This is a genomic window from Streptomyces mangrovisoli, from assembly GCF_000974985.2.
Classification (GTDB): Bacteria; Actinomycetota; Actinomycetes; order Streptomycetales; family Streptomycetaceae; genus Streptomyces; species Streptomyces mangrovisoli.
Window position 1 is genome coordinate 1 of record NZ_LAVA02000041.1, and the last position, 55,876, is coordinate 55,876.

A 55,876-nucleotide genomic window follows, 5' to 3' on the forward strand; every position below is an offset into this window, starting at 1 on the left:
GGTCGGCGGCGTGCGCCTGCGGGAGTGCGGGCGCCTGGGAGCCGTGCGGCGGCGGTACGGCCGGCGGGCGGGGGTGGTGCGGGGGCGGGGGCGGCGCGCCCTGTCCCGGAACGGGCCGCGCCGGGCCGCCGGCTCCCGCGTGGCCGGAGGGCCGCGCCGAGCCTCCGCCTCCGCCCGTTGCCCCGCGGCCGCCGGAGGGCCCCCGCCAGAGCGCGGTGGCCCGCGCCAGGCGCGCGAACTCGGCGTCGGCGTACGCCCGCATCCGCTCCTGGACCTCGCGGCCGTAGGTGCCCGTGCGGATCGCCAGGTAGAGCTGGGTGCCCAGGGAGCGGCCCGGTGCCTCGCGTTCCAGCCGCTCGGCGAGCGCGTCCACCATGACGGACCGTTGGCTGCGCATCCAGGGGTCGAGCTCCCGCAGGGTGCGGGGGGACAGCGACTCGCCCGCCGTGGCCCGGCGCACCGCGTCGCTCAGCCGGTCCGGGGCGGGGTCGGTCCGCACCAGCTCGCGCAGGGACATGAGGGCGGGCAGCCACTGCATCCCGGCGCGCCGGCCGAGCTCGTCGGTCCAGTCGCCGGGGAGTTCCGCCTCCAGCCAGGCGTCGTGCGTCCGCAGCCGCTCGGCGACCTCGTCCAGCACCGGCATGCGCAGCCCCGGCCGCCGGGCGACGAGGTCGGCCAGCGTCTCCAGGGCCGTGCCGGGCGGCGGCTGCTGCGGCGGGCCGAGCAGCGCCGAGAGCACCGCGTGCTCGATTTCGCCGTAGGCGCGGGGATGGTCGAGCCGGTGCGACAGCGCCTCGACGTAGCGCTCGCGGCTGGCCCGGGTCCGCGGCAGCCGGGGCAACGACGTGCCGCCCGTCTCCAGCAGGTCGGCGGTGGCGGCGAGTTCGGGGGCGAGGTCGGCCTCCGCGGGGGCCAGCCGGTGCACCCGCCGGGCGAGTTGGGCCCGGTCCTCGGCGCCGGCGCCGGTGGCCACGTCCAGCAACGGGTTCCACAGCAGGTCCAGCACCTGGCCGCGGTGGTACAGATCGGCGAGGTCGAGGGCGGTGCGCCAGGCCCGCTCGCCGAGCGCGGCGAAAGCCTCGGCGTCCTCGCGCCGCGCCTCACCGGACGGCAGCAGACCGGCGATCGCGGCCACGAACCGCGGCCAGGACCCGGACGCCGAGGGCGCGCCCGCAGGCCGGTGCACGAGACGTTCGACGACCTGGGCGTCGAGCCGGTTGTCCTTCACCCCGACGCTCACCCACTCCAGGCCCATGTCCGCGGAGTTCACGAGGAAGGGGTCGGCCACCTCGGCCTCGACGCCGAAGTCCCGCTGGGCCTTGGTGATCAACTGCGCCCGCCAGGCCGCCCAGTTGCGCGCGTGGGCGGGCTGTTCGGCCGTCAGGACGGAGCCCAGCAGTTCCGCGAACGCCTCCGTCGCGCGACCCCCCGCCTCCCGGGCCAGCCGCAGCCATCCCACGGCGCGGCCGAAGGAGGACTCCGACGGCGGCTCGGTGCCGAGCTCCGCCCCGAGGCAACCGCTCAGCCCCGGGGGCCAGTTCGCGACCAGCCAGGTGCGTGCCGCCGCCGCGTCCTGGGGCGCCTCGGTCCGGGTGGCGCAGCGGGCGAGGAACAGCAGCAGGTCGCGGATCTTGGCGTCCTGCTGGCCCGCGGACTGCCGCTCCAGGACGTAGACGGCCCGCGCGGGATCGCCGCGGCCCTCGGCGATCTCCGCGAGGACCGCGTCCATGAGATCGATCTCGCGCAGCCGGGAGAGCGCCACCGCGCTCTCGGAGAACGGCAGGGGCTTGGCCAACCGCAGGAGATGGGCGACGAGTTCGGCGGTCGCGCCGGTCTTGGCGCGCAGCCTGCGCAGCTCCGCCAGGTAGGTGCGGGCGGTGGCGCCGGCCGGCTCGCGCGGCACCGCGCCGTGCAGCGCGACCTCCAGCTGGGTGGCGCGGGCGCGCGGCGCGAAGACGAGGCTGAGCCGGTGCTCGGCCCGGTGCCCGGCCCAGGTGGCCGCGGAGAGCCAGACCCGGCAGCCGTACGGCAGCAGCGCGCACACGGCGTCGAGGATCAGCACCCGGCGGCTCACGTCGGGCGGCTCGGCCCCGGCCGGCAGCGTGATCACCACCTGCCGGCCGTCCAGCAGCAGCGCGGCCACCCCCGAGGCCCAGTCGAAGCCCAACCGGTCCACGGTGTCGGCGAGTTCCTGCACGGAGGCCGGGAGCAGGTCGAGCGTCAGTCCGGACTCGCCCGCCGTGCGCGGGTCACGGCCGGGGACCGGCCAGGGCGCCGCGGCGGCCGCCCGGTCCAGGGTGGTCCAGGTGGCGCGGGCACCGACCGCCGCCGCCCAGTCGAGCAGGGCCAGACAGGACGTGAGGCTGGGCTGTCCGGTGCCGTCGCGGACGCCGTCCCAGCGGGTCTCGACCCGGCCCGCGACGGCGGCCGGCTCGCCCTCGGCGGAGCTGAGGAACACCCGCCAGGGCAGGGCGTCGGGGCCGTCCCTGCGGTCGCCCTCGGGCGTCGCGGTCTGCGATCCCCACAGGTAGTGGGCGGCCCGGTCCCGGGGCAGGCTGCCGTCCAGCACCTCGTACCCCATGACCTCGCCCGGTCGCTTGCCGAGCACCGCCCAGTCGGCGGCGAGCCGTCGGCCCCCGGAGGCCGATGTCATGGCCGCCGCCACCGGCGACGGCGGTCGGTGCGGATCTTGCGTTCGAGGTCGACGAGGGGCTCGATCACGTTGATGGGGATCGGCGGGGTGCAGATGCGGGGCTCCCCGTCGACCATCTCCACGTTGGCGTAGTTGCGGTAGTCGAAGATGTTCTGCGGGTTGAGGCGGAAGCCGATCGCGGAGGAGGCGTAGTACGAGATGCGGTCCTCGTGGAAGAAGTTGCGCAGTCCGTCGCGCACCAGGCGGGCGGTGGCGCCGCGGAAGTCGTCGCAGACCCAGTCGAAGTAGGCGTTGCCCAGGTTGTCGGGGATCCGCGGGATGCGCGAGCCGGTCTGTTCCTGGGTCACCCAGCGGGCCTCCACCGAGGGGCGGAAGACGCTCGGATGGTCGAACTTGGTGACGCACACGGACACGTGGTGCGGCAGCCGGTTGCGGTGGAAACGGCCCTCGTCGCGGACGCGCGCGGCCAGTTGGGTGAGGGTGGCGTAGAAGTAGTCGAGGCTGCGGGTGTGTTCCTCGGCGTCGAGCAGCGGGTCGAAGAGGTAGATGATGCCCTGGGAGCGGGCCAGGTGGTCGACGGCCGCCGGGTCGACGCTGCGGGTGTCCTTCTTCCAGAACGACTCGCCGGAGAAGTCCTGGATCTCCAGCACGAAGCTCACGTCCCGGCCGCGCGGCCGCAGGGCGCCGCGTTCGGTCCCGGTGAAGGACCAGCTCATGCCCACCGGGGCCAACGTGGGGACGGGGAAACGGCGTTCGCTGGTCAGCCGGGTGACGTTCTCGATCAGGAAGTCGTTGGCGTCCTGCGACATGCCGACCACGACCCAGTTGGCGGAGCCCTGCCGCTGCTGCTGCATCGCGGCCACCGGGAGGGCGGCCAGGTAGGTCGTCTTGCCGGCGCGGGGCGCGCCCCACAGCCCGATGAGCACCGAGTCGGAAGCGGCGGCGGCGCCGCCCCGGCCCGCCGCGGTCGGGATCGGCAGGGGGTCGAGACTCCCGTCCGGGACGCCGTAGGACGGGGAGGGAATCCCGTACGGCGGCGTCTGCGGCGGGGCCGGGATCGGCGCGGACAGCGCCTGCTCGTAGCCGGTGCCCGGCGCCGTGTACGGCGGCGGCGCGGGCTGACGCGGCGGCGGCGGGCCGTCCTGGGCGCCCTGCTCCGGGTCGAAGCCGCTGGTCGTCATGGGCAGTCCTCTCTCGCGCCTCAGGCGGCGGGTGGCGTCAGGGGCTCGGCGAAGGCCAGCGGACAGGAGGGGCCCTCCATGCGCCAGGGCGGCGCCAGCGCGCGGGCCACGTCCCGCGCGGAGTCGGTGCCGGGCCGGAACGATCCGCCCGCGGCGAGCTCCCGCCAGGACTCGTCGGTGTGCCGTTGCAGGGCGAGGCCCGTGCGGTCCCCGGAGGGCGGGGTGGTGGGCGGGTCCGCCCTGGCGACCACCCGGACGCCCTGGGCGCGCAGCCGGCCGACCTGCACCCGCCAGTCGATGCCGTAGGTGCAGGCGGGGATCAGGCCCACCTGGCCGGGCAGGCCCGGCGGCCTGCGGCCGAGCACCAGCAGGACCTTCTGCGGGCCGCCCCGGCGGGGGCGCCCCGCGGTCATGGGGACGGCGGCCTGGAGCGCGTCCTCGAGCGCGGCGGCGCTGTCCCGCACCCGGGGGGCGGGCCGCCAGCGGGCCACCGCGGCCAGCGTGCGGTCCGCGGCGGCGGGGGAGACGCTCACCACGATGTCGGCGGCGCGCGCGTAGCGGTTGCGGGAGACGTGGTCGTAGTAGCCGAGGGCGCCCACCCGCAACTGCTGCCGGCGCTCCGTCAGATGGCCTATCAACTCCCGCAGGAACGCGACCCGTTCCGCGGTCTCCTCCTCGGTCGCACCGGCCATCTCCACCGCGCAGACCAGGTCCAGCGGCGGCGGCGGCACGACCCGGCCGCTCACCCGCGCGGTCAGGGCCGCCATGTCGGTGGCGGGCGCGGCGCGCCGGGGCAGCGGGGTGCCGTCCGCGCCCAGGGCCTCGATCTCGCCGGGGCCGCGCAGCACGTAGGTGACCCATGCCGTGCCGTGCGCGGGGAGTTCGAGGCCGTGCAGGGCCAGTACGGTCGCGTCGTCGAGCCCCGTGTCCCGGGCGCGGGCCACGAGCGGCAGCGCGGCCGAGCCGTTGTCCGTGACGCCGCCGTGGACCGCCACCCGGACGGCGATCCCGTCCGGGCGCGGTACGACCGTGCCCGCCCGGAACAACACCCGTTCGTCGAGGCGCACTCGGCCGGTGCCCGGGTCGACCCGGGCGAGCAGCAGGACGTGGTCGGTGAGCAGCGGGGCCGAGCGGAGCAGCCCGCGGGCGCGTTCGCCGGGCCGTTCGGCGGAGGGGGCCCGGTGCAGCACCACCGGCACCCGGTGGCGGGAGCGGAGCACCTCGGCGGCCCGGTCGAGCAGGGTCCAGCCGGGTCTGCTGCACACCAGGACGACCGTGTCGTCGGGGGTGACGGTGAGGGCGGCGGACAGCCAGCGCGCGACGGAGCGGTCGAACTGCTCCCGGTCGACCGGGTCGGGCGAACCGATCCCGCCGGCCAGCTGGAACCGGCGGATGTCGTCCTCGGGATGGAGTTCCGGCACGATCGTCCGCCATTCGGCGGTGCTTTCCTTCGCGCGGGCGGGAATTCCGTTGGCGTCGGCGCGTGTGTGCACCACGCTCGCGTTGTCGGCGGCGAATTCGACCACCAGCAGCGCCGGTATGCGTCCGGCGATCAATTCACCGAGGACCCGCGCCCATTCCGCGGGGTCGGCCGGCGGCTCGGGGGCCGGCCCGTCGGGCGCGGCGGCGGTGGCGTGCTCCGGGTGGGGAAGGGGGCCGCCGCGCAGCAGCGAGCCGTATCCGTCCGGTCCCTCGCCCGGCGCCCCGGGCGGTCGGGCCCGGCGCGCGGCGTCCAGGTCCCAGATGTGGGCGGCCGCGTCGAGGGCGGCCCGCGCGTCCTCGTGGTCCTGCTCGGTGGCCTCGCCGAGGGCCGGGTCGCCGTACAACTGCCAGCAGCAGACGGGGCACAGCTCCTGCCCGTCGTCGGGGGTGGCGCACACCGGGCAGGCGGTGCCGGGGCGCGGGGAGCCGTCGGCGCGGGGCCCCTCGGCCGTGCGCGGTGCCGCCTCGTGGCGGGGCCGGTCGTCGTGCCGGTAGGGGTCTTCGTGGCGGGACGGGTCGTCCGGTGCGGCTTGCGGGGACGCGGGCGGTCTGTCGAAACGCTGTTGATCGGCCATCGCGTGCCCCTGCCCCCCGTACGCACGCGGTCGGCTCACGGCCGGCTCGTCGAGTGCGTCGCATTTCCCCCTGAGGACGAGCCGGACCGAGAAATCCGGCGCGTCAATGCGGAAAGCCATGATGGCACACGGGGCCGGATCCGTTGCACGGTTCGAGGGGGACTGCCCATGAATTCCACGCTGTTCACGGAAAAAGTCGACCAGAATGGAAACGGGTGTGACACAAGTGATCCGAAGTGAAAGGAATGGATGAGTCACAGGAATCCCGCCGGGCCCGCGCGCAACTGTTTCCGGGCACCGGCCCGGCCCGCCTCAGGGGCACTTCGCGCGGGGCACACCCCACATACCGCCGACCTTCACACGGACGCCACCCGACCCTTCCCTGACGTTCGGCACGCTTGGAACACTCGCTGCGCGCGCACCCGGTCCCGTCCGGGCACCCGTTCCTCAGGATGAGAGGGTCCTTCGTCATGCCCGAAGTCAACCGGCGCCGTTTCCTTCAACTCGCGGGCGGTACGGCGGCGTTCACGGCGCTGTCCAACAGCGTCGAGCGAGCCGCCGCGCTGCCCGCCAACCACCGCACAGGATCGATCGAGGACGTCGAGCACATCGTCGTCCTCATGCAGGAGAACCGGTCCTTCGACCACTACTTCGGCACCCTGAGAGGCGTACGGGGCTTCGGCGACCCGCGCCCCGTGGCGCGCCCCGACGGCAAGCCGGTCTGGTACCAGTCGGACGGCACCAAGGACCTGCTGCCCTTCCACCCCGACGCCGACGACCTGGGCCTGGCCTTCATCCAGGACCTGCCGCACGGCTGGAACGACGGCCACGCCGCGTTCGACGGCGGCAGATACGACAAGTGGGTGCCGTCCAAGGGCTCCACGACGATGGCGTACCTGACCCGGGACGACATCCCCTTCCACTACGCGCTCGCCGACGCCTTCACCGTCTGCGACGCCTACCACTGCTCCTTCATCGGCTCGACCGACCCCAACCGCTACTACCTGTGGACGGGTTACACCGGCAACGACGGCCAGGGCGGCGGGCCGGTCCTCGGCAACGACGAGGCGGGGTACGGCTGGACGACGTACCCGGAGCGACTGGAACAGGCGGGGGTCTCCTGGAAGATCTACCAGGACGTCGGCGACGGCCTCGACGCGGCCGGCTCCTGGGGCTGGATCCCCGACGCCTACCGCGGCAACTACGGCGACAACTCGCTGCTGTACTTCAAGCAGTACCAGAACGCGCAGCCCGGCGACCCGCTGTACGACAAGGCCCGCACCGGCACCGACGCCCGCAAGGGCGAGGGCTTCTTCGACCAGTTGAAGGCCGACATCAAGGGCGGCCGACTGCCGCAGATCTCCTGGATCGTGGCCCCGGAGGCGTTCACCGAACACCCCAACTGGCCCGCCAACTACGGCGCCTGGTACGTCTCCCAGGTCCTCGACGCGCTCACCGCCGACCCCGCCGTGTGGGCGAAGACGGCGCTGTTCGTCACCTACGACGAGAACGACGGCTTCTTCGACCACCTCGTGCCGCCGTTCCCGCCCGGCTCCGCGGCGCAGGGCCTGTCCACCGTCGACGCGGGCCCCGACCTGTTCAAGGGCGACGCCGGCCATGCGGCGGGCCCCTACGGCCTCGGCCAGCGGGTGCCGATGCTCGTCGTCTCCCCGTGGAGCAAGGGCGGTTACGTCTGCTCGGAGACGCTCGACCACACCTCCGTCATCCGTTTCATGGAGCGCCGCTTCGGCGTGCACGAGCCCAACATCTCGCCCTGGCGGCGGGCCGTCAGCGGCGACCTCACCTCCGCGTTCGACTTCACCCGCACGGACACCCGGCCGGTCGTCCTGCCGGCCACCGACGGCTACCGGCCCCCGGACCTCGACCGGCACCCCGACTACAAGCCGACCCCGCCCACCACGGCGGTGCTGCCCCGGCAGGAGCGCGGCACGCGGCCCGCCCGTCCGCTCAAGTACGCGCCCGTCGTGGATGGTTCGGCGGATCCGGCGGCCGGGAAGTTCACCCTCTCCTTCGTCTCCGGCGCCGAGGCGGGGGCCGGCTTCCTCGTCACCTCCGGCAACCGCACCGACGGACCCTGGAGTTACACCACCGCGGCCGGCGCGTCCCTTGCCGACACCTGGAACACCGCCTATTCGGGCGGCTCGTACGACCTGACCGTGCACGGACCCAACGGCTTCCTGCGGGTCTTCCAGGGGCCCGGACACGCGGCGGGGCCCGAGGCGGTCGCGCGCTACGCCGGGGACGACATCGAGCTCGTGTTCACCAACAAGGGCTCCGGCACGGTGAATCTGAGGCTCACCGACGGCTACGGCGGTCGCCCCCGCGGCTTCCGGGTGCGGGCCGGTGCCACCGTGCGGTACACCGCCGGGCTTGCCGCCAGCCACCGTTGGTACGACCTGACCGTGACGTCGGCCGAAGACCCGTCCTTCTTGCGGAGGTTTGCCGGACATGTCGAGAACGGGCGTGCAGGGATGAGCGATCCGGCGATCGGCACCGTCTGACGAAAGCCGAACCGCCGGTTGCTTTCGGGGCGGCTCACGGTACTGTGCCCCGGTGACCACGCATTCGAACACTCCTGCAGGTTGGTACCCGGATCCGCAAGGGGCGGCCCAGACGCTGCGGTACTACGACGGTTCCCAGTGGACCGAGCACACGCACGCCGGCGAACAGGGCCAGACGGTACCGCCGATCCCGCAGCAGGCGACCGGGCCCGACCCGCGTGTGCAGCAGCAGGTTCAGCAGCAGGCCGGGGTCGCGCCTAGCGGCCCCGGTGGCGGCACTCTGTTCACCGAGCCGGTCCTGGTGGTGAACCAGAAGGCCAAGCTGATCGAGGTGACCAACGAGTACAAGGTCTTCGATCAGGGCGGCAACCAGATCGGCTCGGTCACCGAGGTCGGTCAGAGCGTTCTGAAGAAGATCCTTCGCTTCGTCTCCAGCCTCGACCAGTTCATGACCCACCGGCTCGAGATCCGCGACGCCCACGGCCAGCCGCAGTTGACGCTGACCCGGCCCGCGAAGATCTTCAAGTCGAAGGTGATCGTGTCCCGTCCGGACGGCACGGTCGTCGGCGAGATCGTCCAGAAGAACATGATCGGCAAGATCAACTTCGCGATGATGGTGAACGGCCAGCAGGTCGGCGCGATCAAGGCGGAGAACTGGCGGGCGTGGAACTTCGCGATCGTCGACCACGCGGAGAACGAGGTCGCGCGGATCACCAAGACGTGGGAGGGCCTCGCCAAGACGCTCTTCACGACCGCGGACAACTACGTCCTCCAGATCCACTTCCAGCTGCCCGAGCCGCTGCTGAGCCTGGTCGTCGCGACCGCGCTCACCGTCGACACGGCGCTGAAGCAGGACTCGCGCGGGCTCGGCTGACCGTCGGGAAGCCCCATCACAGCAGTGCGAACGGCGGTGCGGCCACGGTTCTCCGTGGTGTCGCACCGCCGTTCGCGTTCCGTCCCCGCGCCGCCGACAGCGCGCGGACGGCGTCTACAGCGACGTGAGGTGTCCGCGTCCGGACCGGTACCGGCGCCGCCGCTGCCTGGGCTGCTTGGGCAGCAGCGCCGGTTCGGGTGTCGCCGTACCCGGTTCCAGCGCGAGGACCGCGGCCACGGGGTGCTCCCCGTCGTCCTCGCCCGCGGCGCCGACCGCCCCGGCGGGAGACGCCGTTCCGGCCAGGGAAGCGGTCCCGATCGCGGTGGCCGCTCCGGTCGGCATGGCCGCCCCGGCGAGAGAACCAGCCGCGGCCGCCCCGGCGGGAGAACCCGCGGGGGAAGGAGCCCCGCCGGAGCCCGCCGCCGGTTCCGGCGTGTTCCGCGACAGTTCCAGCACGCCCCAGGCCGCGCACGCCGCGCCGGCCAGGGCCAGCAGCACGCCCTCCACGCCGCCCCGCAGCCCCTGGCCCAGCAGCGCGAGCCCGATCACCGCGGCCGCCACCGGATTGGCCAGGGTCACCACCGCGAGCGGAGCGCCGAGGCCGCCGCGGTAGGCGGTCTGCGACAGCAGCAGCCCGCCCGCGGCGAACGCGGCGACCAGCAGCGCCACCACGACCACCTGGGCGCTGAGCGCCGGGCCGGTCCGGTCGGTGGCGGCCACCGTCACCGTCTGGGTCAACGCCGAGGCCACGCCCGAGGCGAAGCCCGACGCCGTGGCGTGCCGCAGCCCGGGACGGCCGCCGGGCCAGGACAGCATCCCGATCACCGCCGCCGTGGCGCCCGCGACCGCGACCGCCTCGGTGAGGCTCAGCACCCGGTGGGGTGCCGGACCGGACGCCGTGACGAGGATCGCGGAGAGTCCGAGCAGGGTGAGCGCGGTGCCGCGCCACTCGGCGGGGCCGACCCGCCGCCCGGCCACCCGCGCCCCCATCGGGACCGCGGCGACCAGGGTGAGCGCGCCGAGCGGCTGCACCAGCGTCAGCGGGCCGTACTTGAGGGACACGACGTGCAGCAGCGCGGCGCCGGCGTTCAGCAGGACCGACCACCACCAGGCGCTGGAGGCCAGCATCCGCAGCGGCCCGGCGCCGTCCGCGGTGCGGGAGGCGAGCCGTTCCTGCGCGACCGCCGCGGCGGCGTAGGCGACCGCCGAGACGAGCGAGAGGGCGACGGCGAGGACGGTGGCGCTCATCGGCCCGTTCCCGCCAGCGCGGTGGCCGATGCCGGGTCCTGGGCGGGCAGCGGCCGCGGACGACCGCGACTCGCGGCGCTCCCGGCGGCGGCCCCCGCGCTTCCGGCACCTGCGCTCCCGGCCCCGGTACCCGCGCTTGCGGCACCGGCACCTGCGCTCCCGACCCCGGTACCCGCGCTTGCGGCACCGGCATCGGTGCTCCCGGCGCCCGCACCCGCCCTGTCGGCCCTGTCAGCCGTGTCGACCGTGTCGGCTTCGTGTCGCGGGCGCGGGATCAGGGCGAGGGCGGTGCCGAGCATGGCCGTGGCCACGATCGCGTCGATCCAGTAGTGGTTCGCGGTGCCGACTATGACCAGCAGCGTCACCAGCGGATGCAGCAGCCACAGCCACCGCAGGCGGGAGCGGGTCGCCGCGATCAGGCCGATCGCCACCATCAGGGCCCAGCCGAAGTGCAGCGACGGCATCGCCGCGAACTGGTTCGAGAGATGGTCGGTCCGCGGGGGCCCGTACACGGAGGGGCCGTAGACGCGGCCGGTGTCGACGAGACCGCTGAGCGCGAGCATCCGCGGCGGGGCGAGCGGGAAGGTGAAGGGCAGGACCAGGGCGGCGGCGGTGACCGCGGCGAGGACCCGGCGGGCCCACACGTAGTGCGCCGGCCGCCTCAGATACATCCAGACCAGGAAGGCCGCGGTGGCGGGGAAGTGGACGGTCGCGTAGTAGATGTTCGCGAGCCGCACCAGGTCGTGGCTGTCCAGCAGCAGCGACTGCACCAGGCCCTCGCCGGGCAGGTGCAGCACGCGCTCCAGGTGCCAGACCCGGCCCGCGTTGTGCAGCGCCTCGGTCACATGGCCCGTGGCCAGCTGCCTGCCGAGCTTGTAGACGAGGAAGAGCCCCACCACGAGCAGCAGCTCGCGTACGAGTGGTGGCCGGGCGGCAGCGCCCGGCTCGGCCCGAGCAGGCTCGGTTCGTGCATCCATCCCCGGCCCTTTCGCCGATCGTCGTCATCCCTGTGCAGGTGTGTCCCCATGACCCGGGCGGGGGCCCGGACTCATCGCGCCGGGCGGTGCCCGACGGACGCGGGTCCGGGCGGTGGCCCGGACCCGAAGGGGACCCGGGCTGCTGCCCGGACCCATCGATACGGCCGCGTCCCGAAACGTGTGCGTGCCGAAACGCTAGCGTACCGATACGCCAGTGTACCGATACGTCTGAGTACCGGTACACTGGCGTATCGATAGAGCGTCACCACTCCCGAGACGAGGAGAAGAGCTGATGACGTCGCAGGCCGCGGAGGGACCGGAATCGGTCGCCGCCTCGCGCCGCTCCAAGATCACACCGGAGCGTGAGCGGGAGTTCTTCGACGCCGTCCTCGAACAGATCCGCGCATGCGGCTACGACTCCGTCACCATGGAGGGGGTCGCCGCCAGCACGCGGTGCAGCAAGTCGACGCTCTACCGGCAGTGGCGCAACAAGCCGCAGTTCGTGGCGGCCGCGCTGCGCGCCAACCGGCGCGTGCGGTTCGCCGGGATCGACAACGGTTCGCTCGCCGAGGATCTGCGCCAGGCGGCGCGGGCGGCCGGGGACTGGTCGGGCAAGGACACCCGGCTGCTCCAGGCGCTCGGGCACGCGATCACGGAGGACAAGGAGCTGGCGCACGCCCTGCGCGAGGCGCTGGTGGACCCCGAGATCGCCGCGCTCCAGCAGATCCTGCGGCGGGGGGTCGAGCGGGGCGAGATCGCCGCGGACAACCCGGCGGTCGAGTACATCCCCGCCATGATGTTCGGCGTCCTGCGGGTCAGGCCCTTCCTGACCGGCGAGTACGCCGACGCCGAGTACCTGGTCCGGTTCGTGGAGGCGGCCGTGCTGCCGGCCCTCGGGCTGACCTGAGACCCAGGTCGCCGTCCACGGGATGACTGGACGGCGGTCTGATCGCGCCGCACCGTGGGGACGGGGGCGGCGCGCACCCCCCGGCCGGGTGGGGTGCCCCTTGAGCGGGGGGCATCCCACCCGGCCGTCGCTTTCCCGAGGGCGCGCGGCCGGGGTTCTCCCGAAGGAGCGCGGCCGCGGCCGTGGCCGTTCACCGGCCCGGCCGCGGAGCGCGCGTCAGACCTTCTGGCCGTCGCCGCCGCCCGAGGACGCGGCGATGCCCTTCGTGATGGTGTCGATCACAGAGGCCTTCTGATCGGCGTCGATGCCGAAGCGGACCACGACCAGCTGCGAGGCGGAGGCCGGGGAGGGGAAGACCAGCGACTCGACGATGCCGTCCGCGCCCTTGCTGGTGACCGCCTTCCAGCGGACCAGGTAACCCTTCTGCCCGGCCACGGTGATCGCCTTGGACTCCAGCACCTTGTGCGAGGTGATGCTGCCGTAGCCCTTGCCGTACGACTCCTCGGCGTTGGCCGAGATGTCCGCCTTCGCGACCGCCTCGGCCGTGTCGCCCTTGGTGCCCAGCGCCGCCGCGGGCGCCGAGTAGGCGCCGCCCTTCGTGCAGGTCTGCGACGTGTCGCCGGGGCACTTGTAGGAGTCGTCGGACGTCACCTGGGCGCCCACGGTGATCGACTCGCCGGTCCAGCCGTCCGGCACCGGGACGCTGATGGCGTTGATCGAGTCGGAGACCGTACCGCCGCCCTTGACCTTCGGCGCCTCGGACTGGCCCGGGTCGGGGCTCTGCCCGCCGGAGCCGCCGTCGCCGGAGCCGCCGCTCTGGCCGCCGTCCTCGCCGCCGCCGTTCTGCCCGAACGGACCGCCCTGGCCGCCGCCGAAGCCGCCCTCGGGGCCGCCCTGGCCGCCGCCGAACCCGCCGGGGCCCTGCTGGGTGCCGGCCTGGTTGCCGTTGCCGTTGCCGCCGCCGTTGTCGGTCAGCGCCCAGGCGCCGACCCCGATGGCGGCGAGCACCGCGGCCGCCACGCCGACGGCTATGCCCGTGCGCAGACCGCGCCGCGAGCCGGCCGGCGGCTGGGCGGGATACGCCGGGTACGCCGGAAATCCTCCGGCGGCCGGCGGCTGCGTCGGGGGACCCCAGACGGAGGTCGAACCCGCGGGGCGGGTCTGATCCGTCCATGCCTTGCCGTCCCACCAGCGCTCGGTGGCGGGAGAGTCATCTGATTGCCCCGGGTCTGGGTACCACCCGGGAGGAGTCACCTGCGTCATGAGACCACCGTATGAGGCATGGGTGAAAGCGGGATGAGAGGATCCGGTCCCACTTCCTGAAGGTCGTGTGCCGTGACGTCGACCGTACCCGCCCACCGCATCCTCGCGAAGCCCGGCTCACCCCTGCCCCTCGAAGCCCCGCCGTTCCCCGACCGAGCGGTGAACTCCGTTGCCCGGGAAGGGAATCGTTACGCCCCGGGCCTGGTGCGTCGGCCTCCGGAACGGCCGTTCACCCGTACCGGAGAGAGCTGTCCGTTCCGCGCACCACGAGGACCGGGAGCGGGCTACGCTCGGGAGCTGAACGTCGTCCGGCGACTCGGGGAGGCAGCGGGATGGACGAGGAACGGCCCTCGGCTCCCGCCCCCGGCTCCCTCTGGGAGCGGGACACGGAGGTCGCCGCGGTCACCGAGGCGCTCGACGACCTGTGCGCCGACCGGGCCACCGCCGGCAGCCTGCTGGTGCTGCGCGGCGAGGCCGGCCTCGGCAAGACCGCCCTGCTGGCCGAGGCCCGCCGCATCGCCGAACGGCGCGGCTGCACGGTCTGGGCCGCCCGTGGCGCCGAGACCCTGCGCTCCGTGCCCTTCACCGTCGTACGGCAGCTGCTCCAGCCCGCGCTGCTGTCCCTGCTGCCCGAGGAGGCCCGCGAGTACCTCGGCGACTGGTACGACATCGCGGGTCCCGCCCTCGGCATAGCGGAACCCGCCGGGCGCCGGGCCGACCCGCAGGGCGTGGTGGACGGCCTGGTCGCCGCCGTACGCCGACTGGTCAAGCGCGAGTGGCCGCTGGTGCTGCTGATCGACGACGCGCACTGGGCGGACCAGGAGACCCTGCGCTGGCTCGCCGCGTTCGCCGAGCGCCTCGACGACCTGCCGGTGCTCGTCGTGGTGGCGCGCAGGCCCGGCGACGTCACCGGGGAGAGCGCGCGACTGCTCGACCTGGTGGAGGCCACCGCCGGCCGGCCCGTCGCGGACCTCAGCGCGCTGACCCCGGACGCCGCCGCCGGACTCACCCGCGCCACCCTGGGGGCGCTCGCCGACGCCCCCTTCTGCCGCGAGGTGTGGGCCGTCACCGGCGGCAATCCGTACGAGACCGTCGAGCTCCTCGCCAAGGTGCAGGACAGCGACATGGAACCGGTCGAGGCGCGCGCTGGCGACCTGCGCGCGCTCAACCGCTCCGCGCGCGGCGGCGGACTCGTCGCCCGCCTGAAGGGACTCGGCATCGAGGCCACCCGGTTCGCCTGGGCGGCCGCGATCCTCGGCGTCGGCATCCGGGTCGACCTCGTCGCCCAACTCGCCACCCTCGGCCGGGCCGACGCCCAGCGCTGCGCCGAACTCCTGATCGGCGCCCGCATCCTGACCGAGGTCGACGCGGCGGGCGGCCAGGGCGGCCAAGGCGACCGAGGCGCCCACGGCGGTCAACACGGGGACGGCGGTCAACACGGGGACGGCGGCGGCCAGCACAGGGACGGTCGCCACCACCGGGACGACGGCCAACACGCCCACGGCGAGCTGGAGTTCGTGCACCCGCTGATCGCCAGCGCCGTCTACCACTCCATCCCCGACGCCCTGCGCACCGCCATGCACGGGATCGCCGCCCAGGTCGTCACGGCGTCCGGACTCGGCGCCGTCGCCGCCTCCCGCCATCTGCTCCAGGTCCATCCGGACGACGACGCGGGGCTCGTCGAGCAACTGCGCGCGGCCGCCGGGGAGCACCTCGCCGTCGGCGCGCCCGACGCGGCCCGCCGCTGCCTGGAGCGCGCCCTGCGCGAACCGCCCCGCCCCGAAGCGCAGGCGTACGTCCTCTACGAACTGGGCTGCGCCACCCTGCTGACCGCGCCCGCCACCACCATCGGGCACCTCAGGGCCGCGCTCGCGCTGCCCGGCCTCGACCGGGACACCCGTGTGGACGCGGTCTTCCGCCTCTCCCAGGCGCTGCTCCACAACGACCAGCTGGAGGAGGCCGTCCGCACCGTGGAGGCCGAGGCCGCCCGCCTCGGTCCCGGCCCCGCCCGGATGCGGTTGCAGGGCGTGCAGTACATGTGGGAGGGCATCCACGCCGGCGACGCGGCCTCACCGGGCCGCTCCGAGCGCCTCGCCGCGCTCGCCGCCACGTGCACCGGGCGCGACAACTCCGAACGCGCGCTGCTGATCCTGCGCGGCTTCGACGCGATGGCCCACGGCGAGAGCGCCGACGAGGTCGTGGCGCTCTGCGACCGGGCCCTGGTCAACGACAGGCTGGCCCCCGGGCTCGGCTGGACCGACACCGAGTGGGGCATCGAACTGCTGCTGATGCTCGCCAACGCGTACGCCTTCGCCGACCGGCTCGACCGGGCCGGCGCCCTGTACACGGAGGCCCTGGCGACCTACGAGACGGCGGGCTGGAGCGGCGGCCACCTGGCGCTCGCGCACGCCTACGTCGGTGTCGGCCACCGCAGGCGGGGCAAGCTGCGCGAGGCGGAGGCCGCCCTGCGGGAGTCGCTGCGCCTCGCCGAGCGCGTCGGCCGCGGGCTGCCGCTGTACTGGTCGGCCACCTGCAACCTCGTCGACACGCTGCTGGCCCGGGGCCATGTCGAGGAGGCCCGCTCGGTCGCCGAACGGTACGGCTTCGCGCCGCCGTACCCCTCCACGATCGTGCTCCCCGACCCGCGTTCGGTGCGCGGCCGGCTGCTGCTCGCCGTCGGCCGCACCGCGGACGGCATCGCGGAACTGGAGGCGGCCGGGAAGGCGGCCGCCGTGCGCGGCCACCACAACCCGGTGATGGTGCCCTGGGCCGTCGACCTCGCCCGCGCGCTGGCCGCCGAGGACCCCGCGCGGGCGGGCCGGCTCGCCGCGGAGGCGCGCCGGCGGGCCGAGCGCTTCGGCACGGACACCGCCATCGGCGAGGCCCTGCGCTGCGCCGCCGCCCTGGCGACCGGCCCGCGCGCGGTGGAGCTCGCCGCGCAGGCCGCCGCCCGCCTGGAGGCCTCGCCCTGCCAGTACGAGCACGCGGCGGCCCGTGTCGAGTACGGCATCGCGGCCCGCTCGCCCGCCGACCTCGACCGGGGCCTCGCGCTGGCCCGCGCGTGCGGAGCGGACGGCCTGGCGGAACGGGCCGGACAGATGCTGAAGTCGGTCCGCGGGGCGAACTGACGACGGGGCGCGCCCCCAAAAGGGCGCGGGGAACCGCGCGAGCGACCACGACGCTCCCGCACGCGGTGCCGCTTCCCGCGGGCCCGCGGCGGTACCGCCGAGGCAGCGGTCAGAGCCCGAGCAACTGGGCCGTCACCGCCGCCAGCCGCTTGCGGGTCTCCGGGTCGTACGTCCCCTCGTGCGCCCGGGACGGCTCGGTGCCGTCGAAGAAGCGGCCGGTGCCGAGGTCCTCGGTGGCCAGCGCCAGCACGCCCGGCGCCCCGTCGGCGACCGTGTGCCAGGGGCTGATCCCGCCCTCTTGGACCATCGCGGTGTCCATGTACGTCGCCGGGTGCAGCACGTTCACCGCCACCCCGGTCCCCGCGAGCTCCTCGGCCAGCGTGAAGGTGGCCGCGGCGAGCGCGAACTTGCTGCGGCAGTAGGCGGAGACCCCGTTGTAGCCGCGGGCCAGTTCGGGATCGGAGAAGTCGAGGGGCTCCTGCCCGACCGAGCCGACGTTCACGATCCGGGACGGCGCGTTCGCGCGCAGCAGCGGCAGCAGTTCGCGGGTCAGCAGCACCGGCGCCAGATAGTTCACGGCGAGCCGCAGCTCGTGGCCGTCGACGCTGAGCTCGCGGCCCGCGCCGGGCGGCCCCGATCCCACCCCCGCGTTGTTGACCAGCACGTCCAGACCCGGGTGCGCCTCGCCGACCCGGGTGGCGAGGTCGCGCACCTGGGCCAGGGAGGCGAGGTCGGCGACCAGGCCGTGGGCCTGGCCGCCGTGCTCGGCGCCCAGCGCGGACAGCTCGGCGGCCAGCCGCTCGGTGCGGTCCGGGTCGCGGCCGTGCGCGAGCACGGTGTGCCCGGAGCGGACCAGCTCGAAGGCGAGGTACCGGCCGAGACCGGAGGTGGCGCCGGTGATCAGGAGGGTGGACATGCCTCCACCGTAGGCACGCGGGGCGGCCGGCTGCGAGATGCCGCTGAGACTACGACCACCAGGGTCACCCTTCCCGAGCGCCGTCCTCCTCCTCCGCGAGCACCCGCTGCGCCGTCGCGAACGCCGAGTTGGCCGCCGGCACCCCGCAGTACACCGCGGCCTGCAGCAGTACGGCTCCGATCTCCTCCGGCGTCAGCCCGTTGCGGCGCGCCGCCCGCACATGCATGGCCAGCTCGTCGTAGTGCCCGTGGGCGACCAGCGCGGTCAGTGTGATCATGCTGCGCTCGCGGCGGCTGAGCGTCGGATCGGTCCAGATCTCCCCCCACGCGTAGCGCGAGATGAAGTCCTGGAAGCGCGCCGTGAACGGGGTCTGCCGGGCCTGCGCCCGGTCCACGTGGGCGTCGCCGAGCACCTCGCGCCGCACCGCCATGCCGCGCCGGGCGCCCTGGCCGAAGTGCGCGCGCAGCGCGGTCAGTACGGCCTCGGGGCACTGCGCGGGCGCGAGGTGCGAGGCGCCCGGGATCTCCACGAGCGCGGCGCCCGGCACCGCGTCCGCGATCTCCCGCAGATGGGCGGGCGGGGTCGCCGGGTCCTGACGGCCCGCGATCAGCAGGGTCGGCGCGCCGATCTCGCCGAGCCGCTCCCGCAGGTCGAACGCGGCCAGCGCGTCGCAGCAGGCCGCGTACGCCGCCGGATCGGCCTCCGCGTGGTCCCGGATCAACCGCTCCACGGTGAAGTCCCCGGCGAACCAGCGGGCGTTCGCGCTCGGGAGCAGCCACTCCAGGCCGTCCCGCCGTACCCGTTCGGCCCGCTCCCGCCACGGCTCGGCGCCGCCGAAGTGTGCGGAGGAGCAGATCACGGCGAGGGAGGAGACGCGCTCCGGGTGGCGTACGGCGAGGTCGAGCCCGACCGCGCCGCCGAGCGACACCCCGGCGTAGGCGAACCGGTCGACGCCGAGCGCGTCGGCGAGGGCGATCACCTGGTCGGCGAGGTCACTCACGCTCGCGCCTGGGGAGATCAGGGCGGCGGGGGAGCCGCCGTGGCCGGGCAGGTCCCAGCGCACCACCCGGTGGCCGACGGACAGTTCGGGGGCGACCTGGTCCCACAGGGCGTACGACGTGCCGAGCGAGGGCCCGAGCAGCAGCGGCGGCGCGGACGCGGGGCCCTCGGCCAGGTGGTTGAGCAGTTTCTCGGTCAACGTCGCTCCAGCGCACGGTCGGTGAGGGGGCCAGCGAAGCCGGTGTAGCGGGCGGGGTCGGTCAACTCGCCGAGGTCGACGTCCTTCAACTCCGGTTCCTCGGACAGAAGTTCCGCGAGGGAGCGGTCCTCGGTCCAGGTGCGCCGGGCGGTCTCGGTGAGCAGCTCCTTCGCGCGGGCCCGGCCGAGCCGCGCCGCCAGCACGGCGGACAGCCGCTCGGAGACGATCAACCCGTGGGTGAGGCCGAGGTGTTCGCGCATGACCTCGGGGCGCACCCGCAGGCCCTCGGCGAGTTCGGCGGTGCTGCGGGCGGCCCCGCCGACCAGCCGCAGCAGGTCCCGCAGGGGCTCCCACTCGGCGTGCCAGGCCCCGGCCGGGCGTTCGTCCTCGGCCGCCATCGAGCCGTACAGCGTGGCGGCGAGCTGCGGCGCGCGCCGGGCCGCCGCGGCGACCAGCGTGGCGCGCACGGGGTTCGCCTTGTGCGGCATGGCGGACGATCCGCCGCCGCTGCCCTCCAGCACCTCGCCGATCTCGGTGCGGGTCAGGACCAGCACATCGGCGGCGATCTTGCCGAGGGCGCCCGCGGTGAAGGCGAGGCAGCCGGCCAGGTCCGCGACCGGGGTGCGCAGCGTGTGCCAGGGCAGCACCGGTGCCCGCAGCCCGAGTTCACCGGCGTACGCGGCCGTGAGGGCGGCCGGGTCGGTGCAGCCGTACGCCTCGAAGGCCGCGAGGGTGCCCGCCGCGCCGCCGAGCTGGACCGGCAGCCCCGCGCGCACGGCCGCCGTACGGTCGCGCGCGTCGAGCACGAGCGAGCGCCACCCGGCGGCCTTCAGGCCGAACGTGGTCGGTACGGCGTGCTGGGTGAGGGTCCGCCCCGGCAGCACGGTGTCGCGGTGCCCCGCGGCGAGCCGCCCGAGCGCCGCCTGCACGCGTTCCAGGTCGGCGAGGAGCGGGTCCAGGACGCGGGCCGCGACGAGCATCGCCGCGGTGTCCATGATGTCCTGGCTGGTCGCGCCCCGGTGCACGTACGGCCCGTGCTCCGTGCCGACCGCGTCCGTGAGGTCGGCGACCAGCGGGATGACCGGGTTGCCGCCGCCCCGGGCGCGCTCCGCGAGGGAGCGCGCGTCGAAGCGGGCGGCGTCGCAGGCCCCGGTCACCGCGGCCGCCGCCCCGGCCGGGGCGAGTCCCTGTGCGGCCTGGGCGCGGGTGAGCGCCGCCTCCGCGTCGAGCAGCGCCTGGAGGTGGGCGGTGTCGGAGGTGGCGTGCCCGGCCGGCGAGCCCGCCCAGCCGGGGGCGAGCAGGCCGGTGCCGTCGTCGGCAGAGGTCATGTGAACTCCAGGAAGACCGTCTCGCCCTCGCCCTGAAGGCGGATGTCGAAACGGTAGGTGCCCGCGGTCTCCTCGCGGGCGACCAGCGTCTCGCGCCGCGCGTCGTCGAGTCCGGCGAGCAGCGGGTCGGCGGCCAGCGCCGCCGGGTCGCCCGGCAGGTAGACCCGGGTGAACAGGTGCATCAGCAGGCCGCGCGCGAACACGCACACGCTGAGGTACGGCGCGCTGTCGCCGCGGGCGCCGGGCCGCAGGGTGCGGGCGTACCAGTGTCCGTCGGCGTCGGTCTGGATGCGGCCCCAGCCGGTGAACTCCACGCCGTTGCGGCCGACGTAGCCGCCGCTCGCCGGGTCGCGGCGGATCGAGCCGTCGACCGCGGGCACGTTGCCCTCGGGGTCGGCGCCCCACACCTCGACGAGGGCGTCCGGCAGCCCGACCCCCTCGCCGTCGTACACGTACCCGTGCACGGTGATCGTGTCCGGGTGGCCGAGCGGGGCTATGTCCTCGCCGCCGCGGAAGGGCAGCGCGTAGCCGTAGAAGGGGCCGACCGTGTGCGAGGGGGTGGGCAGCACGCTCTCCGGCCGGCTGGTGTCGATCTTCGTCATGGCGGGTCAGCGTCCTTCTTCGATCCAGGTGGCGGCCGGGCCGTCCAGCACGATGTCCCAGTGGTAGCCGAGCGAGAACTCCGGCACGGACAGGTTGTGGTCGTACGTCGCGATCAGCCGCTGCCGCGCCGCGTCGTCCGTCACCGACTGGAGGATCGGGTCGTAGGGGAACAGCGGGTCGTTCGGGAAGTACATCTGCGTCACGAGCCGCTGGGTGAACGCCGAGCCGAACAGGGAGAAGTGGATGTGCGCGGGGCGCCAGGCGTTGTCGTGGTTGCGCCACGGGTAGGGGCCCGGCTGGATGGTGGTGAAGCGGTAGGTACCGTCGGCGCCGGTCAACGTGCGTCCGAAACCGGTGAAGTTGGGGTCCAGCGGGGCGTCGTGCTGCTCGCGCTGATGGGCGTAGCGGCCGGCCGAGTTGGCCTGCCAGATCTCTATCAGCTGGCCCCGGACGGGCCGGCCGTCGCGGTCCAGGAGCCGGCCCGAGACGGTGATCCGCTCGCCGACCGGCTCGCCGCGGTGGTGCCGGGTGAGGTCGTTGTCGATCTCGGTGACGTCGCGGTGGCCGAAGGCGGGGGAGTGCAGCTCCACCAGTTCCGGGTCCCGGCTCGCGTCGACGACGACCGGCGGCTGCTTCGGATGGCGCAGGACCGAGGAGCGGTAGGGGGCGTAGCCGCGCCGCGGGTGGTGCTCCACGGGCGCCCCGTCGGCGACCCGCTTCTCGTAGGCGGCGTGCTCGGCCGCGATCTCCTGGTCGATGTCGTGCTGCGTGAGGGTCATCGATTTCCTACCGTTCGAGGACGAGGGCGAGGCCCTGGCCGACGCCGACGCACAGGGTGGCGACGCCCACGCCGCCGCCCCGGCGGGCGAGTTGGTGGGCGACGGTGCCCGCGAGCCGGGCTCCGGAGGCGCCGAGCGGATGTCCGAGCGCGATGGCGCCGCCCTGCGGGTTGAGCACCGCAGGGTCGAACTCGGGCCATTCGGCGAGGCAGCCGAGCACCTGCGCGGCGAACGCCTCGTTGAGTTCGAGGACGGAGAGGTCCTCGAAGGTCCGGCCCGCCCTCGCCAGCGCCCGTTCGACGGCCTCGACCGGGCCGAGCCCGAAGTAGTGCGGCTCGATCGCGGAGACGCCGGTCGCGGTGATCCGGGCGAGCGGTTCGCGGCCGACGGCGGCGAGCCCGGCCTCGTCGGTGAGCAGCAGGGCGGCGGCGCCGTCGTTGAGCGGCGAGGCGTTGCCCGCGGTCACCGTGCCGCCGTCCGCGCGGAACGACGGCTGCAGGCGGGCCATCGCATCGAGGGAGGCGTCCTCCCGGACGCACTCGTCGGCGGCGAAGTCGACGGGGTCGCCCTTGCGCCGCGGGACCGGCACCGGCACGATCTCGGCGTCGAACAGGCCCTGTCGGCGGGCGCTCGCCGCTTTGCGGTGACTGTGCAGCGCGAACTCGTCCTGCCGTTCGCGGCTGATCTTGTGCTTGTCGGCGATGAGTTCGGCCGACTCGCCCAGCGGGATCGTCCACTGCGGGTCCATCCGCGGGTTCACCATGCGCCAGCCGAGCGTGGTCGAGTAGAGCTCGGTGTGCGCGGCGGGGAACGGCCGGTCCGACTTGGGCAGGACGTACGGCGCCCGGGTCATCGACTCGACACCGCCGGCCACCACCACGTCGGCGTCGCCGAGGGCGATGGCGCGGTAGCCCTGGATCACGGCCTCCAGGCCGGAGGCGCACAGCCGGTTGACGGTGGCGCCGGGCACGGTGACCGGCAGGCCCGCGAGCAGCACGGCCATGCGGGCCACGTCGCGGTTCTCCTCGCCGGCCCCGTTGGCGTTGCCGAGGTACACGTCGTCGATCCGGGCCGGGTCCAACCCGGGGGTGCGGGCCAGGAGTTCGCGCAGGGCGTGGGCGGCGAGATCGTCCGGGCGCACGGTGGCGAGGCCGCCGTTGTACCGGGCGAAGGGGGTGCGCACGGCGTCGACGACGTAGACGTCCTTCACGTTCCTCATCGGAGCACCCCCTCGCCGACGCGCACCGGGGCGGCGGTCTTCGCGAGGATCTCCTCGGCGGTCACGCCCGGCGCGGTCTCGACGAGGACCAGCCCGTCGGCGGTGACGTCCAGGACGCCGAGGTCGGTGATGACGCGGTCCACGCAGGCCTTGCCGGTCAGCGGCAGCGCGCACTCGGTGAGGATCTTCGCCGAGCCGTCCTTGGCGGTGTGCGTCATCACCACGATCACCCGGCGGGCGCCGTGCACGAGGTCCATCGCGCCGCCGATGCCGGTCACCAGCTTCCCGGGGATGGCCCAGTTGGCGAGGTCGCCCGACTGCGAGACCTGCATGGCGCCGAGCACGGCGACGTCGATGTGCCCGCCGCGGATCATGGAGAACGACAGCGCCGAGTCGAAGTAGGAGGCGCCCGGCAGCACCGTGACGGTCTCCTTGCCCGCGTTGATCAGGTCGGGGTCCACCTCGTCCTCGGTGGGGTAGGGGCCGGTCCCGAGGATGCCGTTCTCCGACTCGAGCACCACCTCCACCCCGGCGGGCAGGTAGTTGGGGATCAGCGTCGGCAGGCCGATGCCGAGGTTGACGTACTGGCCGTCCTCCAGCTCGCGGGCCGCGCGCGCGGCCATCTCCTCCCGTGTCCAGGCCATCAGCCGCTCACCGTCCGCTTCTCGATCTTCTTGTCCGTCGCCTGCTCGGGAGTGAGGGCCACCACCCGCTGCACGAAGATGCCGGGCACGTGCACCGCGTCCGGGTCGATCGCGCCGGGCTCGACCAGCTCCTCGACCTCGGCGATCGTCACCCGCCCGGCCATCGCGGCCAGCGGGTTGAAGTTGCGGGCGGACTTGGCGAACACGAGGTTGCCGTGCCGGTCGCCCCGGGCCGCCCGGACCAGCGCGAAGTCGGTGCGGATGCCGCGCTCCAGCACGTACTCGGTGCCGTCGAAGACCCGTACCTCCTTGGCCGGGGACGCGAGCGCGACGCCGCCCTCGCCGTCGTAGCGCCAGGGCAGGCCGCCGTCGGCGACCTGGGTGCCGACGCCGGCCGGGGTGTAGAAGGCAGGGATGCCGGCGCCGCCGGCCCGCAGCCGTTCGGCGAGCGTGCCCTGCGGGATCAGCTCCACCTCCAGCTCGCCGGCCAGGTACTGGCGCGCGAACTCCTTGTTGGCGCCGATGTAGGAGCCCGTCACCCGGGCGATCCGTCCCGCCGCGAGCAGCACCGCGAGGCCCGACTCCATCGCCCCGCAGTTGTTGGACACCACCGACAGGCCGCTCGTGCCCCGCTCGTAGAGGGCCTGGATCAGGACGTTCGGCACGCCCGACAGGCCGAAGCCCCCCACCGCAAGCGACGCGCCCTCCGGCACATCGGCCACCGCCTCCTCGGCCGTGGCGACCACCTTGTCCATCCCTGGAGCCCCCTCTCGTGCGGGTGCCCGGTCCTGGAATTAGTCAGGGCACTGAGTATTTCGGTGAGGTGTCCCTCACGCTGCCACCGGACGGCCGCACCGTCAAGACCTGCACCGATCGACGATCGATCGACGGATCCGCCCCGCAGACAGCCGCGGGTGCGCCGGGTATTGTTCAGTGCACCGACGATTTGCTACGGCACTGACGACGACGGGAGCGCACATGGGAGCGGTGGATCTGACCACCCACCCCGGGCATCTGGCCCGGCGGCTCCAGCAGGCGCACTACCTGCTGTGGAACACCATGGTCTCCGAGGAGATCACCTCCCCCCAGTTCGCCGTGCTGAACGCGCTCGTCGCCGAGCCGGGCCTCGACCAGCGGACCGTGGGCGACAGGGTCGGGCTCGACCGCTCGACCATCGCCGAGGTGATCAGCCGGCTCGGCCGCCGCGGGCTGCTGGACAAGGTCCGCGACCCGCAGGACGGCCGCCGCTTCCTGCTGCGGCTGACCGAGGACGGCCGGCGCGCGCACCGCAGGCTCACCGTGCGGACGGCCAGGATGAACCAGGTCTTCCTGGCCCCGCTGTCGGCCGCGGAGCAGGACGTCTTCTTCGACCTGATCCGGCGGGTGTCGGACGCGGCCGAGGGGCTCCGGAACCCGGGCGAACCCCTGGCCGCCAAGGGCTGACCCGCGCGGCTCAGGAAGCCTTCGCGAAGACCACCCACACCTGGCCCCGGGCGAAGTTCACCGGTGTGCCGTCGGCCGCCGTGAACGTGGTCCCGCCGGCGGCCGACGGACGCGACCACGTGACGTCGTAGGCCTTGCCGTCGCGCAGCACCACCGCGCGCCCGGACCCCACGGTCTGCGTGTACGGCGTGGGGTTGCCCAGCACGTCGTGGTAGCGCGAGCTGTGCACCGGCACGTACTGCACGACGACGGTCGGCGGGGCGAGCTGCTCGCCGTCGGTCATGACGTCGGGCGTGCCGTCCATGGCGACCAGCCAGCCCTGCCGGCTCGCCGACCAGGTGAAGGAGAACCGGGCCGCCGGGAAGCGCACGGTGCGGGAGGTCTCGGGGGTGCCTCCGGCGGGCGCGGCGCCGTAGCGGAACCCGGTCGTCAGCGCGCCCGCGCCGGGCGCCGTGGGGACCAGACGGTCGGGGTGCAGATAGAGGTTGTGCGGGGCGGCCCGCCCGGCGCCCCGGTAGTAGGCGCCGGAGGCGTGGCCCGGCGGCTCGGCGTCCAGCGGCGCCTTGTCGATGAGCGGCAGCAGCTTGCGCTGCGCGCCGGAGAACGCGAGCGTCGGCTCGTCGAACTGGCGCAGCAGCTCCAGATCGGACTCGCGCGCGCTGCGCACCGGCCCGACGGCCTTCGGCAGCCGCGTGGCGTACACCGCCATCAGCCGGCTGAGCCCGCCCTCGACCTGCTCCGCGTACACGATGTCGGCGGCGTCCAGACCCGTCTGGGGCCGGGCCGCGGCCACATTGTCGATCTTCACGGCGAGCAGGGGCCCGGCGCTCGCGCTGCTGCTCGGCTGCTCCGTCGGGGTCGGCGACTGGCTCCGCCGGTGGCCGCGGCCGTCGTCCTGCGCACCCTGATGCGTACAGCCCGTCGCCAGCGTCGTCGCGGTGGCCGCCAGCAGCGCCACCGTCACCGCGGCGCGTCTCGCCCGCGCCCTGCGTGTCATGCCCACCGTTGCCACCCCGTCTTTTAGTTGATTGTGCGTTTATCTGTTCGCGCATGGCCATACCCGGTCGAACCCGATCGCGCGCGCCGGATGGGCCGATCGGCCCAGGGAAGGCCGCGCCGGGGGTGAGCGCGGCCGGTCGCGGGCGGCCGGGGGCGCGCCGGGAGGACGGACCGGGGACGAGCCGGGAGGGCGTTTCGGGTCCGGCCGGGGGCAGGGTTCGGGAACCGGGCCGGGGCGAGGTTCGCACATCGGGCCGGGGCGAGGTCCGCGCACCGGGCCGGCCGCTGCGGCCGGTCAGCCCGCGGTGCCGAAGACCTCCGCGAGGTCGTAGCGCACCGGCTCGTCCAACTGCGCGTACGTGCAGCTCTCCGGGGTGCGGTCGGGGCGCCAACGGCGGAAGCGCGCCGTGTGCCGGAAGCGGGCGCCGTTCTCCATGTGGTCGTACGCCACCTCCGCGACCCGGTCCGGCCGCAGCGGCACCCACGACAGGTCCTTCTTGCCCGACCAGCGGCTCGGCGCGCCGGGCAGCCGCGCCGACTCGTGGGCCTCCTCCTGCGCCCAGGCGGCCCACGGATGGTCCGCCGCGTCGGGCAGCCGCAGCGGCTCCAGCTCGTCGATCAGCTCGGCGCGCCGCTTCATCGGAAAGGCCGCCGACACTCCCACATGCTGGAGCCGGCCCCGGTCGTCGTAGAGCCCGAGGAGCAGGGAGCCGACGACCGGGCCGCTCTTGTGCAGCCGGTAGCCCGCGACGACGACATCGGCGGTGCGCTCGTGCTTGATCTTGAACATCAGCCGCTCGTCCTGGCGGTAACGCAAGGCGGGCGGTTTGGCGATGACGCCGTCCAGACCGGCCCCCTCGTACTGTTCGAACCATCGCCGCGCCACCTCGATGTCCGTCGTCGCCGGCGCCAGATGAACGGGAGCGCTCACCCCGTCGAGCGCGCGGGCGAGCAGCGCCCGCCGGTCGGTGAGCGCCACGTCCAGCAGCGACTCGTCCTCCAGCGCCAGCAGGTCGAACGCCACGAACGAGGCCGGGGTCCGCTCGGCCAGCGTCCGCACCCGCGAGGCCGCCGGGTGGATGCGCTCGGTCAGCGCGTCGAAGTCCAGCCGGCCCTCGCGAGCGATCACGATCTCGCCGTCGAGCACGCAGCGCCGCGGCACGCGCTCCTGAAGGGCCGCCACCAGTTCGGGAAAGTACCTGGTCAACGGCTTACCGGTCCGGCTGCCGAGCTCGATCTCCGCGCCGTCGCGAAAGACGATCGCCCGGAACCCGTCCCATTTCGCCTCGTACTGCATGTCCGGCGGGATCTTCGCCACCGACTTGGCGAGCATGGGCTTGACGGGTGGCATCACCGGCAGATCCATGTCTCGATTCTGCGCGTAGATGTCATGACGCGCTCGACGTGAGATCGGCCTGAGGCCGACATGGTGGGCATACGTCGGTATGGGTGGGCCTATCGACATGTCTCCGGTGTGCGGCCCGTGCACGGCGCGCCTACGGTGGCCCCATGGGTGAAGCGGTGCTGCTGGAGGCGGGTGGCCGGAGCGTGCGGCTGTCCAGTCCGGACAAGGTCTTCTTCCCGGAGCGGGGTTTCACCAAGCTGGACCTCGCCCGCTACTACCAGGCGGTCGCCCCCGGAATCCTGCGCGCCCTGCGGAACCGGCCCACCACCCTGCAGCGTTACCCGGACGGCGTGACCGGCGAGTCCTTCTTCCAGAAGCGGGCGCCGAAGAACATGCCCGACTGGATCCCGACCGCGCACATCACCTTCCCGAGCGGCCGCAGCGCCGACGAGATGTGCCCGACCGAGGAGGCCGCGGTGCTGTGGGCCGCGCAGTACGGCACGCTCACCTTCCACCCCTGGCCGGTACGGCGCGACGACGTGGACCGGCCCGACGAACTGCGCATCGACCTGGACCCGCAGCCCGGCACGGACTACGACGACGCGGTCCGCGCCGCCCAGGAACTGCGCGCCGTGCTGGAGGAGTTCGGCGGACTGCGGGGCTTTCCGAAGACCTCCGGCGGGCGGGGCCTGCACGTCTTCGTGCCCATCGAGCCGAACTGGACGTTCACCCAGGTGCGCCGGGCCGCGATCGCCGTCGGACGCGAGCTGGAACGCCGGATGCCGGAGCAGGTCACCATCAAGTGGTGGAAGGAGGAGCGCGGCGAGCGCATCTTCGTCGACTACAACCAGACCGCCCGCGACCGCACCATCGCCTCCGCCTATTCCGTACGGCCCCGCCCGCACGCCCCGGTCTCGGCGCCGCTGCGCTGGGACGAGGTCGGCGAGGCGCACCCGCGCGACTTCGACATCGCGACGATGCCCGCCCGCTTCGCCGAACTCGGCGACGTGCACGCGGACATGGACGACCACCGGTTCTCCCTGGAGGCGCTGCTGGAACTCGCGCGCCGCGACGAGCACGACCACGGGCTCGGCGATCTGCCCTATCCGCCGGAGTACCCGAAGATGCCGGGCGAGCCCAAGCGGGTGCAGCCGAGCCGGGCGCGGAAGACCGCGGACTGAGTCGGCGGGCCGAGCCTGCGGGCGGACTCCGCGGGCCGGGCCGGTGCCGGAGCGCTCCGCCGTCGTGCTCGGAGCGCTCCCCGGGCGGGTCCTGGCCGGAGATATCCTGATCCGCAGCCGGCCAGGAGGAGTTCCGAAGTGACCGAGGCAATGTCGCGTCCCACGCTGGAGGCCGTGGCCGCGCGGGCCGGGGTGTCGCGGGCCACCGTGTCACGCGTCGTCAACGGCGGGGACGGGGTGCGCGAACCCCTCGCCGAGCGGGTCCGCCGGGCCGTCGACGAACTCGGCTACGTCCCCAACCAGGCCGCGCGCAGCCTGGTCACCAAGCGGCACGACGCCGTCGCCGTGGTCATCGCCGAACCCGAGACCCGGGTCTTCGCCGACCCCTTCTTCGCGCTCCAGCTCCGCGGCATCAGCAAGGAACTCACCGCCCACGACTCACAGTTGGTGCTGCTGCTCACCGAGGGCCGGGACGACCACGCCCGCGTCGGCCGGTATCTCGCGGGCGGCCATGTCGACGGCGCCCTGGTGTTCTCGCTGCACCTCGACGATCCGCTGCCGGTGCTGATCCAGCGGGCCGGCGTGCCCACGGTGTTCGGCGGCCGGCCGGGCTGGAGCGAGGGCAGCGCGCCGAGCGAGACCGCGGCCGGCGCGGCCGCCCCCGTGTTCGTCGACAGCGACAACCGGGGCGGCGCCCGCGCGGCCGTACGGCATCTGGTCGGTCTCGGCCGCAGGCGGATCGCGCACATCACCGGTGCCCTGGACCAGACATCGGCGGTGGACCGGCTCGACGGGTTCCGCGACGAACGGCCGGACGCCGACCCGCGGCTGATCGTGGAGAGCGACTTCACCCCGGCCGGCGGCGAGCGCGCCATGCGGGAACTCCTCGACAACTGCCCCGACGTGGACGCCGTGTTCGCCGCCAACGACCTCACCGCCTCGGGCGTCCTCCGGGTGCTGCGCGAGCGCGGGCTGCGCGTGCCGCAGGACATCGCCGTGATCGGCTTCGACGACATGCTCCCGCTCGCCGAGCAGACCGACCCGCCGCTCACGACGGTCCGTCAGGACATAGAGGAGATGGGCCGGTTGATGGCCCGGATGCTGCTGGGCGGCCTGGACCGGCGGGGCGGCGACGCGGCGCCGGGCGGCGGCGAGCCGTCCGGCGTGGTCCTGCCCACCACGCTGGTCCGACGCGCCTCCGCCTGAGCGCCGGTCCCGGGAGGCCCGGCCCCGCCGCGGCCCGCTCTCAGTCCTGCGGCGGTGCGCTCGTGATGACGGCGAAGCGGGCGCCGTACGGGTCGGCCAGCTTGGCGAGTCGGCCGACGCCCTCGACATCGGTGGCCGGCATCCGGACCGTGCCCCCGAGCTCTTGCGCCTTCTCGACCACCGTGGCGGTGTCCGTCGCCTCGAAGTAGGGGAGCCAGCAGGGACCGCTCTCCGACTCCACCGGGTCCTCGGCCAGCGGGACGAACCCGCCGAACATCGCGTCCTCCCCGGCATGGGCCGGGTTGACGCAGGTGTAGATGCCGCCGGGGAAGGACACGGCGGAGGTCTCCAGGCCGAGGACCGCGTAGTAGAAGGCGGCGGCCGCGGCGATGTCCGGGGTGTACAGCTCCAGCCAGGTGAGCGACCCCGGCTCGCTCGCCACGTCGATGCCCTTGGTCAGGGCCGGCTGCCACAGGCCGAACGGCACGCCCGCCTTGTCCGCGAGGACGGCCATGCGGCCCTCGCCCAGCACGTCCATGGGGGCGAGCAGCACGCTGCCGTGGGCCCCTTCCGCCGCCTTCGCGGTGGCGTCCGCGTCCGCGGTGCGGAAGTAGACGTTCCAGGAGGGCGGGCCCTGCTCCGGGGGGTTCTGCAGGGCGCCGGCCACGGTCCTCCCGTCGAGCTGGAAGTAGCCGTACCCGCCGGCGTCCTCTCCCGCCGACTGCCACTGCCAGCCGAAGAGCCCGCCGTAGAACGAGCGGGCGCCGTCGAGATCGGGGGTGCCGAGGTCGATCCAGTTCGGGGCGCCGTTGACGAAACGGGTGGTGAGCATGCGATGCCCTCCTCATGAGGGGTCCCGTTCTTCTGCTCTGCCGAGTCTTGCACCGCCCACCGGCAAACGCCGCCGGACCGTCCCGGCGCGTCGGACCGCGCCGGAGCGCCCCGCGGACTCACCGTGCGTGACGCTGCGGATCCGGCGGGTTTCCGTCCCGTTCCGCGCGCCGCCGTGCGCGGTCCGGCCCGGCCGGGGCACCATCGGGTGGCCGGCGGCCCCTGGGCGCCCGCGTTGATGCGGCGTTGAGCGAACGTTTTTCGGTGCCCGGCACGATCGGGGACATGCACATCGACACGATCACCGCGCCCGAACTCTCCTGGCAGCAGGAGGCGTTGTGCGCACAGACCGGGGCCGACTTCTTCTTCCCCGAACCGGGCAGCTCGGTGCGGGAGGCGAAGCGGATCTGCGGCATGTGCGCGATCCGCACCGCCTGCCTGGACTACGCCCTGGCGAACGACGAACGCTTCGGTGTCTGGGGCGGGTTGTCGGAGAAGGAGCGCCTCGACATCCGCCGCTCGCGCGCCCTGTCGTAGCCGAGCCGAGCCGAGCCCGGCCCGGCTGCCGGGGGCTCAGCCCGCCGCTCGCGCCGCCATCCGCGTCTTGCGGGCCGCCAGGCGCTCGTCGAACTTCGACGCCTCGGAGTCCAGTCCGCCCATGAAGAGGCCGAGCTCGTCCTGGGCCTGAAGCCCCTCGGGGCCGAGGCCGTCGATCTCCATGATCTTCAGGAAGCGCAGCACGGGCTGGAGCACGTCGTCGTGGTGGATGCGCAGGTTGTAGACCTCGCCGATCGCCATCTGCGCCGCGGCCCGCTCGAAGCCGGGCATCCCGTGGCCGGGCATCCGGAAGTTGACCACGACGTCCCGGACCGCCTGCATGGTCAGGTCGGGCGCGAGCTCGAACGCCGCCTTGAGCAGGTTGCGGTAGAAGATCATGTGCAGGTTCTCGTCCGTCGCGATGCGGGCCAGCATCCGGTCGCAGACGGGGTCGCCGGAGTGGTGGCCCGTGTTGCGGTGCGAGATGCGGGTGGCGAGCTCCTGGAAGGCGACGTACGCGACCGAGTGGAGCATCGAGTGCCGGTTGTCCGACTCGAAGCCCTCGCTCATGTGCGCCATGCGGAAGCGCTCCAGCTCGTCCGGGTCGACCGCGCGGGAGGCGAGCAGGTAGTCGCGCATCACGATGCCGTGCCGGCCCTCCTCGGCCGTCCACCGGTGCACCCAGGTGCCCCAGGCGCCGTCGCGGCCGAACAGGCTGGCGATCTCGTGGTGGTAGCTCGGCAGGTTGTCCTCGGTGAGCAGGTTCACCACCAGGGCGATCCGGCCGAGGTCGGTGACCTTGGACTGCTCCTTCTGCCACGCCTCGCCGTCCTCGAAGAGGCCGGGGAAGTTGCGTCCGTCGCTCCAGGGCACGTACTCGTGTGGCATCCAGTCCTTGGCGACCTTAAGGTGCCGGTTGAGCTCCTGCTCGACGACCTCCTCCAGCGCGTACAGCAGTCGGGCGTCGGTCCAGGTCGACGGACTGCCGAGGTGGGGAGAGGCGAGCGTCACGGGAACTCCATGGGGACGTGCGGAGACGGAGCGGCCCGGCAGGTGAGCGCCCGCCGGAACTTACGGGATCGTAGGCTACGAAACCGTAGGCTACGAAACCGTAGGCTACGAATCCGTAGGTTACGAAGCCGTAGGTTAAGTGCGCCGTAAAGGTCGCCGATCGTCAAGACCCAAGGTGACGCAAGTGGATCTTCCGGACATCCGCGGCGGTCGTCCGGGCGCGCGCGACGGCCCCGGGACGCGCAGGTCCCGGGGCCGTGGGGCGAAACGGTCATCCCGTCAGGCGTACAGCCCCCGCAGCCGTACCGAGAGGCACGTCACACAGCCTTCGAGCTTCTCGAACTCGCCGATGTCCACCAGGACCGGGTCGTAGCCGAGATCGGCGAGCAGTTCCGCGGACTTCGGGGCGCTCGCGGCCATCAGCAGCTTGGTGCCGCCGAGGAGCACCACATGGGCGCCGGACTCCTCCGGCACCGACAGGAAGCGCGGGAACAGCGCCGGCCGGTCCACGTGCGGGATGTGCCCGACCACGGTCCCGTCGGGCAGCGCCGTCACCGCCGACTTCAGGTGCAGCACCTTGCTCACCGGCACCGCCACCACCCGCGCGCCGAGCGGCTCGAAGGCGGCCCGCAGCTGCTGCACGCCCGCCGCGTCGGTGCGGCCGCCCCGGCCGACGTAGACCGTGTCGCCGACCTTCAGGACATCGCCGCCGTCGAGCGTGCCGGGCTCCCAGATCCAGTTCACCGAGCAGCCGAGGCGCGCGACGACCTCCTCCACGCCCGCGGTCTCGGCCCGCCGGGACTCGGCGCCGGGCCGGGTGATCAGCGCGACGTTCCTGAACATCACGACCGTGTCCTCGACGAACACGGCGTCCGCGCACTCGTCGGCCGGGTCCACCTCGACGGTCTCCCAGCCGTGCTCGCCGAGCGCCGCGACGTAGGCCTCCCACTGCTCCAGGGCGAGCTCGACGTCGACCTTCTCCCGCTCGATGTGCGTGACCAGCCCCTCGGCGAGGAGCGGGCCGGGACGGCGGACGAGAGCCTTCTTGCTGGGCACGGGCGGTCTCCCCATCGGCGGGCTGCTTCCCGGTGCCTGTACCCGGCACCGGTCCGTCATCATGCTTCACTGCTGGGTGCGGACAAAACCTCCTTGATCGGGCTGTGCCCCTCCTGATACGCGGCCGACGCCCACCCGGCGGACAGCGTGCGGCCCGCCGGGCGGGCCGCACGATGTCGGAGGCGGGCGGCCGCCCCGCCCGACGGACCGCGCTTCAGACCGTCCGTCAGGCCGTCCACCGGGCGGTCCGTCAGGCCGTCCACCGGGCCGTCCGTCAGGCGGCCTCCCGGACCGCCTCCGCCGAGGTCTCCCGCAGCTCCCCGTCCAGCAGCAGCCAGCGGGTGATGCCGAGGGACTCCAGGAACGACAGGTCGTGGCTGGCCACGATCAGCGCGCCCTCGTACGACTCCAGGGCGGTCGTCAGCCGCCGTACGCTCGCCATGTCGAGGTTGTTCGTCGGCTCGTCCAGCATCAGCAGCTGGGGCGCCGGCTCGGCGAGCATCAGCGCCGCGAGCGCCGCCCGGAACCGCTCTCCGCCGGACAGGCCCGCCACCTTCTGGTCCGCCCGCCCGCCCCGGAACAGGAAGCGGGCGAGCCGGGCCCGGATCCGGTTCGGGGTGGCGTCCGGCGCGAACCGGGCCACGTTCTCGGCGATCGTCAGCTCCTCGTCGAGGACGTCGAGCCGCTGCGGCAGGAACCGCAGCGGCACCTGCGCCCGCACCTCGCCCGCGACCGGGGCCAGCTCGCCGGCGATCGTGCGCAGCAGCGTCGTCTTGCCCGCGCCGTTGCGCCCGACCAGCGCGACCCGCTCGGGGCCGCGCAGGTCGAGGCCGCCCACCCGGGCCCCGAAGGGCAGCTCCAGGTCCAGCGCGGTGAGCACGGTCCGGCCCGGCGGGACGGCGGTGTACGGCAGCTCGACGCGGATCTCGTCGTCGTCCCGTACGGCCTCCACCGCCTCGTCGAGCCGCCCCCTGGCCTCGGTGAGCCGCTCCTCGTGCAGGATGCGGTGCTTGCCCGCGGACTCCTGTGCCGCGCGTTTGCGCGCCCCCATGACGATCTTGGGCTCGCGCTTCTGGTCGTGCATCTTCTGCCCGTAGCGCTTGCGGCGGGCCAACTTCATCTGGGCGTAGCTCAGTTCGCGCTTCTGCCGGCGTACGTCCGCCTCGGCGACGCGCACCATCCGCTCGGCCGCCTCCTGTTCGACGGCCAACGCCTCTTCGTAGGCGGTGAAGTTGCCGCCGTACCAGGTCACCTCGCCGGACCGCAGATCGGCGATCTGGTCGACCAGGTCGAGGAGTTCACGGTCGTGGCTGACCACCACCAGCACCCCGGGCCAGGCCGCGACCGCCGCGTACAGCCGGCGGCGGGCGTACAGGTCGAGGTTGTTGGTGGGCTCGTCGAGCAGCAGGACGTCGGGGCGGCGCAGCAGCAGCGCGGCGAGCCGCAGCAGCACCGACTCGCCGCCCGAGATCTCGCCGACCGTGCGGTCCAGGCCGATGTGGCCGAGCCCGAGTTCGCCCAGGGCGGCGAGGGCGCGTTCCTCGACGTCCCAGTCGTCGCCGAGGGTCTCGAAGTGCTCCTCGGCGGCGTCGCCCGCCTCGATCGCGTGCAGGGCGCGGCGGCGCGCGGCGATGCCGAGCACCTCGTCGACCTGGAGGCCGGTGTCGAGGGTGACGTTCTGCGGCAGGTGGCCGATCTCGCCGCTCACCCGCACGGTGCCGCCGGACGGCACGAGATCGCCGGCGATCAGCTTCAGCAGGGTGGACTTCCCTGAGCCGTTCACCCCGACGAGCCCGGTGCGGCCGGGGCCGAAGGCGATGTCGAGGCCGTCCAGGACGGGGGTGCCGTCGGGCCAGGAGAAGGACAGCGACGTGCAGATGAGGGACGGGGCGGAGAAGGGTGAGGAAGATGACATGCGGGCCTCGCGGTCGCTCGAAGCGGAAGGGTGAACGCGTTTCGAGACACCGCGGGCGGGACGGGACGTCCTGGGGCAGCAGGGAGAAAGCAGAGAAGGCCTGCTGCGGAGGACGGCTCAAGTGCCGAGGTCGTACGCCACGCACACACCTCGCGGGTGTGACGCGGTGTCCCGGGACCTCAGACGAGCAACGTCCTTCTCCATTCGACGGCAACAGAACCGTCGTACACGGTAGGGAGGGACGGGCGGGTGCGTCAACGCAATTGAACCCGGACGACGGCCGGCAACCCGGCGGCGGCCGGGGGCTTCCGTACGAGCCGCGCCGCTCAGGCGTCGCGCATCAGCTCCGCGAGGGCCTCGTCCAGATCCGTCTGGAGGTGCTCCAGACCCACCGGGACCAGCGCGTTCGCGGCTTCGAGGAAGCGGCGGATCTCACCCGAGCGGACATGCACCACGGCGGTGCCCTCGGGGGCGTGGAACTCCAGCACCGTGCGGTCGTAGCCGTACGGCCGCACGCGCACGTCGCCCTGGCCCTCGGCGGTCCGCAGACCGGCGGCGAGCAGCTCGCGGGCGAAGATCCAGCAGACCTCGACGCCCTCCAGGGTCGCCGGGGCCGGGAAGGTCATGCGGACGGCGAACGGATCGCTCCGGTCGTAGTGCAGCGTCGCGGGGATGCTCGGCATCCGCGGCGCGGCGGCGACGAGTCGGGCCTCTACGGACTGCTCGATGACGGTGGACAAGGCCTTGCTCCCTCGTGGGCTGCGGGACGGACTTCCGGGCGGACGGGCGGACGGGCGGACGGGACCGGGCGCGGGCCAAGACCCGGGCACGGAAGGAGACGTCGGAACGGGCCGATCCGTGCACACCGATGACGAGTGACCTCTGTCACCGCGTTCATGCACACCGTGCTCATGCGCACCGCGTTCGTGCATACCGGTCACGGATCCCTGGATCTGTGCTCTCGCTCGATCCATGGTCCCTTCCGGGTGCGGTAGTTGGTGCGTCGAGACGGGGTGGAGCGGGCCGGTCCGGTGCACTAGCTTCGCCCGCCGCGGGGCGTAGGGGAAGTGGGCGACGGGAGAGGCGTACGCTCGTCGGCACCATGACGTCCGTACGTGTTCCGGCGGGATCGCCCGCCACGGAGGAAGAGGCCCGCGCGGTGCAGGACGCGCTGCGCGCGCGGGTGGTGCTCGACGAGCCGGGGCCGCCGGCCGGATCGGGGTACGTCACCGGGGTCGACGTCGCCTACGACGACGAGCGGGACGTCGTCGCGGCGGCGGCCGTCGTGCTGGACGCGGCGACGCTGGACGTGGTCGCCGAGGCCACCGCCGTGGGTCCGGTCCCGTTCCCGTACGTGCCCGGCCTGCTCGCGTTCCGCGAGATCCCGGCCGTCCTGGCCGCCCTGGAGCGGCTCCCGGTGGCCCCGGGCCTCGTCGTCTGCGACGGCTACGGCCGCGCGCACCCGCGCCGCTTCGGCCTGGCGAGCCACCTCGGCGTCCTCACCGGCCTGCCGACGATCGGCGTGGCGAAGAACCCCTTCATGTTCGCGTACGACGATCCCGGGGCGGCGCGGGGTTCCTGGTCGCCGCTGCTGGCGGACGACGGCGAGGAGGTGGGGCGCGCGCTGCGGACGAGGGCGGGCGTCAAGCCGGTGTTCGTCTCGGTGGGACACCGGGTGAGTCTGGCGGGGGCCTGCGCGCATACGCTGGCGCTGGCCTCGGCGTATCGGTTGCCGGAGACCACGCGGCGGGCGGACGCCCTGTGCCGGCGAGCCCTCCGAGAAACCACAACCTGAGCCCCCACGCCCCCGCACCCACGAACCGGCCTGTTCGCGCAGTTCCCCGCGCCCCTTTGGGGTTTGTGGGTCTCTGCGGCCCGGTGGGGCCCCTTCGCGCAGTTCCCCGCGCCCCTTTCGCGGCACGGGTGCGAGGCGCGCCTGCAAGGGGCGCGGGGAACTGCGCGACCAGCCCCCACCGACCCGCAGACGGACGCGTTCCTCAGGGGCGCGGGGAACTGCGCGAAGGGGTCCCACCGGCCCGCGGGGGCAGACCCGCCGTTCAGGGGCGCGAGGAACCGCGCGAACGGGCCAGGGTGGGTTCAGAACGTGGCTGCCACGCGGAACGTGATGCCCGCCGAGCGCAGGCGCGCCGTCAACGCGTCGCCCATCGCCGCCACCGGCGTGACCTGCCCCGCCGTCACCGGCAGCCCCGCGTCCAGCGCGAGCGCCATCGCCGCCTCCGCGAACATCTTCGCCGTCTCGCCGTACCCCGGATCGCCGCCCGAGACCTCCGTGAACACCCGCCGGCCACCCCCCTCCCCGACGAACCGCACCGAGAACCAGCTCCGCGCCCGCTTCTCCGCGCTCGGCCCGTCGCCCGGCTCCAGCCGGCCCGACAGCCAGCGGCGCGCGGCCGGCAGCTGCGCGGCGGCGAACAGCGCGCCGACCGCCGCGACCCCGCCGACGGCGACCGGCAGGTGCCGGACGGCGGCGTAGTGGCGGTAGCGGAAGTCGGGCCCGTAGCGCGCGAGCGCCTTCGCGGAGCGGCGTACGACCTGCGCGTCGATGGTGGGCAGCGGCAGCGCCCACGCGCCGATCTCGCCCGCGTACCGCGGCGCCCCGGCCGGCGCGGACACCCGCCGGCCGACCAGCCGCGGCTCGTGCCGCCCGCGGTCCCGCGCGGCGGCGATCATCTGCCGGCCGCGGGCGAACTGGTTGAGCGCGGAGGCGAAGGTCCCACCGGAGAACGTGGCGTCGGCGCGCACGTAGCCGTCCACGGTGATCGGCACGTCCTCGGGCAGCTGCTGGACGGTGAAGTACGCGCCGAGGTCGTGCGGCACCGAGTCGAAGCCGCAGGCGTGCAGCAGCCGGGCGCCGGTCTCGCGGGCGCGGGCGTCGTGCCGGACGTAGACCAGGTCCACGAACTCCGGCTCGCCGGTCAGGTCGAGATAGTCGGCGCCGGTGTCCGCGCAGGCGGCGACGAGCTCCTCGCCGTAGGTGACGTAGGGGCCGACGGTCGTGGCGACCACGCGGGCCTGCTCGGCGAGGGCGCGCAGCGAGGCGGCGTCGGACACGTCGGCCCGCAGCAGGCCGACGTCCTTGCCGCCGCCCGGGAGCCCCTCGCGCAGCCGCTCCAGCTTCGCCTCGCTGCGGCCCGCGATCGCCCAGCGCAGATCGTCGGGGGCATGTTCGGCGAGATACTCCGCGGTGAGTCGCCCGACGAAGCCGGTGGCTCCGAAGAGCACGATGTCGTACGGACGGTCCGTCCTCTTCAGCCTGCTCATGACACCCCTCGGTCGTGCGACCCGCGCCGCTGTCGGTGGCTGAGGCTAGCGTGAGGGGTGCGGAGCTTGACGAGGAGCCCGGAGGTGAGCGGTGGCCGTACCGAAGAACGCCCTGACGAAGTGGGAAAAGGTACGCCACTTCGCCCTCGGCCTGCCGGGCGCGGTCGAGGAGTTCCCGTGGGGGGAGACCGTCGCGAAGGTCAACAAGAAGGTGTTCGCGTTCCTCGGTACGCCGGACGGCGACCACCCCTTGGCGATCACGGTGAAGCTCACGGACGAGGCCGTCCACGCCCACGCGCTGACCGCTCCCGGCGCGGAACCGGCCGGTTACGGCCTCGGCAAGGCGGGCTGGGTCCGCGTCCCCCTGGCGGAGAAGGGCGCCCCGCCCGCCGACCTCCTGTGCGACTGGGTCGAGGAGAGCTACCGGGCGATAGCCCCCAAGCGCCTGACAGCGGAACTGGATCCCCGCTGAGCCCGCCCCCTTCCGTGTGTGCTCTCACGGCTGACGGCTGACGGCTGACGGCTGGTCCTTCCGGCCCGCCGGCCCGCCGTGCCCCGGACGGCTCACGGCTCCCGAGCCGCCGTGCCCCCGGACGGCCGGGCGCCGAGCACCATGGTCCTCCGCGGGCCCGCCGTGGCTTGTCGCGCAGTTCCCCGCGCCCCTGAAAAGCCCGCGCCTGGCAGCGCCCCCGTAGGGGCGCAGGTTTTTCAGGGGCGCGGGGAACTGCGCGAAAGGGCCCCACCGGGCCGCAGGCGGGGTGCTGCGGCCGTTCCCGGCCCGTGGCGCCCCCCCCGGACGGCCCGTTCCTGTCCGGGCGGTCTTCGCGGAGCCGAGGCACACTTGGCTAAGCGCTTGCTCTTTCGGGGCTTGTGCCGGGTGGAACGTGTTCTTAGCATCATTGGTGTTACATCGGTTGTGTCACAGCACAGGGGGCCGGATGACAACGGCAAGGACGCCGCAGGGGCCGCTCGCCGGCGTGCGGGTGGTCGAGCTGGCCGGGATCGGGCCGGGGCCGTTCGCCGCCATGCTGCTCGGCGACCTCGGCGCCGACGTGGTGCGCGTGGACCGGCCCGGCGGCCAGGGCCTCGGCATCGACCCGGCGCACGACGTCACCAACCGCAACAAGCGGTCGGTCGTGCTCGACCTGAAGGCCGCCGACGGGGCCGCGCGCGTGCTGGACCTCGTCGCCCGCGCCGACGTGCTCGTCGAGGGGTTCCGGCCGGGCGTCGCGGAGCGGCTCGGCGTCGGGCCCGCGGACTGCCACGCCCGCAACCCCGCGCTGGTCTACGGCCGGATGACCGGCTGGGGCCAGGACGGGCCGCTCGCCCAGCGCGCCGGGCACGACATCGCCTACCTCGCCCTCACCGGCACCCTCGGCATGATCGGCGGGCCGGACCAGCCGCCGCCGCCCCCGGCCAACCTGCTCGGCGACTACGCGGGCGGCTCGCTCTACCTCGTCGTCGGCGTCCTCGCCGCCCTGCACCACGCCCGCGCCACCGGCACCGGGCAGGTCGTCGACGCGGCGATCGTGGACGGCGCCGCGCACCTGTCCACGATGATCCACGGCATGGTCGCCGCGGGCGGCTGGCAGGACCGGCGCGGAGCCAACCTGCTCGACGGCGGCTGCCCGTACTACGGCACCTACGAGACCGCCGACGGGCGCCACATGGCCGTAGGAGCGCTGGAGCCGCAGTTCTACGCCGAGTTCCTGCGCCTGATGGACCTGGCGGAGCACGCCGACGCCCGCCGGGACCCGGCCCGCTGGGACGACCTGCGCGCCGCCGTGACGGCCCGCTTCAAGTCCCGTACCCGCGACGAGTGGACGGCCGTCTTCGAGGGCTCCGACGCCTGCGTGGCACCCGTGCTGTCGCTGCGCGAGGCCCCCGGCCACCCGCACCTCGCCGCGCGCGGCACCTTCACGGACGCCGCGGGCATCACCCAGCCCGCGCCGGCGCCCCGCTTCTCCGCCACCCCGTCCGCCGTCCCCGGCGGACCCGCACTGCCGGACGCCGACCGGGCGGACGTCGCCCGCGACTGGGACGTACCCGACCTCATGAAGGGCCTCGCATGACGCCGGAAGGGCCGCGGATGCAGCGGCGGATCTTCAGCCCCGAGCACGACGCGTTCCGCGACACCGTGCGCACCTTCCTCGCGAAGGAGGTGGCGCCGCACCACGCCCAGTGGGAGAAGGACGGCATCGTCTCCCGCGAGGCGTGGCGCGCGGCGGGCCGCCAGGGCCTGCTCGGCATGGCCGTGCCCGAGGAGTACGGCGGCGGTGGCACCCCCGACTTCCGCTACGGCGCCGTACTCGCCGAGGAGTTCGCCCGCGCGGGCGCCTCCGGCCTCGCGATCGGCCTGCACAACGACATCATCGGGCCGTACCTGACCGGCCTCGGCACCCCCGAGCAGAAGCGCCGCTGGCTGCCCGGGTTCTGCGACGGCTCGCTGATCACCGCGATCGCCATGACCGAACCCGGCGCGGGCTCCGACCTCCAGGGCATCACCACGCGCGCCGAGGACAAGGGCGACCACTGGCTGCTCAACGGCGCCAAGACCTTCATCTCCAACGGCATCCTCGCCGACCTGGTGATCGTCGTGGCCCGCACCACCCCCGAGGGAGGCGCGCGCGGCCTGTCGCTGCTCGTCGTCGAGCGCGACATGCCCGGCTTCGAGCGGGGCCGCAACCTCGACAAGATCGGCCAGAAGGCCCAGGACACCGCCGAACTGTCCTTCACCGACGTGCGGGTGCCGAAGGAGAACCTGCTCGGCGAGCTCAACGGCGCCTTCCTGCACCTGATGACGAATCTCGCCCAGGAGCGGCTGGAGATCGCCGTCGCCGCGATCGCGGGCGCCGAGCACCTGCTCGACCTCACCACCGCGTACGTCAAGGAGCGCGAGGCGTTCGGGCGGCCGCTCGCGCGCCTGCAGCACATACGGTTCGAGATCGCCGAGATGGCCACCGAGTGCGCGGTGACCCGGACGTTCGTGGACCGCTGCATCGAGGAGCACGCGGACGGCGGGCTCGACGCCGTGCACGCCTCGATGGCCAAGTGGTGGGCGACCGAACTCCAGAAGAAGGTCGCCGACCGCTGCCTCCAACTGCACGGCGGATACGGCTACATGAGCGAATTCCCGGTGGCCCGCGCGTTCACCGACGGCCGTATCCAGACCATCTACGGCGGAACGACCGAGATCATGAAGGAGATCATCGGCCGCTCCCTGCTCGCCTGAGACGGCGACCGCCGCGACGACCAGGGCCCGACCGCGGGCCCGAACCGCTCGACCGACCCTCCCCCCGAAAGGCTTTCCCGTGAGCACCGAAGCGTACGTGTACGACGCGATCCGCACCCCGCGCGGCCGCGGCAAGGCGAACGGCGCCCTGCACGGCACGAAGCCCATCGACCTGGTCGTGGGCCTCATCCACGAGATCCGCGCCCGCTTCCCGGGCCTGGACCCGGCCGCGATCGACGACGTCGTGCTCGGTGTCGTCGGCCCCGTCGGCGACCAGGGCTCCGACATCGCCCGGATCGCCGCGATCGCCGCCGGCCTGCCCGACACCGTCGCCGGCGTCCAGGAGAACCGCTTCTGCGCCTCCGGCCTCGAAGCTGTCAACATGGCCGCGATGAAGGTCCGTTCGGGCTGGGAGGACCTGGTCCTCGCGGGCGGCGTCGAGTCGATGTCCCGGGTGCCGATGGCCTCCGACGGCGGCGCCTGGTTCGCCGACCCGATGACCAACCTCGCCACCAACTTCGTGCCGCAGGGCATCGGCGCCGACCTCATCGCCACCATCGAGGGCTTCTCCCGCCGCGACGTCGACGAGTACGCGGCCCTCTCGCAGGAGCGCGCCGCCGACGCGATCAAGGACGGCCGCTTCGACCGCTCCGTCGTCCCCGTCAAGGACCGCGCGGGCCTGGTCGTCCTCGACCACGACGAGTTCCCGCGCCCCGGCACCACCGCCGACTCCCTGGCCAAGCTGAAGCCGTCGTTCGCCGACATCGGCGAGCTGGGCGGGTTCGACGCCGTGGCGCTCCAGAAGTACCACTGGGTCGAGAAGATCGACCACGTCCACCACGCGGGCAACTCCTCCGGCATCGTCGACGGCGCCTCGCTGGTGGCGATCGGCTCCAAGGAGGTCGGCGAGCGCCACGGCCTGACCCCGCGCGCCCGGATCGTCTCCGCGGCCGTCTCCGGCTCCGAGCCGACGATCATGCTGACCGGCCCCGCCCCCGCCACCCGCAAGGCTCTCGCGAAGGCGGGCCTGACCATCGACGACATCGACCTCGTCGAGATCAACGAGGCGTTCGCGGCGGTCGTCCTGCGCTTCGTGAAGGACATGGGCCTCTCCCTCGACAAGGTCAACGTCAACGGCGGCGCGATCGCGCTCGGCCACCCGCTCGGCGCCACCGGCGCGATGATCCTCGGCACCCTCGTGGACGAACTGGAGCGCCAGGACAAGCGGTTCGGCCTCGCCACCCTGTGCGTGGGCGGCGGCATGGGCATCGCCACCATCGTCGAGCGCATCTGACCCCCCTCCCGACGGATCACACGGAGCACATCCACATGAGCACTGAGCCCACCACCATCCGCTGGGAGCAGGACGACACCGGCGTCGTCACCCTCGTCCTCGACGACCCCAACCAGTCCGCCAACACGATGAACCAGGCGTTCCGCGACTCGCTCGCCGCGGTCACCGACCGTCTGGAGGCCGAGCAGGAGTCGATCCGCGGCATCGTCTTCACCTCGGCGAAGAAGACGTTCTTCGCGGGCGGCGACCTGCGCGACCTGATCCGCGTCACCCCCGAGACGGCCCAGGAGCTGTTCGACGGCGGTCTCGCCATCAAGCGCAACCTGCGCCGCATCGAGACCCTCGGCAAGCCGGTGGTCGCCGCGATGAACGGCGCGGCCCTGGGCGGCGGTTACGAGATCGCCCTGGCCTGCCACCACCGCGTCGCGCTCGACGCGCCCGGCTCGAAGATCGGCTGCCCCGAGGTCACCCTCGGTCTGCTGCCCGGGGGCGGCGGCGTGGCCCGCACCGTCCGGCTGCTCGGCATCGCCGACGCCCTGCTGAAGGTGCTGCTCCAGGGCACCCAGTACACCCCGCGCCGCGCGCTGGAGAACGGCCTGGTCGACGAGGTCGCCGCCACCCCCGAGGAACTCCTCGCCAAGGCACGGGCGTTCATCGACGCCCACCCCGAGTCGCAGCAGCCCTGGGACCGCCCCGGCTACCGCATCCCGGGCGGCACCCCGGCCAACCCCAAGTTCGCCGCGAACCTGCCCGCCTTCCCGGCCACCCTGCGCAAGCAGACGAACGGCGCCCCCTACCCGGCCCCGCGCGCGATCCTCGCGGCCGCGGTCGAGGGCTCCCAGGTGGACTTCGAGACCGCCCAGGTCATCGAGGCCCGCTACTTCGTCGAACTGGCCGCCGGGCAGACCTCGAAGAACATGATCCAGGCGTTCTTCTTCGACCTCCAGGCCGTCAACTCCGGCGCCAACCGCCCGAAGGGGATCGAGCCGCGCAAGGTCCGCAAGGTCGCGGTCCTCGGCGCCGGGATGATGGGCGCGGGCATCGCGTACTCGTGCGCCCGCGCCGGCATCGACGTCGTCCTCAAGGACGTCGCCCTCGACGCGGCCGTCAAGGGCAAGGGCTACTCCGAGCAGCTGTGCGCCAAGGCCGTGGCCAAGGGCCGTACGACGCAGGAGAAGGCGGACGCGCTGCTCGCCCGGATCACGCCCACCGCCGACCCGCAGGACGTCGCGGGCTGCGACGCGGTCATCGAGGCCGTGTTCGAGGACTCCTCGCTCAAGCACAAGGTGTTCCAGGAGATCGAGCACATCGTCGAGCCGGACGCCCTGCTCTGCTCCAACACCTCCACCCTGCCGATCACCGCGCTGGCCGAAGGTGTCGAGCGGCAGGACGACTTCATCGGCCTGCACTTCTTCTCGCCGGTCGACAAGATGCCGCTCGTCGAGATCATCAAGGGCGAGCGCACCGGCGACGAGGCGCTCGCCCGCGCCTTCGACCTGGTCCGCCAGATCAACAAGACGCCGATCGTCGTCAACGACTCGCGCGGCTTCTTCACCTCGCGGGTGATCGGGCACTTCATCAACGAGGGCGTCGCGATGGTCGGCGAGGGCGTCGAGCCCGCCTCCGTCGAGCAGGCCGCGGCCCAGGCCGGCTACCCGGCCAAGGTCCTCTCCCTGATGGACGAGTTGACGCTGACGCTGCCGCGGAAGATCCGCAATGAGTCGAAGCGAGCCGTGGAGGAGGCAGGCGGCACCTGGGTCGGCCACCCCGCGGAGGCCGTCGTGGACCGCATGGTCGACGAGTTCGGCCGCCCCGGCCGCAGCGGCGGCGCGGGCTTCTACGACTACGTGGACGGCAAGCGGGCCGGGCTGTGGCCGGGCCTGCGCGAGCACTTCACGAAGCCGGGCCACACCGTCCCGTTCGAGGACATGCAGGAGCGCATGCTCTTCTCGGAGGCGCTGGACACCGTACGGCTGCTGGAGGAGGGCGTCCTGACGTCGGTGGCCGACGCCAACATCGGCTCCATCCTCGGCATCGGCTTCCCGGGCTGGACCGGCGGCGTGCTCCAGTACATCAACGGCTACGACGGCGGCCTCGCCGGTTTCGTGGCCCGCGCGCGGGAGCTCGCCGAGCGCTACGGCGAGCGGTTCGAGCCGCCGGCGCTGCTCGTGACGAAGGCGGAGAAGGGGGAGACCTTCCGCGACGCGCGCTGAGGGACCGAGCCGTGGGGGCCCGCCCGGACACCTCGTCCGGGCGGGCCTCGCCGCCGGGCCTCGCCGCCGGGCCCCGCCGGGCGGCGCCGGACAGGACCCGACGCCGTTCGCCACCGACACGCGTCCGCCCCCGCTCACCCACGACCTGCGACACGCATAACGCTCATAATGGACAAATGCCCCACAGGGCGACACGGTGAGTGCACCTCACATCACCGAGCCGCTCAGGGGGGCAGCCTTGCCGCATCCGCGTGCCGTCTCACGCCGACTCCTCGCCGTCTCCTCGGCCCTCGTCCTGATCAAGAGCACCGTCCTGGCGCTCGCCCCGGGAGCGGCCGCGGAACCCGCCACACCGGTGGCCTATCCGCCCGGCGCCACCGCCACCCGCTTCACCGGCCTCGCCTTCGACGCCTGCACCGCCCCGCCGGCCGCCACGCTCGACGCGTGGCGCGCGTCCTCCTACCGCGCCCTCGCCGTGTACGTCTCCGGCGCCAACCGCACCTGTCGACAGCCGGAGTTGACGTCCTCCTGGGTGACCAAGGTGTCCCGGCTCGGCTGGCGCCTGCTGCCCGTGCACAAGGGGCTCCAACCCCCCTGCGGCGCCCGCCCGTCCGACACGAAGATCAGCAGAACGCCCGCGACGGCACGGGCCCAGGGCACGGCCGCCGCCCGCCAGGCGACCGACCAGGCCAAGACCCTCGGCATGCTGCCCGGCAGCGCCCTCTACAACGACATCGAGAACTACAGCCAGACCGACAGCGGTTGCCGTACGGCCGTCCTGTCGTACCTCTCCGCGTGGACGAAGGAACTGCACCGCACCGGCTATGTCTCCGGCGTCTACATGAACCTCACCCTGGGCGCCCGCCAACTCGCCGCCGCCTACGCCTCCACCACGTACGCCCGCCCGGACGCGCTGTGGATCGCCCGCTACGACGACGCGAGTTCGCTCACGGGCTGGTCCGGCATCACCGACAACGCCTGGGCGGTGCACCAGCGCGCGAAGCAGTACCGCGGCAGCCACGACGAACGGCACGGGGGCGTCACCGTGAACGTCGACTCCGACCGGGTCGACGCGCCCGTCGCCACCGTCGCGTACCCGTACACGGCGACCGGCACGGACCGGGCGCAGGCGCGCGGCGGCCCGTCGGCCGACGCCCCGGTCACGACGTCGTACGCGGCCGGCGCCGCCCTCCGGGTCGTCTGCCAGACCCCCGGCTCCACGGTCGCCACGACACCGGTGTGGGACCGGCTCGCCGACGGCTCCTACGTCTCCGACCACTACGTCAGCACACCGTCGGCCACCGGGTACAGCGCGCCCCTGCCCCGCTGCGCCCAGCCCTTCCAAGTGACCGCCGCACACGGCCTGACCGAACGGACCGGCCCCGGCTCCGGATACGCCGCCGCGGGCAGCCTGCCGCAGGGCGCGCTGGCGTGGGTCACCTGCCAGCGGTCCGGCGCGAAGGTCCGGGCGAACACGGTGTGGGACCGGCTGGACGACGGCCGCTATGTCACGGACCAGTACGTGGCGACGCCCGCCGCGGGGGCGTACAGCCCACCGCTGCCGCGCTGTTGAGCGCGGACGCCGCTACCCCCGAGGTACCCCGTCCTCCTCGTCCCGCGCGCTGAGCCACTGCCGCAGCTCCTCCTTCAACGACCGCTGAAAGGACGTCAGGAGCGCTTCCAACACGAGCGGTTGCATGTGCGCGGACAGCGACTTCACGTCCCGCGGGTCGCGTTCGGCCATCGCGTCCCGCAGCAGCTGCGACAGCGCGTGGGCGGCGGCCCGCGAGTGCTCGACCAGTGCGGTGCGGGCGGCGAGGATCACCTCCTGCGACAGCGGCACGTCGAGGAGTTCGACCGCCAGCCGCAGCAGCCCGGCGTCGACGCGGAAGCCGTCGCCGTCGGGCTGCGCCACGTCCATCGCGACCAGCCGCGCCACGTCCGCGTCGCCCAGCTCCCGGCCGGCCCGGCGCGCCAGCTCCGCCCGTGTCACCGTCTCCAGCGTGTCCGGCGCCCACGACGCCACGACCGCCCGGTGCAGCGCGAGGTCGTGCGCGCTCAGGTCCGCCGGCAGCCGGCGCAGATAGCGCTCGATGGCGGCCAGCGTCATGCCCTGGTGCTGGAGCTCCTCGATCAGCGCGAGCCGGGCCAGATGGTCCTGCCCGTAGTGCCCGACCCGGCGCGGGCCGATCACCGGCGGCGGCAGCAGGCCCTTGGTGCCGTAGAAGCGGACCGTGCGGACCGTGACGCCCGCGCGGGCGGCCAGCTCGTCGATCGTCAGGGTCTGCTCCCCGGTGCCGGTCGTCATGTACAGCAGTATCGCTGTCACACCGGTGCTGTGACACCTCGGAGCGGGCCGGGAGCGGGTCCGCGGGAGGATCCGGGCAGGTCGGGGGCGGCCCGTGGAGATCATGTGCGGGCCCGGCGCCTGTGACCGGCACCACCGCATGGCGGGAGATCTCCGGGGGAAGCAGCTGCCTTGGCCTGTACCGCGACCGGCGGGACACGGGCCGAGCCAGGTACGGACACCCGGGCCCACCGGCCCGCGGAGCACCAGAGAGTGGATCGACCCGTGAGCAACGACACCGTGCGCACCGACACCGCGCGCACCACCGCCGCGAGGCCCGCGCAGCCCGAGACGGCCGCCGCCGAACGCGCCGGGGCCGCCGGGCGCCCCGCCGCCGCGAGACCCGCGGACGCGGGCGACGCCGGCTACAGCAAGGACCTCAAGGCCCGCCACGTCAACATGATCGCCATCGGCGGCGCCATCGGCACCGGCCTCTTCCTCGGCGCGGGCGGCCGTCTGCACACCGCCGGACCCGCGCTCGCGGTCGCCTACCTGGTGTGCGGGATCTTCGCCTTCTTCGTCGTCCGCGCGCTCGGCGAGCTGGTCCTGTACCGGCCCTCCTCCGGCTCCTTCGTGTCGTACGCCCGCGAGTTCCTGGGGGAGAAGGGCGCGTACGCCGCGGGCTGGATGTACTTCCTGAACTGGTCGACGACCGGGATCGCCGACATCACCGCGATCGCGCTCTACACGCACTACTGGAGCGCCTTCACCAGCGTTCCGCAGTGGGTGATGGCCCTCGCCGCGCTCGCGGTCGTGCTCGCCGTGAACCTGATCTCGGTGAAGATCTTCGGCGAGATGGAGTTCTGGTTCGCGATCGTCAAGGTCGCGACGCTGGTCGCGTTCATGCTGGTCGGGATCTTCCTGCTGGCCACGGGCCACCAGGTCGGCGGCCACACCCCCGGCACCGCCGTGATCGCCGACCACGGCGGCCTGCTCCCGCACGGCCTGATGCCGGTCGTGCTCGTCATGCAGGGTGTGATCTTCGCGTACGCCGCCCTGGAGCTGGTCGGCATCGCGGCCGGCGAGACCGCGGAGCCGGCGAAGGTCGTACCGCGCGCGGTGAACTCGATCATGTGGCGGGTGGGCCTGTTCTACGTCGGCTCGGTGGTGCTGCTCGCGCTGCTGCTGCCCGGGTCGGTCTACTCGGCCGACGAGAGCCCCTTCGTCACCGTGCTGTCGAAGATCGGCGTGTCGGGCGCGGGCGACGTGATGAACCTGGTCGTGCTGACGGCCGCGATGTCGTCGCTGAACTCCGGCCTGTACTCCACGGGCCGCATCCTGCGCTCGATGGCGATGGCGGGCTCCGCTCCGCGGTTCACAGCCCGCATGAACCGCAGCCAGGTCCCCTACGGCGGCATCCTACTGACCTGCGCGGTCTGCGTGCTCGGCGTCGCCCTCAACTACCTCGTCCCGGCCCAGGCGTTCGAGATCGTGCTGAACGTGGCCTCGCTCGGCGTGGTCAGCACCTGGGTGATCATCATGGTCTGCCACCTGGTCTTCGTCCGCCGCGCCCGGCAGGGCCTGCTCGCCCGCCCGTCCTTCCGCCTCCCGCTCAGCCCGGTCACCGAGATCGCCACGATCGCCTTCCTGCTCGCGGTGCTCGGCCTGATGTGGGACGACCCCGAGGTGGGCCGCAAGACCCTCCTGCTGATCCCGCTGATCGGCGCGCTCCTGGTCGCGGGCTGGTTCACGGTCCGTAACCGCGTGACTGCCACGACGTCTGCCGAGTCGCCCGCCGATCTGACGAAGTAGCAGGTCAGGACCGGTTGTCAGAGGGACCGCCTACGGTGGCGTCATGTCGGGGATCACCTATGTACGGGGTGACGCCACGCGCCCGTCCGGGGCGGGCGCGAAGGTGATCGCCCATGTCTGCAACGACATCGGCGGCTGGGGGCGGGGCTTCGTGCGAGCCCTGTCGGCCCGGTGGCGCTCGCCGGCCAGCGCGCCGAGCGCCGCGTCGATGGCCTCGTACCGCACGGGCGTTCCCTTGCCGCCGCGCCGTATGCCGTGCTGACCGACCATGTTGGCGACTTAGGTGTCCGGTTCGACCCGGACGAGCCGGATCGCGCCCAGCGCGAAGCCGGCTGGTGCGGCGCGGGATACCGGTGACGGTGTACGACCCGGAGGGGGAACCGGGGTGACCGGGCGCCGAAGGGGACGGCGGGCGGGGTGATCCGCCGTCCTCTCCGGTGTCGCCGAGCGGTCAGTTCGCGTGCAGGTCGCTCGCGTGCAGGTCGTTCGTCGCGGCGATCCTCCGCCAGGACTTCGGCCGGGCGGCCGGGCCCGAAGCGGCCGAGATCGACGCCGTACGGGCCGCAGGCGCGGCCGGCTTGGAGGTCTGGAACAGCCAGGTGTCGAACAGCGCCGACAGCGACTTCCCGGACACCCGCTCGGCGTACGCCTCGAAGTCCGCCACCGACGCGTTTCCGTAGGCGTGCTCGTGCGGCCAGCCCTTCAGGACGGCGAAGAACGCGTCGTCGCCGATCTCGTTCCGCAGCGCCTGGATCGCCAGCGCCCCGCGGTCGTAGACGGCGAGGTCGAACTGGTCGTCGGGCCCCGGGTCGCCCGGCGCGACCGTCCAGAACGCGTCGTCGGCCGGATGGGAGTCGTACACATAGTCCGCGAGCTGCTGCGTCGTGCCCTCGCCCTCGTGCTCGGACCACAGCCACTGCGCGTACCGGGCGAAGCCCTCGTTGATCCAGATGTCCTTCCAGCCCTTCAGCGACACGCTGTCGCCGTACCACTGGTGGGCCAGCTCGTGCACGACCACCGACGTGTTGGCGCCGTTCGCGAACTGCTTGGGGCTGTAGTAGACGCGGGTCTGGGTCTCCAGGGCGTACCCGGTGGTGGTGTTCGGGACATAGCCGCCCGCCGTGGAGAACGGGTACGGCCCGAAATAGCCGCTCAGCCAGTCGACGAGCTCCCCGGTGCGCTCCACGCTCGCCCGCGCCGAGCCGTCGTTGTCGCCGAGGTCCTTGCTGTAGGCGTTGACGATCGGCACGCCGCCCTCGGAGGTGCCGGTCGTGATGTCGAACCGGCCGACGGCGAGCGTGGTGAGGTAGGTCGCCTGCGGCTTGTTCTCGCGCCAGGCGTACCGGGTCCAGCCTGCTTGCGAACTCGTCGACTGGAGCGTGCCGTTGGAGATCGCCTGGGTGCCGTCCGGGACCGCCACGGACACGTCGTAGGTCGCCTTGTCGAGCGGGTGGTCGTTGCTCGGGTACCACCACCACGCCGACTCGGGCTCGTCGGCCGCGACCGCGCCGTCCGGGGTGCGGTGCCAGGTGGTGAAGCCGTACGCGCTCTTGGTGGACGGCACGCCGTGGTAGCGCACCACGACCGTGATCGGCGCGTCCTTGGCCAGCGGTGTGCGAGGGGTGACGACCAGCTCGTGCTGCCCGGACGACGCGAACGACGCGCTCACGCCGTTCACCCGGACCTCGTCCACGTCGAGCAGGAAGTCCAGGTCGAAGGAGGACAGGTCCTGGGTGGTCCGGGCCAGGATCGTGGCGGTGCCCTCCAGTTCGTCCGTCGCGGGCTGGTAGCGCAGCCGCAGGTCGTAGTGGGAGACGTCGTAGCCGCCGTTGCCGTAGTACGGGTAGTAGGGGTCGCCGATGCCCGGCGCGCCGGGGGAGGGGGCCGCCGCGAACGCCGGGATCGCCGGCAACAGCAGGGCCGCCACGAGCGCACCCGGCGCGATGAGTCTGCGGTGCACGTCAGCTCCAAGTCGTGTGTGTGGGGGGAGGGGGGCGGAGTCGATCCGAAGGCTATTGACTCCCTGTGCGGTGGATGTGTCCATGGCCACCCGTGTCACACGATCGCCATTCGGCCGTCATGAACCCCTCGGCCATCAGGGGGAGTTATCGGCCACGCCCGCCCCGCCCACGTCCAGATGCCTCCTTCTGCACACGAGTCCACCGGGGTAGCGTCCGACGCCATGCCCACACGCATGCGCTTCTTCACGACCTGGAGACAGCTCGCGGTGCTCCTCGTCGCAGCCCTGGCGGCCGCCCTCCTCACCCCGGTGGCGGCCCACGGCGCCCCGCGCGAGAGCCGGCCCGTGTACTCCTACGCCCACGCGATCCGCGAGTCCGTCTGGGTCGACACCGGACTCGACGGCGACGGCGACGGACACCCCGACCGCGTCGCCGCCGACATCGTCCGCCCGAGCGAGCCCGCCGCCCAGGGCCGCAAGGTCCCCGTCATCATGGACGCCAGCCCCTACTACTCCTGTTGCGGCCGTGGCAACGAGAGCCAGGTCAAGACGTACGACGCGAACGGCCACGTCGTACAGATGCCGCTGTTCTACGACAACTACTTCGTCCCGCGCGGCTACGCCGTCGTCGGCGTCGACCTGGCCGGAACCAACCGTTCCGACGGCTGTGTCGACGTCGGTGGACGCTCCGACATCCAGTCCGCGAAGGCCGTCGTCGACTGGCTGGGCGGCCGCGCCAAGGCCTACACCTCCCGCACCGGCACCACCACCGTCAAGGCCGGCTGGACCAACGGCAGAACCGGCATGATCGGCAAGAGCTGGGACGGCACCATCGCCAACGGCGTCGCCGCCACCGGCGTCAAGGGCCTGAAGACCATCGTGCCGATCAGCGCCATCTCCTCCTGGTACGACTACTACTTCGCCCAGGGCGCCCCGCTGTACGACTCCGGCCCCGACTGGCTCTCCGACGCCGTCGAGAGCGACGGAGCCCGCGCCCACTGCGCGGCCGTACAGCAGAAACTCGTCGACGGCGCACCCCGCGACGGCGACTGGACCGGTCTGTGGACCGAGCGCGACTACGTCAAGGACGCGAGCAAGGTGAAGGCCAGCGTCTTCCTCGTGCACGGCCTCCAGGACCTCAACGTGCGCGACAAGAACTTCGGCCAGTGGTGGGACGCGCTCGCCAAGAACGGCGTCGACCGCAAGATCTGGCTCTCGCAGACCGGGCATGTCGACCCGTTCGACTACCGTCGCGGCGCCTGGGTCGACACCCTGCACCGCTGGTTCGACCACGAACTCCTCGGCTACGACAACGGCATCGACCGCGAGCCGATGGCCGACGTGGAACGTCACCCCGACCAGTGGACCACCTCGACGGTGTGGCCGCCGCGCACCACCGCGGCCACCACGCTGCGCCCGGCGGCCGGCCCGGAGGCGGGCGTCGGCACCCTCGGGCTCACCACGGGCCACGGCACCGAGACCTTCACCGACGACCCGAAGCTGAGCGAGACCGACTGGGCCGCGCACGCCACCGCCGCCACCGCGGAGAAGGCGAGCTTCGTCACCGCCCCGCTCGCCCGGGACCTGCGCGTGTCGGGTTCGTCGAAGGTGACCGTCACCGCGACCCCGACCACCGCGACGGCCCATCTGTCCGCCGTCCTCGTCGACCTCGGCCCCGACACGATCCGCGACTACGCCGACGCCGCCGAGGGCATCACCACCCTCACCGACCGCACCTGCTGGGGCGCGAGCACCGCCGGGGACAGCGCCTGCTTCCTCACCACCGCGGCGAAGACGACCGACGTCGAGGCGAACGTGGTCAGCCGCGGCTGGGCCGACCTCGGGCACTACGCGTCCGCCCGCAAGGGCGTCCCGCTCACCCCGGGCAAGGCGTACACCATGACCCTCGACCTCGCGGCGACCGACCACGTCGTCCCGAAGGGCCACCGGCTGGCGCTGATCGTCGCGGGCACGGACCGCGACCTCATCGACCCGCCGGCCGACACCCCGACGGTCACGCTGGACCTGTCGCGCACGTCCGCGTCGATCCCGCTGGTCGGCGGGGCGGCGGCGTTCCGGGCCGCGACGGCGGCTACCACTCCGACCACGCCGACGAGCCGCACCGCGCACGCGACGGGGGCGCCTCGGGCGACGTCGACGACGGGGCGGATGCCACTGGGGTAGGCGTCCTTGGGGCGGATGCCGCCGGGGTGGCCCTCGGGGCTGTCGGCCGCAGGGTTTCCGAGGCGGCGGGCCCCTGGGCGTCAGGCGGGTCCGCGGGCCGCAGGGTCCGGGGCCCCGGTCCCGAACCCCGGTCCTGGCCCCCGGCGCCGTTCTGCGGGCCGCACCGGCTCTCGGGCCGGTGGTCCCTGGCCCCGGCGTTCGCCCATCGCCGGGGCCCGCGGGCTCCGGTGGCTGCCGGTCAGCAGGACACCGCGGTGGAACCGGGCCGGGTCACCGGCCCGGTTCCACCAGCGCCGCAGCCTGCTCCGCGCAGCCCCATGCCACCGTCACCCCGGCCCCGCCGTGGCCGTAGTTGTGCACCAGGGCGCGGCCCTCTCCCGGCTCCTCGCGCTCCAGGCGTACCGCCTCCCGCGCGGGCCGCAGCCCGACCCGGTGGCCCAGCACCCGTGCCCCCGCGAGTTCCGGCCTGAGCGCGGTGCAGCGCCGTACGATCGCCGCCGCCTCGGCCGGGTCCGGCTCCCGCGACCACACCCCGTCCTCCGCGGTGCCGCCGAGCAGCACCCGGTCCCGCTGCGGGAAGACGTACGCCATCGTGCCGTCGGCGGCCTTGGAGACCACCCACGTCTCCAGCCCCGGGTTCTCCACCACGACCAACTGCCCGCGCACGGGCGTCAGCAGGGGGTCCGGCACCAGCTCGCGGGCGCCGAGCCCGGTGCAGTTGACGACCACCGGCGCCGCCTCGAAGCCCTCCGCGAGCGCGGACACCGCGCGGTCCTCCACGACACCGCCCGCGTCTTCCAACCGCCGCCGCAGGTAGGCCAGATGGACCGGCATGTCGAGCAGCGGCAGGCGCGCCCGCACGCCCTCGCCGCCGTACTCGCCGGGCGTCGCGGCCCGCAGGTCCGGCAGCCGGTCGCCCACGAGGTCCCGCGCCTCGTCCAGGGTGGTCTCGCCGAGTACGCCTTCGACCATCCGTACGCCGCTCGCGCCGGGGTCCTTCGCCAGCCGCTCGTACGCGTCGAGCGAGCGCAGCGACCAGCCGCGGACCAGCTCGGCAGGCCGGATCCGGTACGGCCACCACAGCGCGCCGGCAACCGCCGAGGTGGTCGCCTCGCCGGACTCCCGCGCCCACACCCGTATCCGCAGGCCGCGCTCGGCGAGCACCACCGCCGTCGTCAGCCCGATGACCCCACCGCCGACGATCACCGCGTCGGCCCGCTGCGCACTGTTCACGTCCGGACCGTAGCGGAATGTCCCATGCCGCGGTCAGCGCCCGGTCCCTGTGGGGATACTCACAGCATGTCTGCCGCATACGCGACCTTCGGCCTGGCGCCGGCCGTCCGCGCCGGTGGCGTCCTCGCGAGCGGCGCCTACCAGGTCCACCGCGACTTCGTGGACTTCGTCGTGGACGGGCGCCCGCTGCTGTTCCGCCTCAGCGACCTGGACGCCGTCTCGCCGCTGGCCTCCGACGTCCCGCCCGCGGTCTTCACCGAGCAGGTCCGGGCCCTGCTGCTCGAGGCCCGGCCACCGCTGCCCGACGGCCGGTTCATCGTCTACGGCTGCCCCGAGTGCGCCGACCTCGCCTGCGGGGCGGTCACCGCGGTCATCGAACGCGACGGCGACGACTACGTGTGGCGGGACTTCGCCTGGCAGACCGAGGACCACGCCGACCTCGAACTCAACGGTTACCACGGCATAGGGCCCTACCGGTTCCGCGGCGAGGAGTACCGGGCGGCGCTGACCCCGCTGCTCGGCGCCGCCGCGCCGGGCCGCCGCCGGGTACTGCTGATCGGGCCCCGGGTCGCGCTGCTGGCCAAGCTGGCGGCGGCGCTGCGCGGCATCGGCGTGGGCGCGGACATCGCCCACGACACGGCGGGCGTACCCGCGGAGGAGCTGCGCGGCTACGGGGCGGTCGCCTTCGGGGAGACGGTGGGCGAGCCGGAGCGGGCCGCCGTCCGGGAGGCGTTCGCCCGCGCCGGGGTCGACGCCGCGTTCGTCGAGGGCCTCGCCCCGATCGTGCCGCTGCTCGTCGCGCAGATCGAGCACGCGCTGGACCGCAGCCCGGAGGAGCGCCGGCGGCTGACCCGGCTGAGCACGGGGGGTGGGGAGGCGGGCGTCGAGGTCACGTCGTCGTGCCGGGTCCGCGTCACGACGTACCGTCTCGACCGCCTCTCCCGCCCGCGCAGCGAGGAGGTCTTCGACGGCGTCCTCGAACCGGGCACCCACCGCATCGCCCTGGCGACGAAAGGCCGCTCGTACGTGGTGGCCCGAACGGCAGGCAGCGTACTCGTGGAGCCAACGGCCCGCTGACCCGTCCGTGCCCGGCGGGTCGATGGCCCGCTGACCCGTCCGGGCCCGGCGGGTCGATGGCCCGGTGACCCGTCCGTGCCCGGCGGGGGCGATGGCCCGGTGGCTCGGCCGCGGCCCGGTGGGGGCTGATCGCGCAGTTCCCCGCGCCCCTGAGGCACGCCCCGGACCGGCACCCTTGAGGGGCGCGAGAAACTGCGCGCCCGACCACGACGCTCCCGCACGGCCTCCCGCGCCGACCGAGGCACCCGCCTAGGGGCGCGGGGAACTGCGCGCTCAGCCAC

At 73.6% G+C, this 55,876-nt stretch carries 43 protein-coding genes and 1 pseudogene; 19 read left to right on the top strand and 25 right to left on the bottom strand.

Annotated features, from left to right (window positions below; genetic code table 11):
• The 3 genes from WN71_RS18685 to WN71_RS18695 all read right to left on the bottom strand — a co-directional run.
• Positions 1-2,653 (bottom strand): thioesterase domain-containing protein (locus WN71_RS18685; RefSeq protein WP_143074847.1); only part of this gene is annotated, 2,653 nt, incomplete at its 3' end.
• Positions 2,650-3,834: a hypothetical protein gene (locus WN71_RS18690; protein WP_046586410.1), complete on the bottom strand. Its 1,185-nt coding sequence runs from the start codon at positions 3,832-3,834 to the stop codon at positions 2,650-2,652. The genes WN71_RS18690 and WN71_RS18685, both read right to left, overlap by 4 nt.
• 20 nt (positions 3,835-3,854) lie before the next feature.
• Entirely contained in the window at positions 3,855-5,891 is a 2,037-nt protein-coding gene (locus tag WN71_RS18695; RefSeq protein WP_052743061.1) for a flagellar biosynthesis protein FlhF, read from the bottom strand.
• A gap of 470 nt (positions 5,892-6,361) precedes the next feature.
• On the opposite strand from WN71_RS18695, the gene WN71_RS18700 reads away from it, so the two are divergent.
• Together WN71_RS18700 and WN71_RS18705 are read left to right on the top strand one after the other, a co-directional pair.
• Positions 6,362-8,413, top strand: coding sequence for a phosphocholine-specific phospholipase C (locus tag WN71_RS18700; RefSeq protein ID WP_046586407.1), 2,052 nt, complete (start codon positions 6,362-6,364; stop codon positions 8,411-8,413).
• 52 nt (positions 8,414-8,465) lie between these two features.
• Positions 8,466-9,287: an LURP-one-related family protein gene (locus WN71_RS18705; protein WP_046586405.1), complete on the top strand. Its 822-nt coding sequence runs from the start codon at positions 8,466-8,468 to the stop codon at positions 9,285-9,287.
• Between the two features lie 114 nt (positions 9,288-9,401).
• Here the strand turns inward: WN71_RS18705 and WN71_RS18710 are convergent, their stop codons facing one another.
• Complete coding sequence (locus WN71_RS18710; RefSeq protein WP_046586403.1) at positions 9,402-10,535, bottom strand: DMT family protein; 1,134 nt, start codon at positions 10,533-10,535, stop codon at positions 9,402-9,404.
• Positions 10,532-11,512, bottom strand: coding sequence for a phosphatase PAP2 family protein (locus WN71_RS18715; RefSeq protein WP_079177951.1), 981 nt, complete (start codon positions 11,510-11,512; stop codon positions 10,532-10,534). Before WN71_RS18715 ends, WN71_RS18710 begins: the two co-directional genes overlap by 4 nt.
• A gap of 292 nt (positions 11,513-11,804) precedes the next feature.
• Here WN71_RS18715 and WN71_RS18720 point away from each other — a divergent pair, with 292 nt between their 5' ends.
• Positions 11,805-12,419, top strand: coding sequence for a TetR/AcrR family transcriptional regulator (locus WN71_RS18720; protein WP_046586401.1), 615 nt, complete (start codon positions 11,805-11,807; stop codon positions 12,417-12,419).
• Positions 12,420-12,635: 216 nt separating this feature from the next.
• Here the strand turns inward: WN71_RS18720 and WN71_RS18725 are convergent, their stop codons facing one another.
• Entirely contained in the window at positions 12,636-13,682 is a 1,047-nt protein-coding gene (locus WN71_RS18725) for a DUF2510 domain-containing protein (protein WP_046586399.1), read from the bottom strand.
• A gap of 332 nt (positions 13,683-14,014) precedes the next feature.
• Here WN71_RS18725 and WN71_RS42755 point away from each other — a divergent pair, with 332 nt between their 5' ends.
• Positions 14,015-16,810 carry an ATP-binding protein gene (locus WN71_RS42755; RefSeq protein ID WP_046586396.1) on the top strand — a complete coding sequence of 932 codons (2,796 nt, stop codon included), beginning with the start codon at positions 14,015-14,017 and terminating at the stop codon, positions 16,808-16,810.
• A gap of 109 nt (positions 16,811-16,919) precedes the next feature.
• Here the strand turns inward: WN71_RS42755 and WN71_RS18740 are convergent, their stop codons facing one another.
• From WN71_RS18740 to WN71_RS18775, 8 genes are all read right to left on the bottom strand, one after another.
• Positions 16,920-17,726, bottom strand: a complete 807-nt coding sequence (locus WN71_RS18740) for an SDR family NAD(P)-dependent oxidoreductase (protein WP_046586394.1) — start codon at positions 17,724-17,726, stop codon at positions 16,920-16,922.
• 64 nt (positions 17,727-17,790) lie between these two features.
• On the bottom strand, positions 17,791-18,924 hold the full coding sequence (gene pcaDC / locus WN71_RS18745) for a bifunctional 3-oxoadipate enol-lactonase/4-carboxymuconolactone decarboxylase PcaDC (RefSeq protein ID WP_046586392.1): 1,134 nt from the start codon (positions 18,922-18,924) through the stop codon (positions 17,791-17,793).
• Positions 18,921-20,252: a 3-carboxy-cis,cis-muconate cycloisomerase gene (gene pcaB, locus WN71_RS18750; protein WP_046586390.1), complete on the bottom strand. Its 1,332-nt coding sequence runs from the start codon at positions 20,250-20,252 to the stop codon at positions 18,921-18,923. The genes pcaDC and pcaB overlap by 4 nt, the downstream gene beginning before the upstream one ends.
• Positions 20,249-20,854, bottom strand: coding sequence for a protocatechuate 3,4-dioxygenase subunit alpha (gene pcaG, locus WN71_RS18755; RefSeq protein ID WP_046586388.1), 606 nt, complete (start codon positions 20,852-20,854; stop codon positions 20,249-20,251). The genes pcaB and pcaG overlap by 4 nt, the downstream gene beginning before the upstream one ends.
• 6 nt (positions 20,855-20,860) lie before the next feature.
• Positions 20,861-21,634, bottom strand: a complete 774-nt coding sequence (gene pcaH / locus WN71_RS18760; RefSeq protein WP_046586386.1) for a protocatechuate 3,4-dioxygenase subunit beta — start codon at positions 21,632-21,634, stop codon at positions 20,861-20,863.
• Between the two features lie 7 nt (positions 21,635-21,641).
• Positions 21,642-22,844 carry a thiolase family protein gene (locus WN71_RS18765; RefSeq protein ID WP_046586384.1) on the bottom strand — a complete coding sequence of 401 codons (1,203 nt, stop codon included), beginning with the start codon at positions 22,842-22,844 and terminating at the stop codon, positions 21,642-21,644.
• A gap of 5 nt (positions 22,845-22,849) precedes the next feature.
• Positions 22,850-23,497 carry a CoA transferase subunit B gene (locus WN71_RS18770; protein ID WP_046586382.1) on the bottom strand — a complete coding sequence of 216 codons (648 nt, stop codon included), beginning with the start codon at positions 23,495-23,497 and terminating at the stop codon, positions 22,850-22,852.
• On the bottom strand, positions 23,497-24,252 hold the full coding sequence (locus WN71_RS18775; protein ID WP_046586381.1) for a CoA transferase subunit A: 756 nt from the start codon (positions 24,250-24,252) through the stop codon (positions 23,497-23,499). The genes WN71_RS18770 and WN71_RS18775 overlap by 1 nt, the downstream gene beginning before the upstream one ends.
• Positions 24,253-24,475: 223 nt before the next feature.
• Here WN71_RS18775 and WN71_RS18780 point away from each other — a divergent pair, with 223 nt between their 5' ends.
• A complete protein-coding gene (locus WN71_RS18780) occupies positions 24,476-24,940 on the top strand; it encodes a MarR family winged helix-turn-helix transcriptional regulator (protein WP_046586380.1) in 465 nt (154 codons plus the stop codon).
• Positions 24,941-24,950: 10 nt separating this feature from the next.
• On the opposite strand, the gene WN71_RS18785 is transcribed toward WN71_RS18780, so the two are convergent.
• Positions 24,951-25,937, bottom strand: a complete 987-nt coding sequence (locus tag WN71_RS18785; protein ID WP_046586379.1) for a DUF3048 domain-containing protein — start codon at positions 25,935-25,937, stop codon at positions 24,951-24,953.
• A gap of 297 nt (positions 25,938-26,234) precedes the next feature.
• Positions 26,235-27,305 (bottom strand): ATP-dependent DNA ligase, encoded by a 1,071-nt coding sequence (locus WN71_RS18790; RefSeq protein WP_046586378.1) that lies wholly within the window; start codon positions 27,303-27,305, stop codon positions 26,235-26,237.
• A gap of 143 nt (positions 27,306-27,448) precedes the next feature.
• Between WN71_RS18790 and ligD the strand changes: the two genes are divergently transcribed.
• Together ligD and WN71_RS18800 are read left to right on the top strand one after the other, a co-directional pair.
• Positions 27,449-28,465: a non-homologous end-joining DNA ligase gene (gene ligD / locus WN71_RS18795; RefSeq protein WP_046586376.1), complete on the top strand. Its 1,017-nt coding sequence runs from the start codon at positions 27,449-27,451 to the stop codon at positions 28,463-28,465.
• 138 nt (positions 28,466-28,603) lie between these two features.
• On the top strand, positions 28,604-29,671 hold the full coding sequence (locus WN71_RS18800; protein ID WP_046586374.1) for a LacI family DNA-binding transcriptional regulator: 1,068 nt from the start codon (positions 28,604-28,606) through the stop codon (positions 29,669-29,671).
• A gap of 40 nt (positions 29,672-29,711) precedes the next feature.
• Here WN71_RS18800 and WN71_RS18805 read toward each other — a convergent pair whose 3' ends face one another.
• The gene (locus WN71_RS18805; protein WP_046586372.1) at positions 29,712-30,503 is read right to left on the bottom strand and encodes a VOC family protein; all 792 of its coding nucleotides are present in this window, start codon (positions 30,501-30,503) and stop codon (positions 29,712-29,714) included.
• Positions 30,504-30,787: 284 nt separating this feature from the next.
• Between WN71_RS18805 and WN71_RS18810 the strand changes: the two genes are divergently transcribed.
• A complete protein-coding gene (locus WN71_RS18810; protein WP_046586421.1) occupies positions 30,788-31,039 on the top strand; it encodes a WhiB family transcriptional regulator in 252 nt (83 codons plus the stop codon).
• Positions 31,040-31,075: 36 nt separating this feature from the next.
• Here the strand turns inward: WN71_RS18810 and WN71_RS18815 are convergent, their stop codons facing one another.
• The 4 genes from WN71_RS18815 to ssgD all read right to left on the bottom strand — a co-directional run bounded on the left by WN71_RS18815 (position 31,076) and on the right by ssgD (position 35,761).
• Entirely contained in the window at positions 31,076-32,050 is a 975-nt protein-coding gene (locus WN71_RS18815) for an acyl-ACP desaturase (protein ID WP_046586370.1), read from the bottom strand.
• A 279-nt stretch (positions 32,051-32,329) separates the two neighbouring features.
• A complete protein-coding gene (gene ddaH, locus WN71_RS18820; protein ID WP_046586368.1) occupies positions 32,330-33,106 on the bottom strand; it encodes a dimethylargininase in 777 nt (258 codons plus the stop codon).
• Between the two features lie 274 nt (positions 33,107-33,380).
• Positions 33,381-35,021: an ABC-F family ATP-binding cassette domain-containing protein gene (locus WN71_RS18825; protein ID WP_046586366.1), complete on the bottom strand. Its 1,641-nt coding sequence runs from the start codon at positions 35,019-35,021 to the stop codon at positions 33,381-33,383.
• 326 nt (positions 35,022-35,347) lie between these two features.
• A complete protein-coding gene (gene ssgD / locus WN71_RS18830; RefSeq protein WP_046586363.1) occupies positions 35,348-35,761 on the bottom strand; it encodes a spore wall synthesis regulator SsgD in 414 nt (137 codons plus the stop codon).
• 362 nt (positions 35,762-36,123) lie between these two features.
• Here ssgD and WN71_RS18835 point away from each other — a divergent pair, with 362 nt between their 5' ends.
• Complete coding sequence (locus tag WN71_RS18835; protein ID WP_046586361.1) at positions 36,124-36,816, top strand: endonuclease V; 693 nt, start codon at positions 36,124-36,126, stop codon at positions 36,814-36,816.
• Between the two features lie 302 nt (positions 36,817-37,118).
• On the opposite strand, the gene WN71_RS18840 is transcribed toward WN71_RS18835, so the two are convergent.
• Positions 37,119-38,303 carry a saccharopine dehydrogenase family protein gene (locus WN71_RS18840; RefSeq protein WP_046586359.1) on the bottom strand — a complete coding sequence of 395 codons (1,185 nt, stop codon included), beginning with the start codon at positions 38,301-38,303 and terminating at the stop codon, positions 37,119-37,121.
• 91 nt (positions 38,304-38,394) lie between these two features.
• Between WN71_RS18840 and WN71_RS18845 the strand changes: the two genes are divergently transcribed.
• The 6 genes from WN71_RS18845 to WN71_RS18870 all read left to right on the top strand — a co-directional run bounded on the left by WN71_RS18845 (position 38,395) and on the right by WN71_RS18870 (position 46,615).
• On the top strand, positions 38,395-38,775 hold the full coding sequence (locus tag WN71_RS18845) for an MmcQ/YjbR family DNA-binding protein (protein ID WP_046586357.1): 381 nt from the start codon (positions 38,395-38,397) through the stop codon (positions 38,773-38,775).
• Between the two features lie 466 nt (positions 38,776-39,241).
• The gene (locus tag WN71_RS18850) at positions 39,242-40,375 is read left to right on the top strand and encodes a CaiB/BaiF CoA transferase family protein (protein ID WP_079177953.1); all 1,134 of its coding nucleotides are present in this window, start codon (positions 39,242-39,244) and stop codon (positions 40,373-40,375) included.
• Positions 40,376-40,392: 17 nt separating this feature from the next.
• Positions 40,393-41,535, top strand: a complete 1,143-nt coding sequence (locus WN71_RS18855) for an acyl-CoA dehydrogenase family protein (protein ID WP_046586355.1) — start codon at positions 40,393-40,395, stop codon at positions 41,533-41,535.
• Between the two features lie 79 nt (positions 41,536-41,614).
• Positions 41,615-42,829 carry an acetyl-CoA C-acetyltransferase gene (locus tag WN71_RS18860; RefSeq protein WP_046586353.1) on the top strand — a complete coding sequence of 405 codons (1,215 nt, stop codon included), beginning with the start codon at positions 41,615-41,617 and terminating at the stop codon, positions 42,827-42,829.
• A gap of 35 nt (positions 42,830-42,864) precedes the next feature.
• On the top strand, positions 42,865-45,042 hold the full coding sequence (locus WN71_RS18865) for a 3-hydroxyacyl-CoA dehydrogenase NAD-binding domain-containing protein (RefSeq protein ID WP_046586351.1): 2,178 nt from the start codon (positions 42,865-42,867) through the stop codon (positions 45,040-45,042).
• Positions 45,043-45,280: 238 nt separating this feature from the next.
• Entirely contained in the window at positions 45,281-46,615 is a 1,335-nt protein-coding gene (locus tag WN71_RS18870) for a glycoside hydrolase domain-containing protein (RefSeq protein ID WP_079177954.1), read from the top strand.
• A 12-nt stretch (positions 46,616-46,627) separates the two neighbouring features.
• On the opposite strand, the gene WN71_RS18875 is transcribed toward WN71_RS18870, so the two are convergent.
• Positions 46,628-47,350, bottom strand: coding sequence for a MerR family transcriptional regulator (locus WN71_RS18875; protein ID WP_046586416.1), 723 nt, complete (start codon positions 47,348-47,350; stop codon positions 46,628-46,630).
• Positions 47,351-47,629: 279 nt separating this feature from the next.
• On the opposite strand from WN71_RS18875, the gene WN71_RS18880 reads away from it, so the two are divergent.
• Positions 47,630-49,141: an amino acid permease gene (locus WN71_RS18880; protein ID WP_167382935.1), complete on the top strand. Its 1,512-nt coding sequence runs from the start codon at positions 47,630-47,632 to the stop codon at positions 49,139-49,141.
• A gap of 43 nt (positions 49,142-49,184) precedes the next feature.
• A pseudogene (locus tag WN71_RS43460) lies at positions 49,185-49,334 on the top strand (Appr-1-p processing protein); the annotation flags it as partial.
• Positions 49,335-49,592: 258 nt separating this feature from the next.
• On the opposite strand, the gene WN71_RS18885 reads toward WN71_RS43460, so the two are convergent.
• Complete coding sequence (locus tag WN71_RS18885) at positions 49,593-51,101, bottom strand: M1 family metallopeptidase (RefSeq protein WP_046586349.1); 1,509 nt, start codon at positions 51,099-51,101, stop codon at positions 49,593-49,595.
• A gap of 222 nt (positions 51,102-51,323) precedes the next feature.
• Here WN71_RS18885 and WN71_RS18890 point away from each other — a divergent pair, with 222 nt between their 5' ends.
• Entirely contained in the window at positions 51,324-53,285 is a 1,962-nt protein-coding gene (locus WN71_RS18890) for a Xaa-Pro dipeptidyl-peptidase (protein WP_046586347.1), read from the top strand.
• A gap of 270 nt (positions 53,286-53,555) precedes the next feature.
• Here the strand turns inward: WN71_RS18890 and WN71_RS18895 are convergent, their stop codons facing one another.
• On the bottom strand, positions 53,556-54,518 hold the full coding sequence (locus tag WN71_RS18895; protein WP_046586344.1) for an FAD-dependent oxidoreductase: 963 nt from the start codon (positions 54,516-54,518) through the stop codon (positions 53,556-53,558).
• Between the two features lie 66 nt (positions 54,519-54,584).
• Between WN71_RS18895 and WN71_RS18900 the strand changes: the two genes are divergently transcribed.
• On the top strand, positions 54,585-55,595 hold the full coding sequence (locus WN71_RS18900; protein ID WP_046586343.1) for a hypothetical protein: 1,011 nt from the start codon (positions 54,585-54,587) through the stop codon (positions 55,593-55,595).
• The last annotated feature ends 281 nt before the right edge of the window (positions 55,596-55,876 follow it).

Excerpts from the sequence above, each read along its gene's own strand:
- WN71_RS18695 (WP_052743061.1), bottom strand. The coding sequence starts at position 5,891 with ATGGCCGATCAACAGCGTTTCGACAGACCGCCCGCGTCCCCGCAAGCC.
- WN71_RS18890 (WP_046586347.1), top strand. The coding sequence starts at position 51,324 with ATGCCCACACGCATGCGCTTCTTCACGACCTGGAGACAGCTCGCGGTG.
- WN71_RS42755 (WP_046586396.1), top strand. The coding sequence starts at position 14,015 with ATGGACGAGGAACGGCCCTCGGCTCCCGCCCCCGGCTCCCTCTGGGAG.
- pcaB (WP_046586390.1), bottom strand. The coding sequence starts at position 20,252 with ATGACCTCTGCCGACGACGGCACCGGCCTGCTCGCCCCCGGCTGGGCG.
- WN71_RS18840 (WP_046586359.1), bottom strand. The coding sequence starts at position 38,303 with ATGAGCAGGCTGAAGAGGACGGACCGTCCGTACGACATCGTGCTCTTC.
- WN71_RS18715 (WP_079177951.1), bottom strand. The coding sequence starts at position 11,512 with ATGGATGCACGAACCGAGCCTGCTCGGGCCGAGCCGGGCGCTGCCGCC.
- WN71_RS18700 (WP_046586407.1), top strand. The coding sequence starts at position 6,362 with ATGCCCGAAGTCAACCGGCGCCGTTTCCTTCAACTCGCGGGCGGTACG.
- WN71_RS18710 (WP_046586403.1), bottom strand. The coding sequence starts at position 10,535 with ATGAGCGCCACCGTCCTCGCCGTCGCCCTCTCGCTCGTCTCGGCGGTC.
- WN71_RS18825 (WP_046586366.1), bottom strand. The coding sequence starts at position 35,021 with ATGTCATCTTCCTCACCCTTCTCCGCCCCGTCCCTCATCTGCACGTCG.
- WN71_RS18865 (WP_046586351.1), top strand. The coding sequence starts at position 42,865 with ATGAGCACTGAGCCCACCACCATCCGCTGGGAGCAGGACGACACCGGC.
- pcaG (WP_046586388.1), bottom strand. The coding sequence starts at position 20,854 with ATGACGAAGATCGACACCAGCCGGCCGGAGAGCGTGCTGCCCACCCCC.
- pcaH (WP_046586386.1), bottom strand. The coding sequence starts at position 21,634 with ATGACCCTCACGCAGCACGACATCGACCAGGAGATCGCGGCCGAGCAC.
- WN71_RS18805 (WP_046586372.1), bottom strand. The coding sequence starts at position 30,503 with ATGCTCACCACCCGTTTCGTCAACGGCGCCCCGAACTGGATCGACCTC.
- WN71_RS18785 (WP_046586379.1), bottom strand. The coding sequence starts at position 25,937 with ATGACACGCAGGGCGCGGGCGAGACGCGCCGCGGTGACGGTGGCGCTG.
- WN71_RS18725 (WP_046586399.1), bottom strand. The coding sequence starts at position 13,682 with ATGACGCAGGTGACTCCTCCCGGGTGGTACCCAGACCCGGGGCAATCA.
- WN71_RS18740 (WP_046586394.1), bottom strand. The coding sequence starts at position 17,726 with ATGTCCACCCTCCTGATCACCGGCGCCACCTCCGGTCTCGGCCGGTAC.
- WN71_RS18875 (WP_046586416.1), bottom strand. The coding sequence starts at position 47,350 with ATGACGACCGGCACCGGGGAGCAGACCCTGACGATCGACGAGCTGGCC.
- WN71_RS18900 (WP_046586343.1), top strand. The coding sequence starts at position 54,585 with ATGTCTGCCGCATACGCGACCTTCGGCCTGGCGCCGGCCGTCCGCGCC.
- WN71_RS18770 (WP_046586382.1), bottom strand. The coding sequence starts at position 23,497 with ATGGCCTGGACACGGGAGGAGATGGCCGCGCGCGCGGCCCGCGAGCTG.
- WN71_RS18690 (WP_046586410.1), bottom strand. The coding sequence starts at position 3,834 with ATGACGACCAGCGGCTTCGACCCGGAGCAGGGCGCCCAGGACGGCCCG.
- WN71_RS18780 (WP_046586380.1), top strand. The coding sequence starts at position 24,476 with ATGGGAGCGGTGGATCTGACCACCCACCCCGGGCATCTGGCCCGGCGG.
- WN71_RS18835 (WP_046586361.1), top strand. The coding sequence starts at position 36,124 with ATGACGTCCGTACGTGTTCCGGCGGGATCGCCCGCCACGGAGGAAGAG.
- WN71_RS18775 (WP_046586381.1), bottom strand. The coding sequence starts at position 24,252 with ATGGACAAGGTGGTCGCCACGGCCGAGGAGGCGGTGGCCGATGTGCCG.
- WN71_RS18720 (WP_046586401.1), top strand. The coding sequence starts at position 11,805 with ATGACGTCGCAGGCCGCGGAGGGACCGGAATCGGTCGCCGCCTCGCGC.
- WN71_RS18855 (WP_046586355.1), top strand. The coding sequence starts at position 40,393 with ATGCAGCGGCGGATCTTCAGCCCCGAGCACGACGCGTTCCGCGACACC.
- WN71_RS18810 (WP_046586421.1), top strand. The coding sequence starts at position 30,788 with ATGCACATCGACACGATCACCGCGCCCGAACTCTCCTGGCAGCAGGAG.
- WN71_RS18790 (WP_046586378.1), bottom strand. The coding sequence starts at position 27,305 with ATGGATCTGCCGGTGATGCCACCCGTCAAGCCCATGCTCGCCAAGTCG.
- ligD (WP_046586376.1), top strand. The coding sequence starts at position 27,449 with ATGGGTGAAGCGGTGCTGCTGGAGGCGGGTGGCCGGAGCGTGCGGCTG.
- WN71_RS18850 (WP_079177953.1), top strand. The coding sequence starts at position 39,242 with ATGACAACGGCAAGGACGCCGCAGGGGCCGCTCGCCGGCGTGCGGGTG.